Origin of the sequence: Methylobrevis albus, from assembly GCF_015904235.1 — a bacterium.
In the GTDB taxonomy this organism is placed as follows: Bacteria; Pseudomonadota; Alphaproteobacteria; order Rhizobiales; family Pleomorphomonadaceae; genus Methylobrevis_A; species Methylobrevis_A albus.
The window spans coordinates 155,289-210,632 of record NZ_JADZLT010000054.1; the positions used below are offsets into that span (position 1 = coordinate 155,289).

The following is a 55,344-nucleotide window of genomic DNA, read 5'->3' on the forward strand; positions in this document are numbered from 1 at the left end:
TCGTGCCCTACAAGCCGCTGCTCGACACCGCGATCGAGCTCGCCCGCCACAAGCCGGCAACCTGCCTGATCCTGCAGCGCCCGCAGCTCGCCGCCGAGCTGATCCCCGGTCGCGACCTCGACCTCGCCGCTGCAATGGCCGCCGTCGCCGGCCGGCGCGTGCCGCCGGTGCCGCTGGCCGCAACCGATCCGCTCTATATCCTCTACACCTCCGGTACGACCGGCCAGCCGAAGGGCGTGGTGCGCGACAATGGCGGCCACATGGTCGCCCTCGCCTGGTCGATGACCAACCACTACGGCATCGCGCCCGGCGAGGTGTTCTGGGCCGCCTCCGACGTCGGCTGGGTCGTCGGGCATTCCTACATCGTCTATGCGCCGCTGCTGATCGGCGCGACGACCGTGGTCTACGAGGGCAAGCCGGTCGGCACCCCGGACGCCGGCGCCTTCTGGCGCATGGTCGAGGAGTATCGCATCGCCGCCCTCTTCACCGCGCCGACGGCGCTGCGCGCGGTGAAGAAGGAAGACCCGGAGGGCAGGCTCGCGCTCGACTACGACCGTTCGTCGATGCGCACGCTGTTCCTCGCCGGCGAGCGCGCCGACCCGGACACGGTGAAATGGGCGGAAGAAAAGCTCGGCGTGCCGGTGGTCGACCACTGGTGGCAGACCGAAACCGGCTGGGCGATCGCCGGCAATCCCGTCGGCCTCGGCCTGCTGCCGGTGAAGCACGGCTCGCCGACGGTGCCGATGCCGGGCTATGCGGTCGAGATCCTCGACGACGCCGGCCATGCCGTCCCGGCCGGCAAGCTCGGCAACATCGTGATCCGGCTGCCGCTGCCGCCCGCCTGCCTGCCGACGCTGTGGAACGCCGACGACCGTTTCCGCCGCGCCTACCTCGAGGAGTTCTCCGGCTACTACAAGACCGCCGACGCCGGCTTCGTCGACGACGACGGCTACCTCTTCATCATGTCGCGCACCGACGACATCATCAACGTCGCCGGCCACCGGCTTTCGACCGGCGGCATGGAGGAGGTGCTGGCCGGCCATCCGGACGTCGCCGAATGCGCGGTGATCGGCATCGCCGACGCGCTGAAGGGCCAGGCGCCCTGCGGCTTCGTCGTGCTGAAGGCCGGTGTCGATCGCCCGCGCGCCGAGATCGAGAAGGAACTCGTCGCCCGCATCCGCGACAAGATCGGCCCCGTCGCCGCCTTCAAGCTGGCGATCACCGTCGAGCGCCTGCCGAAGACCCGTTCCGGCAAGATCCTGCGCGGCACCATGCGCCAGATCGCCGACGGAGAGACGGTGCGGATGCCCGCCACCATCGACGACCCGGCCGCGCTGGAGGAAATTCGCGCCGCTGTGGCGGCGCGAGGGCTGGGAGGCTGAGGGGAAGTCGCCGGGCGGAGGCGCCGATTGCGGCCCCATCCCTCCCCCTCGTGGGGAGGGTGGCGCCGCAGGCGCCGGGAGGGGTGCGGCCTCTCCGTCGTATGAGGCGAGGCTGTGACCCCTCCCGACCCGGCCTGGCGGCAGGGCCACCCTCCCCACGAGGGGGAGGGATGGTCAGGTCGCCTCCGCCCCACGCGGGGGAGGGACGGCGCCCCGCCTTGCCGCAGCCCCCCCCAAAAACAAAGCGCCACGAACCTTCCGGTCCGCGGCGCTCCATCGGCGGTGACCCGCCGTCCGGCGTGCTGTGGCGGCCCCTACCCGGCTGCCGCGGCCCGTCGGTTCAGGCGGTTCGTCAATGCAACGTTCCGTCTCTGCGTCCCGAAGCCTGCAGCTTCAGGATCTCGTCTTTCAGATGCAACTTCCGACGCTTGAGCTCACGCACCTGGAGTTCATCGACGCTGGGGTGATGCACGACCTCCTCGATCTGACGTTCGAGTGCAGCGTGGCGGCGTTCGAGCTCCGAGATATGAGACTGTAGCGACATCGGCATGCCTCCTCTTCCTTTTGGCGCCGGCGATCCGGACGCGTGGGGAACGATGGGAGTGTCGCACGATTGTCATCGATCGGACACCCCAAAATCTGATGTATTGTGAGAACTCGTTTGCGCAAGTGCTGCACGTTCGCGCAAAATTACAGCAAAAGACCGCTGCCAGACTCATGATAATAAGTAAAAATGTTCACACCGCGGCGCCGGGTCTTGCCGGCGGCGAAGGCGGAGGATCTGCCGGCTCTTCCGGCGCGTCGGCAGCGGCGCTACGCTTGGCCGCGGGGCGACGACGGGCGCGTGCCGTCTCTTCGACATCGGCATGCCGGCGCGCCCTCGCAAGGCCCTGATCCGACTAAATGTGGAGCCATGGCGGATTTCCGGCGCCGGTGCACGGCCCGGCCTTGATAAAAAAGGCGAATTCGGTCGGGGTGATTCCGCAGCGGTCCTGCCCATAGTTTCGGCAGTCCGCGGCCCGCGTTGCGCCCGCGTGCTGCGGTTCGCGATATTTGCTATGCTGGCCACGGCCGAAATGGCCGCCGTGATCAGCCGTCCGACGCGGAAGTCGGCTTGATCTGAACCGGTTTTTCAGGTCTTAAACGAACTGTGCCGCGGTGTTTGGTGCGGAGGACGAGTAGGCATGAACGATGGGGACGATCAGGCGGTCCGGATCGAGCTGGCGCGGCTCAGGCAGGAACATCGCGACCTCGATGCCGCCATCGACGCGCTGACCAAGCTCGGCAATTCCGACAGCCTGCAGATCCAGCGCCTGAAGAAGCGCAAGCTCGCCCTGAAGGATCGCATCGGCTTCCTCGAGGACCAGGTCGTTCCCGACATCATCGCCTGAGCCCCAAATTCCAAGGTACGAGATCACTGCGGCCACGCCGCGCCCTGCCCCCGCCGCCGCCGCGGCCGAGCGAAACGGACGCATGACCGACACGCCGCCCCCCGTCGCCATCATCATGGGCAGCCAGTCCGACTGGCCGACGATGAAGCATGCCGCCGACGTGCTGGAGGAACTGGGCGTCGCCTACGAGGCGCGCATCGTCTCCGCCCACCGCACGCCGCAGCGGCTCTACGAGTTCGCGCACGGCGCCAAGGCCGCCGGCTTCAAGGTGATCATCGCCGGCGCCGGCGGCGCGGCGCACCTGCCCGGCATGACCGCGGCGATGACGCCGCTGCCCGTGCTCGGCGTGCCGGTGGAAAGCCGCACCCTGCGCGGCGAGGACAGCCTGCTCTCGATCGTGCAGATGCCCGGCGGCATCCCGGTCGGCACGCTGGCGATCGGCAAGGCCGGCGCGATCAACGCCGGGCTGCTCGCCACCGCCGTGCTCGCCCTCTCGGACCCCAGCCTCGCCGCGCGGCTCGACGGCTACCGCGCGCGCCAGACCGCGGCGATCGCCGAATTTCCGATGGACGCCGACTGACGGCGACGCCGCCACCGACCGGCACGGAGTCTGCATTGCGGACGGCCGGGCGATCCGGCCCCTTCCTCCCCCCAGTTCATGGATGACCGCCCGATGCAGCCCCTGAAGCCCGGCGCCACCATCGGCATTCTCGGCGGCGGCCAGCTCGGCCGGATGCTGGCGCTCGCCGCCGCCCGGCTCGGCTTCGACTGCCACGTCTATTGCCCCGAGCCCGACAGCCCCGCCTTTCGCGTCGCCGCCCGCCACACCGTCGGCGCCTATGACGATGCCGAGGCGCTCGCCACCTTCGCTAGCAGCGTCGACGTCGTCACCTACGAATTCGAGAACGTCCCGGCCGCCGCCGCCGAGGTGATCGCCGCCTGCCGGCCGCTCTACCCGGATGCCCGCGCGCTCGCGACGACCCAGGACCGCGTCGCCGAGAAGATTTTCCTGTCGTTCGGCGCCGGGGTCGAGGTGGCGCCCTTTGCCGCCATCGACGGCGAGGCCGACATCGAGACGGCGATCGGCGTCACCGGCCTGCCGGCGATCCTGAAGACCCGCCGCTTCGGCTATGACGGCAAGGGCCAGGCGAAGGTCGGCACCCTCGACGAGCTGCGCGAGGCGCTCGAGCGGTTCGGCGGCGACTGCGTGCTGGAAGGGCTGATCTCGTTCGAATCCGAGCTGTCGGCGATCGTGGTGCGCGGCGCGGACGGCCTCGCCGAGGTTTACGACATCGGCGAGAACCGCCACGAGAACCACATTCTCTCCGAGACCATCGTGCCCGCGCCGCTCGCCGCCGAAACCCTCGCCGCCGCCCGCGCCCTCGGCCTCGCCATCGCCGAGAAGCTCGGCTACGTCGGCACGCTGGGGGTCGAGATGTTCCTCGTGCGCGACCAGGGCGAGGAGCGGCTGCTCGTCAACGAACTCGCCCCGCGCGTTCACAACTCCGGCCACTGGACCGAGGACGCCGCCGTCACTTCGCAGTTCGAGAACCACATCCGCGCCGTCGCCGGCTGGCCGCTCGGCGCCGTCACCCGCACCGCCCCGGTCCGGATGCTGAACCTGATCGGCGACGCCGCCGCCGACCCGCTGGCGATCCTCGCCGACCCCTCCGCCCGGCTGCACCTTTACGGCAAGCGCGAGATCCGCGCCGGCCGCAAGATGGGCCACGTCAACTACCTCGACCGGTAGACGCCGGTTCGAGGCGCGCCGTCGGTCTAGCAGAAGCGATGGGCGCGCGCGCCCGGCCTCGCCCTTAGAGACGGGCCCGACGGCCCTCCTCAGGATGAGGCCTTCGAGAGTTTTCTTTTTATTACAATGATTTGCCCTTTTCCCTCATCCTGAGGAAGTCGCAACGCGACTGTCTCGAAGGACGAGGGAAAAGCCGAGGCGCCGACACGTCCACTCGCCTCGCCGTCTCAAAGGTGCAGGTCGATGACGTCGTAGTCGGTGCGCACCAGCCGCGTCTGTTCGGCGATGAAGCGGGCGATCTCGGCGGCGCCGTTCACCGCCGTCACCGACCGGCACGCCGCCCGCATCCGCGCGCGCACCGATGGATCCATCAGTTCGCCGACGATCTCCGGTGCCGCATAGAGATCGCGGGTGCGCATCAGCCGGCAATAGCCGCGCAGGTCGGCGTAGCGGGCGCGCAGGATCTGCCGGTCCATCTCTTCGGCCTCGTTCGGCACGAAGATGGTCGGGATCGCCCCCATGATCGCCTCGTGGAAGCTGTTGTAGCCCGCCGCCGAGACCGCGAAGTCGAACGCCTCCGAGAGGCGGAAGCTCGGGTAGAGCTCGATGATGCGGTGCCGCGGGCCGGTGCTTTCCGGCAGCGCCCCGTCGCGCACCGGCGAGACGATCTCGAGGATCGTCACCCCCGGATAAGCGGCGAGCGCGCCGAGCACCGCCGCCCGCGCCCCGCCGAGGTCGTAGTTGTTGCCCGAGCCGAGTTGCAGCGCCACCACGGTGTCGCCCTCGCCGAGATCGAGTTCCCGGCGGGCGCTCGCGCGGTCGACCCGCTCGGAAACATCGACGTTGAGCACCGGGCCGACGCGGTGCGTGTCGCCGCGCGCCGCCCGGGTCGGGCCGCGGTCGAAGGCGTCGGCGATCTCGCCGGGCTCGATCACCGCGTCGAAGGCGGCCGCCCGGTCGAGCGCCCCGGCATGGCCCTCGCCCCACATCGCGCGGCGGATCCAGAAGCTCATCATCTCGGGGAACGCCGCCTTGGCCGACAGCAGCCCGCCATAGGGCACGTTGCCGTCGAAGACCAGCGCCCGCGGGCGATAGAAGGCGATCGCCTCGTGCACCTCCTCGCCGAACACGGAGTTCCAACGGTTGACGTCGGCGGCGAGATAGCGATGAAACGGCACGAACTCGGCGAGATAGCCGGCGTCCACCACGATCTTCACCGCGTTCGACAGCGTGAAGAACACCGGCTCGACGTCGGGCGGCAGGCGTTTTGCCACCGCCAGCAGCCGGCTGAGGTGGCCGAGGCCGATGCCGTTCGACGACATCATCAACACCCGCACCGGCGGCAGGCCGCGCCGCGCCGGCCGCGGCGCCATTGCCGGCTCCACCGGATCGAGCGCCGCAATGCGGGCTGCGAAGCGCTCGAGGCCGAACCGCGCCCTCACCGTCGCCCGCGCCCGCTCCGCCTGCAGGCGGTAGGCGCGCGGGTCGGCCATGAACTCGTCGATCACGGAGCGCACGTCGGCCGGCTCGGCATAGACTGCGCCGGGGCCGAACAGCGGCTCGAAGCTCTTCGGCAGGATGGCGACGAGCCCGGCGGCGAGCGCCTCCAGCACCGCGCGCCCGAACGCCTCGATCCAGCGCTCGCTATGGAAATAGACATAGACGTCGAGGCTGCCGAGGAAGCTCTCGACGGGTTCGGCGCCGAAGGGCAGCACCTCCCAGTTCGCCGGCAGCGCGCCGTACAGCGTTTCGAGGAACGGCCCGCCGCCGAGGATGCGGACATGGTAGCGCGGTTCGGCGGGATAGGCGGCGAGCGCCTCGGCGCGGGTGTCCGGCCACTTCTGCGTATTCGGCCGCGCATGCCGGCCGATCACCACGGGGGCGCCGCCCGCCCCGGGCACCCGGTCGCCGCGCGGCGGCACCGCGTCGACGTCGATCAGGTTGACCCAGTCGTCCCCCGCCACCGGCGCGCCGCCGGTCGGAACGCCCTTCAGCGCCGCGCGAACCAGCGGCCCGACCGGCGCCAGCAGCGGCACCCGGCCAAAACCGATCTCGATCGCGCCGACGATGGCGGCAAGGTCGTACTGGCTGGTGCCCTCGGCATCGACGGGCGGGTGATGCAGCACCAGCACGAGATGCTTCGTGCTCACGTCGATGCGCCGGTCGGGCGGCCGCGCGAAAATCATCGGGTGGTGGATCACCGTGACCCGCGCCGAGATCCGCTGCGCCGGGTCGGCAAGGCGGATGCGGCCGTCGTCGAGCAGCGCCCGGATCTGCGGGTGCACCGGCCGCGGCTGTTTCAGGAGGGCGCTGCGGACGGACAGCAGGCGCGCGTCGAGCCCGGCCCGTGCGGCCGCCTCGATCTCGGCGGCCAGCGCCGTCGACGTACCCCCTGGAAAGCGAAGATCGGCAACGAAAAGAATATCGGTTTCAATATGCAAGGAATCGCCCTTTCGCCGGGTTTCCTTCTTGCGACATAGTCTTTGCACCAATTGGGCCGGAGTATGGTCGCCGGCCGGCCGAACTGTCCAGCGGCCGCGGCGGAAAGCAGGGAGCACCGAGCGATGCGCTTCGACCGAAAACTGGCGGCGGCGGCTACCGCGCTGGTGGAACGGCTGCGGCCGGCGCCGACGACCGTCGACGAGGACGACATCCGCCTGATGCCGGGCGAGACCCGCGTCGCCCTCGTCACGCTGTTCGGGGTGCCGCGGGCCGACGTGCCCGACATCCTGACGGCAACGGCCGCGACGCTCGCCCGCTTCGACCGCGTCGTCTACCTAACCGACGATCCGGATTTTTCCGAGCTGCGCCGCCGCGGCGCCACCTTCGAGTACCTGCCCGCGCTTTCCGAGATCACGACGCGCGGCGCCGGCCTGCCCTGGGCGCGCTATCTCGCCGAGCGGCGCACGATCCTCGTCGCCAAATGGCGCCCGGTGCAGGAGATCAGCTACGGCCTCTCCTTCGACGACCTCATCGCCGCGGTCGCCGCCGCCGCCGCGGAGACGCCGGGCGCCGCCGAGTTCTGACCGGCCGCGGCGCGGCGCGCGATTGACAGCACCCCCCGCCGCCAGTCATCTGGAGCACGAACGGACCCCGGTCGCCTGAACGGCCTTCGCGAAGGCCACCCCCGGAGAGCTCGCCCGCGTGACGCGTCCCGATCCTGAAGCCGGCGAACTGATCGGTGCCGTCGCCCGCGGCGATCGCGCCGCATTCGAGCGACTTTATCGCCTCTCGGCGCCGAAACTCTTCGCCATTGCCCTGCGTATCCTCAGAGACCGTGGCAGGGCGGAGGAAGTGCTGCAGGAAGCCTTCATCCGCATCTGGCGCAGCGCCGCCTCTTTCGACGGCGCGCTCGGGGGAGCGGGAGCCTGGATGACGTCCATCGTGCGGAATGCGGCCATCGACGCCTTGCGGCGTCAGCCGCCACCCTCGATCTCGGCCTACGAGGACGAGGACATCCTGGCCTCGATCTCCGACGGCAGTTTCGAGCGCCTGGACCCGGCCATGGCGCAGACGCTGCATGACTGTCTCGGCCGCCTCGAGGAAACCCCGCGGCGGCTGATCGTCCTCGCCTATTGCGGCGGCTACTCGCGCGAGGAACTCGCCGACGCCGAGGGCCGCCCGATCGGCACCATCAAGACCTGGCTCCACCGCGGCCTCGCCGCACTCAAGACCTGCCTGGACGGCGACGAATGACCGACGACGAACGCGATCTCCTGGCAGGCGAATACGTGCTCGGCACGCTGCAGGGCGACGTGCGCGCGGCGGTTCGCCGGGCGATGTCGATCGATCCGGCGCTGAAGGCCGCCGTCGCCGCCTGGGAGGCGCGCCTCGCGCCGCTCGCCGACCTCGTGCCCCCGGTCGCCCCCTCCCCGGCCGTCTGGGCCGGTATCCGCCGCGCCCTCGACACCCCCGGCACCCTCGACGTCGTGCCGACGCCGACGACCGGACCGATCGCCGGTTCCGGTCCGGCGCAGGACGCCGGACGACCGCCGCGCCGCACCAGCGACGCGGCGCGCGCCGAACCGCGGCTCGGCGACGAGGACCCGGCCGATCCCGGCAATGTCGTGCCGCTGCGTATCTCGCCGCGCGACCGCTTCGACGCCCCGATCGACCCGCCGTCACCGGAACTCGCCGTCGATGGGCCGGAGACCAAGCCTTCGAAGCGGCGCGGCCGTGGCCGCGGCGGCGACGAGCCGCCGCGCGATCCGGCCGTGGTCAGGCTGGAGCGCCGCGTCGCCTTCTGGCGCCGCGCCACGACGGGTATGGGGTTGATCGCCGCCGGCCTCGCCGGGGTGGTCTGGCTCGGTTCGCTGCCGACGCCCGAGCGGCCGGGCAGCCGCTTCGTCGCCGTGGTCAACGCCGGCGGCGCCGACCCCGCGATGATCGTGACGGTGGACACCGTGGCGGGCACCGTCGCCGTCCGCCCGGTCGGGGCCGAGCAGCCGGCCAACCAGAGCCTCGAGCTCTGGTACATTCCCGAAGGCCAGGCGCCGCGCTCGCTCGGCCTCGTCGAGGCGGGTGGCCCGGTGCAGGAGATCGCCTTCGACCGCGTCGGCCGCGCCGCGGCGGGCGCGACGCTCGCCGTCTCCGTCGAACCGCCGGGCGGCGCCCCTGGCGGCTCGCCCACCGGCCCCGTGGTCTATTCCGGCCGCCTGATCCCCGACCAGCGCTGAGCGCTCCCGAACGCCGGAACCCCGCGCCCGACTTGCGCCGCCGCGTCAGGTGGGCTGTCAGCTCATCACATGGAAGGGCCGGTCTGACGGTCGTGCCGGCTCCAGCCTTGCCCCTGGTACGCCGATCGCATACCATCGGAACAGGACAGGAACGGGGGAACCGATGGCCACGGTCGAAAAGATCACGATCGCCCTCACGGCCGAGATGGCTGGCTTTGTCCGTAAGGCGGTCGATGCCGGCGAGTATGCCTCGACCAGCGAAGCCATCCGCGAGGCGGTGCGCGAGTGGAAGGAGCGGCGCGACCTGCTCGGCTTCACCGTCGACGAGTTGCGCGACCGCGTGCAGGACGGCATCGACAGCGGGCCGAGTTCCCGCGCGACGATGGCAGATGTGAAGGCCGAGGCGCGGCGCCGGCTCGAAGCATCCCGGCGCGGCGACTGACCGTGCCGACGGTCCACCGAACCGCCCGCGCCGACGAAGACCTGATCGAAATCTGGCTGCATATTGCGACCGTCGATCCCGAGGCCGCCGATCGCGTCCTCGACGCGATCGAGCGACGCTGGCAGCAACTCGCGCAACACCCCTTGTCGGGTATGCCCCGCCACGACATCGCGGCAGGCATTCGGCATCTGGTGGCCGGCCAGTATCTGACGCTCTACCGGGTCCACGCCGAGGGAGTGGAGATCGTCCGCATCCTGCACGGTCGCCGGGAGATCAATCCCGACGCCGTCGAGCCATAGAGAGAAAGCCGCGTCAGGCCGCCGGCGGCGGGATGCGCAACAGCGCCGTGGTGCCGCGGTCGGCGGGGACATACTCCACCCGGCTCGCGAGACTCTTCGCCATCGCCCGCACGATACGGCCGCCGAGGCCGGTGCCGGTGCTCGGGCCCTCGCCGGACCAGCCGATGCCGTCGTCGGCCACGGTCAGCACCAGGTCGCCGCCGTCCTCGAGCAGCAGCCCGACCCGGATCTCGCCGCCGCCGTCGGGATAGGCGTACTTGATGGCGTTGGTGACGAGTTCGGTGGCGATCATGCCGATGGCGACGGCGCGGTCGGTGGCAACCGTCACCGGTGAAGCCGTGAGGCGGATCGACGGCGTGTGCCCGGCCGCCGACACCGACTGCTCGAGCTCCGCGACCACGGCGCCGAGATAGGCGGAGAGGTCGACGACGCGCACATCCTCGGAGGTGTAGAGGCTGCGGTGCAGGTTGGCGATCGCCGCGATGCGCGCCTGCGTCTCGCTCAGCGCCGCCTGCGTCGCCGGATCGGCCACCGAAGCCGCCTGCATCCGCACCAGCGAACTCACCAGCGCGAGGCTGTTGGCGACCCGGTGGTTCACCTCGGCGAGCAGCACGACGGCGCGGTCGCGCGATTCGCGCAGGTCCCGCTCGGCCCGCTCCTTCGCCCGCGTCAGCCGCGCCTTTTCGACCGACTGCTCGAGCGCCGCGGCGAGCAGCACCTCGAAGTCCTCGCCGATCGTCTTGACGACATAATCGACCGCGCCAGCCTTCAGCGCCTCCACGGCGATCGAGAGCTCGGTCGAGGCGGTGACGTAGACCACCGGCGGCGGCGCCTCGCGGGCGTTCAGCGCGCGCAGCACGTCGATGCCCGAGCCGACGCCGAGATCGTGGTCGAGGATCACCACGTCGACCCCGCCGGCCTCGACCAGCGCGAGGCCATCCTCGGCGCCGCTCGCGTGGATGCAGGCATAGCCGCGCCGCGCGAGGATCCTCTGGACCAGTCGTCCGAGAATCTCGTCGTCGTCGATGTAGAGGACGTTGATCATCTGGCCGGGCATGTCGCCGCTCCGCCGATCAGCCCGTTCATTCCGTCTCCGGCACCTGGATCACCGCGAAGAACAGACCGAGCTGGCGGATCGCGTTGGCGAAGCCCTCATAGTCGACCGGCTTGGTGATGTAGACGTTGGCGCCGAGGTCATAGCAGCGCTGGATCTCGCGGCTGTCGTCGGTGGTGGTCAGCACCACGACCGGCGAGCGCTTGGTGTGCTGGTTCGACTTCACCTTCTCGAGGATCTCGACCCCGCCCATGTCGGGCAGGTTGAGATCGAGCAGGATCAGGAGCTGCCGGCCGGAACTCACCTCGCCCGAGCCGTCGGACCCGAGCAGGAAGGTGAGCGCCTCGGTGCCGCTCGCGAACGGGATGATCTCGTTGCTCACCCCGGCGCGGCGGATGTTCTTCTCGATCAGCCGGGCATGGCCCTCGTCATCCTCGATCATCACGATCGACACGGGCTTTCCGATGTTGCTCAAGATGCGGCACTCCGTTTCACCGCCGCGAGATCGGGCGGAAGGCTGAGGACGAAGGTCGTCCCGCGGCCGAGTTCAGACCTGACGCCGATATCGCCGCCGAGATTGCGGGCCATTGTGCGCACATGCGCAAGCCCGATGCCTTCGCCTTGGGTGTTTTGCGTACCCGACCGGCGGAAGAGTTCGAAGATTCGTTCGTGGTCGCCCGCGGCGATGCCGCGGCCGTTGTCCTCGACCTCGATCCGGACCCAGCCCGAGCGCTCGCGCTGACTGCGCACGCTGATCTGGATCGGGCGGTCGGGGGAGCGGTACTTGATCGCGTTGTCGAGCAGGTTGCCGAGAATCTGGTCGAGCGACAATCGGTCGCTGACGATCCGACCGGCCTTCGATTCGATGGTGATGCCGCCGCCCTCGGCGCTCGCCTGATGATGCACGGCGCTCGCGGCCCCCTCGAGCAGCGCGCCGAGGTCGACGGGCTCGGGCCGCAGCGTGCGGCTGCCCTCGCGGGAGATCTTCAGGATCGCGTTGATCAGGCCGTCCATCTTGCGCGTCGACGAGCGGATGAAGCCGATCGCCTCCGGCACGTCGACGTCGAGCGCCTCCCGCGCCTCTGCCGCCGCCCGGTCGTCGGCCGGGGCGCTGGCGTCGATGAAGGCCTTCACCGGCTTGAACGTCGATTCGAGTTCGCTGGTGAAGCCCATGATGTTGACCAGCGGCGCGCGCAGGTCGTGCGTGACGATATAGGCGAAGCGCTGGATCTCCTCATTGGCCTTGACGAGCGCGTCGGTGCGCTCGGCCACCCGCTCCTCGAGGCCGCGGTTCAGCACTTCCAGTTCGCCGCGCGCCGCTGAGAGTTCGCGCGTATAGGCGAGGATGGTCCAGGTCGCCGCCGCCGCCATGGCGAAGATCACGAGGGCGCCGCCGATTGTCACCCACCGGAGCTGCGCGCCGGCAACCTGCTGGCGCTCGATCGACGACTGCAGCAGCGCCTCCGCGCCGGCGAGGATCGCGGCGTAATCCTCCCGCACTTCGTCCATCGCCTGGCGTCCGGCGTCCTCGCGCACCACCGCGAGCGCGCCCTCGAAATCGCCGGCCTCGCCGAGGTCCACGGTACGGGCGAGCTCGGCGAGCTTGCGCTGCATGGCCGCGATCAGGCGCTCGACGCCGGCCTCGATTCCCGGAACGACGTCGTCGGCCCGGCGCAGGCGGCTCAGCGCCTCGTCGATCTGCTCGGAGGCTGCGAGATAGGGCGCGAGGTAGCGATCGTCGCGCGTCAGCAGATAGCCGCGCTGGCCGCTCTCGGCATCCTGCACCAGCGACATCAGGTCGGCGACGGCGCTGCGCACTTCGCGCACGGCGACGACTTCGGTGAAATTGCGCTCGGTCGCGGCCGTCAGCCAGAGTGACGTGCCGACGATCGCCGCGAGGACGGCGATCCCGGCAGCCAGCATCAGGGCGTTGACGCGCCGGAACAGGACCTGGGAAATCGGCATGATCAAACCTGGGGGAGATCGGACCTCTTTTTGTCCGACGTCACCGGGACGGGCAACATCAAAAGACATACCCGCGCGAAGAAGCTTGCGAAGACGTTACGTCGTCGCGGCTTTGCCGTCGGCTTTCCGGGCACGCGGGGCGACTTGCGATTGACACGGACGGCGAAATCCGTAAGGTCCGCGCCAACCCGGCGGGCCCTTCATCAGGCGCCCGCCGTCTATCTGTGGGCACTCGTGATCGGTCGGGAGAGTGGCGCATCGCGCCGGGCCTCACCGCCGGAAGGACGTCGTCATGAAGATCAAGAATTCGCTGCGCTCGCTGATGGGCCGCGACCGCAACAACCGGCTCGTGCGCCGCAAGGGCCGCGTCTACATCATCAACAAGAAGAACCCGCGCTACAAGGCCCGCCAGGGCTGAGCTCGGATGCCGGGGCCGACCATGGTCCGGGCTGCGTCTTCGCGGCGTGTCGCTCCGGCGCGCGCCGATCACATTTTCACGCTTTGACGACACGGGCCGGGGGCGCTAGCTTTCGGTCATGAACATCCGTGTCGCCATCCCAGCGTTGTCCGGCCGCGTTGCCGCCCCCCTCCTCGCGGTGACCTTGTCGCTCGCCGCCGCCCCGACCGCGGGCGCCGCCGGGGAGCCCGTCCTCACGGCCCCGGTCGTTCCTGTACAGGCCGACGGCGGCGAAGTGCCCCAGCCGCCCGGCGTGCTGCCGGAGCCGGATTCGGCCCTCCCCGACGCGCTGCCGCGCCTCGACGACGAGGGCGCCCCCGCCGAGGATACCCTGCCGCCCGACGCCTTCGTGACGCCGGATCCGGCCCTGCCCGACAGCGGCGACCAGACCCTCGACGACCTCTACCAGCGCCTCGCGCAGGCGAAATCCGCCGCGGAGGCCCATCCCTTCGAGCAGCGCATCCTGAAGCGGCTGGTCGCGACGGGAAGCGCGACGCTCGACCTGATGGTCGGCTGGTCGACGACCGCGGCCTCGGCCAAGCGCTTCCCCGTCTCGCTCGATCTGCTCGACCAGGTGCTGTTGCAGAAGCCGGACTACGCCGAGGGCTACAACCGCCGGGCGACGATCTACTACATGCAGGACGAGTACACCCGCGCCATCGCCGACATCGACCGGGCGCTGGCGATCGAGCCGCGCCACTTCGGCGCGTTGTCCGGCCTCGCGATGATCATGCGCGAAATCGACCAGGAGGCGCGCGCCCTCGAGATCTATCGCCGCCTCGAGGCGCTGCATCCAAACCTGCCGGACGTGCGTAAAGCCATCGACGAGCTGACGCTGGCGGTCGACGGCCGCCCGATCTGACGTGCCGGGCCGCGCTGCGGCCGTCGTGCGCGGGCGCTCGATCAGCGGACAGGCGGGGCATGGCGAAAGCGGCGATCTTGATCATCATCAGCCTTGCGGCGATCTGCGTGGCGGCCGGCCTCGGCCTCGCCTTCTGGACCGCCCGCGGCGTCGCGGACATCGAGCGCCGCTACCCGCCGGCCGGCTCCTTCGCCGAAATCGGCGGCGTCCGCATCCATTATGTCGATCAGCCGGCGACCGGTACCCGGCTCGGTCCGGCGCTGCCGCCGGTGATCTTCGTCCACGGCGCCAGCAGCAATCTCTCCGATGCGACGAGCGTGTTCGCCGGGCGGCTCGAGGGCAAGCGCCGCCTCGTCTTCCTCGATCGTCCCGGCCATGGCTGGAGCGCCCGCGGCGTCGAGAACGGGCCGGAGCCGGCACGGCAGGCGGCGATCGTGGTCGGCCTGATGGACCGGCTCGGCATCGACCGGGCGGTGGTGGTGGGGCATTCGTGGGGCGGGGCGGTGGTGGCGGCCCTCGGCACGCTCTATCCCGACCGGGCCGCCGGCCTCGTCTTCGTCTCACCGGCGACGCACCCCTGGCCGGGCGGCGTCGCCTGGTACTATTCGCTCGCCGCGATGCCGGTGATCGGCCCGGCGTTCGCCGCCACCCTGCCCTATCCCGTGATGCACGACGCTCTGGGCACCGCGGCCGCGACCTCGTTCGCGCCCGAGGCGATGCCGGAGGCCTATCCCGAAACCGCGCGCCTCGCGCTGCTGCTGCGCCCGGACGAGTTCGTCGCCAATGCCCGCGACGTCGACGGCCTCAACGCGGCGGTGATCGCGCTCGCCCCGCGCTACGCCGAGATCACCGCTCCGACGGTGGTGATCACCGGCGACGCCGATTCGGTGGTGCGGCCGGACATCCACAGCGCCGGGCTGATCCGCGATATCGAGGGCGCGGAACTCGTCGAACTCGCCGGTGTCGGCCACATGCCGCACCAGACCCATCCGGAGGTGGTGATCCAGGCGATCGACCGCGTCACGCGGCGCTACCTCGCCGCTCATCCGGAGCTCTGGCAGGGCGTTCCAGGCGAGATGTGACGGCGTGGCCGGGCGGGGTTGCCCGCCCAGAGGGGCGGGCGACGCCTCAGATGCCGCTGATGCCGTCGCGGGCGATGGTCGCGATGCGCAGGAGGTTGGTCGCGCCCGGCGTCTGCAGCGGCACGCCGGCCGTGATGATGATCTTGTCACCCGGCACGGTGAAGCCTTCCTCGCCCGAGACGCGCGCCGCCTTCTGCACGAGTTCCGCGAGGTTCTCCGCATCGGGCGTGTTCACCGCGTGCAGGCCCCAGACGATCTGCAGCCGCCGCGCCGTGGAGAGCTGCGGCGACAGCGCGATGATCCGGGTGAACGGCCGCTCGCGCGCGACGCGCAGGCCGGTGGCACCGGACGCGGTGAAGCACACGATCGCGGCGAGACCCATGGTCTCGGCGATGGTGCGCGCGCCCTGCGAGATCACGTCGGCGCCGGTCGCTTCCGGCTCGGCGCGCTGCGAATTGACGATCGTCGTATAGATCGGGTCCTGCTCGACCTCGACGGCGATGCGATCCATCGTCGCCACCGCGTCGATCGGATAGGCGCCGGCGGCCGATTCGGCCGAGAGCATGATCGCGTCGGCGCCCTCGAACACGGCGGTCGCGACGTCCGACACCTCGGCGCGGGTCGGCACCGGCGAACCGATCATCGATTCCAGCATCTGGGTGGCGATCACCACCGGCTTGCCGGCGCGGCGCGCGGCGCGGGTGATGCGCTTCTGCAGCCCGGGCACCTGCTCCAGCGGCATTTCCACGCCGAGGTCGCCGCGGGCGACCATCAGCGCGTCGGCCTGCTGGATGATGGCGTCGAGGTGCTGCACGGCCTGCGGCTTCTCGATCTTGGCGAGCACGCCGGCCTTGCGTCCGACGATGACCTTCACCTCCTCGATGTCCTCGGGCCGCTGCACGAAAGAGAGCGCGATCCAGTCGGCGCCGGCATCGAGTGCGGCGAGCAGGTCGGCATGGTCCTTCGGCGTCAGCGCCGAGGAGCCGATCGTGGTGTCCGGCAGGCTGACGCCCTTGCGGTCGGAAATCTTGCCGCCGACCTCGACCGTCGTCACCGCGACCTTGCCGTCGCAGGAGACGGTGCGCAGGCGCAGCTTGCCGTCGTCGATCAGGATGACGTGGCCGGGCTTCAGCCCGGCGAAGATTTCCGGATGCGGCAGGTGGACCCGCTCCTTGGTGCCGTCGATCTTCTCGGCGACGAACTCGAAGCGCTGACCGATCTCCAGCGTCGGCGCACCGCCGGGGAAGGCGCCGACGCGCAGCTTCGGGCCCTGCAGGTCGGCGAGGATCGCGATCGGCCGGCCGCAGTCGGCCTCGACCTCGCGGATCGCCGCCACCAGCTGGCCGAGCTTCTCGTGGCTGGTGTGGCTCATGTTGATGCGGAAGATGTCGGCCCCGGCGTCGTAGAGACGACGGATCGTGGCCGCGTCCGAGGACGAGGGACCGAGAGTGGCGAGAATCTTGACCTTGCGATTGCGCCTCATTTGCCCGCCGTACCCCTTTGCGTCGGTTCGGTCAGCTGGACGGTCCAGCCCCGCTGTTCCTGCGTGTCGATCTCGAAGAAGCCCGTCCTGTCATAGCCACGGGCTACGCAGTCTTCTGTACCGAGGATGGTGAACATCTTGCGACGGGTGCAGAGAAAGGCCTTGCCGCCCCACTCGCCGCCCTGCCGGGCGTCGACCGCGTAGAGATAGTAGTACCGCGCCGTCAACGGCCCCGGGATCAGGGTGTTGCACTTGTTTCCGGGGATGTTCCACCAGCCTTCGGTCGTCCAGCCGTCCTTCGCCTTGTAGCCGATCGCCACGCTGACCGTGGCCTCCGTCTTGTTGCAGAGACGCAGGTCCGCCAGTGCGGCATCGGCCGGCAGCGCGAGATAAGCAAGAAGCGCGCCCGCCGCGATGACGACGCTGCGCCGTCCCCGGCCGCGCCGCCGGTCGGGCGCGTCCGCCCCGGATCGGGGAGCCGTCGCAGGCGGCTGAAAGGGGGTCGCGGGCGCGTAAGGTCCAGCGCCGGTCGCTATCATCGCTTTTTCGGGCAACCCCATATGTAGATGCCTCTTTTTATCGCGTGCCCCGGCGAGGGGTGTCAACGCCGAATGCCGCGCCGCAGCGGTCGCCGCGCCGTGGTCCACCGCTCCGGTCTCCTGTTGCGAGCCGAAATCCGGCGGCATCATGACCCTCCGATCACGATCGCGTCACGGCGGCGGAGCGGGGCCGCGCCGCGACGATGCCGACGAGAATCATCAGGCCGCCGAGGCCCTGGTCGAGCGTCAGGCGCTCGTCGAACACCATCCACGCGACGAGGGCGGCCGCCACGGCCTCGAGGAAGATCACCAGCGACGAGAACGCCGCCGAGACGTGGCCGAGCGCGAAGGCGAGCAGCCCCTGCCCCGCCGCCTGGCCGAGCACCGCAAGGCCGACCAGCGCCGCGGCGCCCGCCACGGTCGCCGGCAGCAGCACCGGCTCGGCGATCGCCGCGGCGACCAGCAGCACCGTCGCCGTGGCAACGCAGCCGGCGAACGCCGTCGGCCCCGAGCCGTGCCGGCGGCGCGCGACCCGCACCGACAGGAAGTAGCCGCCGAAGAACAGCGAGGTGACGATGCCGTAGAGGTCGCCGGCGAGGCGCTCGGGCGCGAGCTGCCAGCTGCCGCCGATCAGCAGCGCCGCCCCGGCGAGACAGACGAACAGCCCGACCACAACGTGGCGCTCCACCGGCTCGCCGATGAACAGCCACGAGCCGAGCACCACCCAGATCGGCGCCATCGTGGCGAGGAAGGTGGCGTTGGCGATCGTCGTCGTCGTCAGCGACAGATGCCAGAAGATCAGGTCGCCGGCGAAGAACAGCCCCGCGAGCAGCACGGCCGGGCTGCGGAAGGCCGCGGCGATCGATCCCGCGCCGCCCTCGCGCAGCGCCCAGACCAGAATCAGCGGCAGCGCCAGCGCGACGCGCCAGAACGCACTCGCGAACGGGCCGACGTCGGTGAGGCGCACGAAGATCGTCGAGACGCCGAGCGCCGCCGCGCCCAGCACCAGCGCCGGCAGCGCGAGCGGATGCCCCGTGCCGGTACGCGGCGGCACGTCTGCGGTCGGGACGGCGGTACCCTCGGTCGTCATGGTGCGGCGGGTTTTCCGGAAGCGGCGGCGAAGCGGCGCGGCCGTTCGAAGCGGACGGTCGAGGCGGGCGACTTTATCCCTTCGTAGAGCATTCGGCCCGCGTTGCAAACGCGCCTGGGTCCGTCATCCACCCCGGCGGGCGACAAAGTGCCGGCGATCCGGACGCACGACCCGCCGTCGCCGCGCTGGCGAGCGCCCCGCCGCCCCGATATGATCGCGCCATGCCAGACCTCTCCCCGCCGCTCTCCCCCGCCGCCGCCCCGCCCTTCGCCCCGCCATTCGCTCCAATCGAGCGCATCGACGGCAGCGGCCCGCTGCTCGTGCTCTGCGATCACGCCAGCAACCGGCTGCCGCCGGGCTACGGCTCGCTCGGCCTGCCGCAGGCAGAGCTCGAGCGCCATATCGGCTACGACATCGGCGCCGAGGCGGTGACGCGCGGGCTGTGCGCCCGGCTCGGCGCGCGCGGGCTGATGACGCGCTTCTCGCGGCTGCTGATCGACCCCAACCGCGGCGAGGACGACCCGACGCTGATCATGCGGCTCTCCGACGGCGCCGTGGTGCCCGGCAACCGCGACGTCGACGCCGCCGAGCGCGAGCACCGTATCGAAACCTTCCACCGGCCCTATCACACCGCGATCGCCGCCGAGATCGACGCGATGCAGGCCGCCGGCCTCGTGCCGGTGATCTTCTCCGTGCACAGCTTCACCCCCGTCTGGCGCGGCTGGCCGCGGCCCTGGCACGTGGCGCTGCTCTGGGACGAGGACCCGCGCCTCGCCAAGCCGCTGATCGCCGCGCTGGAGGCCGAGGGCGATCTCGTCGTCGGGGACAACGAGCCCTATGACGGCGCCCTGCTCAACGACACCATGTTCCTGCACGGCACCGCCCGCGGCCTGCCGCACGTGCTGATCGAGGTGCGCCAGGACCTGATCGGCGACGCCGCCGGCGCCGACGCCTGGGCGGCACGCCTCGCCCGGCTGCTGCCGCCGCTGCTCGCCTTGCCGGCGCTCGGCGACGTCGCCATGTACGGCTCACGCGCCGGCCCGGTCCCGCCGCTCCGCGGCGCCGGCTGACCGGCTTCCGACAGACCCCCGACGATGGAGACGTGCGCGACCATGCCGATCCCCGATGACGAAGCGACCCGCACCGAGCTCGAAGCGGCCGCCTTCCGCCGCCTGCTCGAACATCTCGGCAGCCGCAGCGACGTCCAGAACATCGACCTGATGAATCTCGCCGGCTTCTGCCGCAACTGCCTCTCGAACTGGTACCGCGAGGCGGCGGAGGCGCGCGGCCTCGCCGTCAGCAAGGACGAGAGCCGCGAGGTCGTCTACGGCATGCCCTACGAGGACTGGCGGGCGCTGCACCAGAAGGAGGCGAGCCCCGCCCAGGCCGCCGCCTTCGAGGCGAACAAGCCGGCGCACTGACCCGGCGACCGCATCGATCCAGGGCCGGCGGCTCTCCAGCCATGCGCCGCGCGGACCGTCCCGGACTTGACGGACGCGCGGTCATGCGGCACGTCTCAGCCCCTCCGGCCGGACCCGTTCCGGCCGTCCGCTTTTGTTGAACGACCTTGTGAGGCCATCATGTCCGATACCGGCGGCGTCGCCGCGAACCAGCTGCGCGCCTTCGTCGAGCGCATCGAGCGGCTCGAAGAAGAGAAGAAGGCGATCGCCGACGACATCAAGGACGTCTACGCCGAGGCGAAGGGCAACGGCTTCGACACCAAGATCCTCAAGCAGGTGATCGCCCTGCGCAAGAAGGACCCGGCCGAGCGCGAGGAGCAAGAGACTATCCTCGAGCTCTATCTCGCCGCCCTCGGCATGATGCCGACCCCGGAAGAATAAGACCGCAGCGCGGGCCGGACCGGAAAGGACCGGCCCCGCCTCCTGCCCATGATCGCTCCGAACGAAAAACGGGCGCCGCTTGCCGCAGCGCCCGTTTTTCGTGTGGCCTGCGGACCCGCGCGGGGACCGCGATCAGCTAGGAAGGCTCAGCGGCTGGCGACCTTCGCCGCCGGCGCGTCCGTCGTCGCGACACGCCAGCCGCGCAGGCGGGCGATCGCCTCGCCGGAGAAGGCCGTGGTGCGCATCTCGCCGTAGGGCTTGCCGCCGAAACCGATCCGGAGACCGGTCGCGGGGTTGGTCAAAAGGGCCGCGAGGCGCTGCTGGTCGGGATGCACCAGCGTCTCGTCATCGGCCTGGCGGGCCAGCGTCGTCGGCGAGAACAGAGACACCGCGCCCCCGTCGAAGCGGAACGACTGCGTCAGCACCGCGAAGGGATCGGCGGCGATCGTGGTCGTCGCCGGCAGGCTGGCGTGGGCGGCGGCGACCGGCGAGGGCCGCGGCACGCGCTTTTCATCCGTCCGCGCCGAGAACATCGGCCGGGGCGCCGGCACCGAGGCCGACAGCGAGGCATAGCCGAGCGCCGTGGTGCCCTGCGCCTCCGCCGGCTCGCCCGAGAAGGCGGCGAGCGCGAGCCGCGCGTCTTCACGCGGATCGACGGTCGGCAGGCCGCGCCGCAGCTGCGGCGTCGGCACCGCGGCGCCGGCGACCGGCGGCACGGCCGCGGCCACCTGGACCGGGGCCTCCGCCGCGATGGCGGTGGCCGGACGCGGACGCGGCGTGATGGTGAGCGCGGCGACGACCGGGGCGGCGACGGCCTCGGCCTGCGCCTTCATGATCGCCTCCGCTTCGGCAGCGGCGGCTTCGGCACTCGCAACCGTGATGCGGGCTTCCTCGGCCTTGGCCTTCTCCGCCTCCGTGGCGGCGAGCGCCAGGGCGACGAGTTCGGCCGGCTTGCCGCGCGGCGCCGGCGGCGGGGCCACGGCGACGACGGTTTCGGCGGCCGGCTCGGCCGGCGGCGCGAAGCGGCCGGGGATCGCGGCGCTGGCGGGCAGCGTCGCTTCGGCGAGCGAGTTGACGCCCGACGGACGCTCGGCCGGAGCCCGCGGCGGCAACGGCGCCCGGGCCATCAGCGACGGGCTGGCGACGACCGGCGGTTCCACCGCGGCGGGCGGCACCGGCGCGGGGGCCGGACGCTGCTCGACCACGACCGGAGCGCGTTCGCGGGTCCGCTGCGGAGCCGGGGCTGCGCGCAGCTCCTGCCGCGCGGGGGCGGCTTCCTCTTCGCCACCGGCGCCCGACGCGGCCATCACCTCGGTCTCGTCGTCCTCGCCGCTGTCGAACAGCATCGCGAGGATGCCCTTCGGCCGCTTCTTCTCGCCGCTGCGCGAGGCGAGCGGGGCGCTGTAGGGCGCATCGATCTTGAGTTCGGCGAGCGCCTGCTGGTAGCCGCGGAGCGGACGACCCGTCGTCGGCACGTGCACCGTCTTGCCGTCCGGGAAGACGGCCATCAGCTGCTTCTCGGTCATGCGCGGCCAGTGGCGCACGCTGCCGACGTCGACGTGGACGAAGGGATTGTTGGCGCTCGGATAATAGCCGATGCCACCACGCTGCAGGCGAAGCGCGGCCGTGCGCAGCGTCGAGATCTTCGTGCCGGGGATGTAGAAGTCCATCGCCTTGCCGGCGGTGTGCTGGCTGCGCTTGGCGACGGCGCCGGAGCGCGAGCGCAGCATGTCGTTGGTGGCGAGCGAGCGATAGGCCGAGACCACGTGGATCGGCTGTGTCGCGCCCGACTGCCGGTAGACTTCCCACACCGTGTCGAACAGGCGGGGGTCCATCTTGGTCGGCTCGTTGCGACGCCAGTCGCGCAGGAAGACGTTGAGCTGGCGCAGCCCGGCATCGACGAAGCGGCCGTTCTGCTTGAACGTGACCGTCAGCCGTTCCTTGGTGTGGGTATTATAGAGAGAGAGCGTGCGGTTGTCGGCCGCAGCGGCCGGAACCACCGCGACGTTGGCGATCATCGTCGCGGCGAGCGCCGCGGCAACGAACTTCTGGGGACGAAGGACCGCGAAGCAGAACGATCCGGCCGCGACGAGCGCGCGATTCGCAGCGAAGGCGGCATCGGCGGTGAACGCCGCGGCCTGCGCAGGGAAGTTTGAGATGATCCGTTTCAAGCGGTCCTGCCAAGTCTCAGGGTGTTTACTCCAGCCCGATCCGAAAATACGCCCCAAAGCGTTAATCTCCGGTTTACCGTAGACCGTTCTCGACCCCGTCGACGTGGCCCCTCGCCGACAGAACGCGGTGCACAATAACGCCAGCTTGCCGCCGCCGCCAAGCGCCAATATGTACAAGACACAGGTTCTCCCACCGTTCTCCTGCAGCGTCGACCGCACAAATACGCACGGCGCGGCGCGGCAATCGCGGCGCAGAGCGGAATTTCGCCGCTCCGATCGCCGACAGCCGTGGACACCCGCGCCGGTCTCTGCTAAACCGCCACCCACTCAGGCGGTCTGCGCGGCCGCAGGTGGGCAAAAGCTTTGTTGCGACTGCCCGACCAGCCCCGACCACGGGGCGCTCCTCGACTTGAACGGAAGGTCACGCGTGCAGGTACTCGTTCGCGACAACAACGTCGATCAGGCTCTCAAGGCGCTCAAGAAGAAGATGCAGCGCGAGGGCATCTTCCGCGAGATGAAGCTCCGCGGCCATTACGAGAAGCCTTCGGAAAAGCGGGCTCGCGAGAAGGCGGAAGCCGTTCGCCGCGCCCGCAAGCTGGCGCGCAAGCGTGCCCAGCGCGAAGGCCTGATCCAGGGCAAGCCCAGCCCGCGCCGCTGATGCGGCGGGCGGCACCGTTCTCGGTGCCGCGGCTCAATCGAAATCTGAGGAGGCGGCCGTGTCGACGGCCGTCTCTTTTCGTATGGCCGGACGGCTGTGCCCTGCCCGACCCCGGCGCGGCATGTAACGGTCGCGGCGCCCGTGTCGCCCGTTGCGCCGCGGACCGGACCGGCGTCGTGGCCGTTGCAAGATCGGCACGCCCCGTGCGCGGCGCGCTTCCGCCGGCGACCGGCGGGCCGAAGGTTGCTGACGCGGCCGGCTCCAGCAGGCAAGATCGGCACGGCGGCCGCGGCGATGGTGGCGGCCGCCGCGCAATTCGGGCGAGTCCCGGCGGCGCGAACCGGGTATGATTCGGATTCGAGACACGGCCGGGCCGCTGCCCAGAGGCGGGCGACGCCCGGCGACCCTTTTACCTCGACGCGAGCGGCTGGCGGCGGCACGCGGGGCCGGATGGCGGGAGAATGCTGGAATGCTGACGACGATCAAGGCCGAGAAGCGCATTGAACCCGGTTTTGGCGCAAACCGCCGGACCTTGCGTCTGGCGCTGACGCTGGCCGGCGCGCTGGCGCTGGCCGCCTGCCAGAGTTCCTCGCCCGAGGCCGAACTCGACCGCGCGGCGGTCGATCCGAGCGCCGGCTCCGAGGCGAACATCTCCTCGCTCTCCGCCGTGATCGCCCAGGACCCGTCCAACGCCGGCGCCTACAACATTCGCGGCACCGCCTTCGGGCGCTCCGGCCGCTACAACGAGGCGCTGCGCGATTTCTCCACCGCGCTGTCGATCGACCCCAACCTCTACCAGGCCTACGCCAACCGCGGCCTCGTCTACCGCCGCATGGGCCGGGCCGATCTCGCCCTCGGCGACTACAACGCCGCGATCCGCATCAATCCGCAGTACGGCTCGGCCTATCGCCAGCGCGGCGCGCTCTACCGTGCCAACGGCCAGACCGAACTCGCCCTGCAGGATTTTGCGACGGCGATCAGCCTGTCCTCGTCCGATGCCGGTGCCTATTACAACCGCGCCCTGGTGCTGCAGTCGCAGGGCCGGCACGACCTCGCGATCGAGGACTTCACCACCGCGATGGCGCTCGACCCCAACCTGCCCGAGGCCTTCAACGGCCGCGGCCAGAGCAAGCTCGCGCTCAACCGCGACGAGGAAGCGCTGCAGGATTTCGCCGCGGCCGTGAACCGCAACAAGGAATCGGCGGCGTTCTGGACCAACCTCGGCATCGCCCAGCTCCGCCTCGGCCAGCGCGAAGCGGGCCTTGCCTCCGTCCGCCGCGGCGCTTCGCTCGACCCGAATTACCAGCCGGCCAAGCGCGCCTTGGCGCAATACGCGAGCGCGTGAGGCGTAGCCCCCTCGCTGCCGCCGCGGCCGGACCCGTCGCCGTCAGGGCGCCGGGACGGCCGCGATCGCGTCGGCAAGTTCGCGGTATTCCTCGCAGTCGACGCCGCAGATCCGCTCGAGTTCGGCAAGGTCGCGCCGCGCCGCCGCGAGGTCGCCGGTTTTCACGAACAGTTCGCCGCGATACTCCCGCGCGCCGCGATGGTTCGGCGCGATTTTGAGCGCGCGATCGTAGTAGCCGCGGGCGGCGACGACGTCCCCGGTCATCCGGCTGGTGAAGCCGAGCAGGTTCAGCGTGTCGGCATGGGCCGGCTGCAGCGATTCCGCCTGCTTCAAGAGCGGCAACGCTTCAGCGAAGCGTTCCTCTTTCACCAGCGCGGCGGCTTCGGCGTAGCCGGGCGGCATTTCGCCGGCGGCCGGCTCGCTGGCGTCGTTGGTGTCGACCGCCAGCGCCGGGGTTGCCCCCGCAAGGCAGAGGACCATCAGAGCAGACAAGAGCGACGAGGCTCGCGGCGACATGGCGGCGTACTCCGGCAGCTGGGAAGCGATTGTTCTAGCCGAAGTTCATGTCGGGCAATTGTCAGCGGCGCCCGTCGCGGCGGGCTCCACAAAAAAGGGCCCGGCCGCATGCGGCCGAGCCCTTTCCTGACCCCATGCGCCGCGTCAGTCGATGTTCTTGACGATCGTCTCGACCATCTTCTTCGCGTCGGCGAACAGCATCATCGTGTTCGGGCGGAAGAACAGCTCGTTCTCGATGCCCGCATAGCCCGAGCCGCGGCCGCGCTTCACGAACAGCACCGTCTTCGCCTTGTCGACGTCGAGGATCGGCATGCCGTAGATCGGCGAGGACGGGTCGTCGCGGGCGGCCGGGTTGGTGACGTCGTTGGCGCCGATGACGAAGGCGACGTCGGCCTGGGCGAACTCGGAGTTGATGTCCTCGAGCTCGAACACCTCGTCGTAGGGCACGTTCGCCTCGGCGAGCAGCACGTTCATGTGCCCGGGCATGCGCCCCGCCACCGGGTGGATGGCGTACTTCACCTCGACGCCCTCGTGCTTCAGCTTGTCGGCCATCTCGCGCAGGATGTGCTGCGCCTGCGCCACCGCCATGCCGTAGCCCGGCACGATGATGACTTTCGACGCGTTCTTCATGATGAAGGCGGCGTCCTCGGCCGAGCCCTGCTTCATCGGCCGGTCGTCGACGGCGCCGCCGGCGGCCGAACTGGTCTCGCCGCCGAAGCCGCCGAGGATCACCGAGATGAACGAGCGGTTCATGCCCTTGCACATGATGTAGCTGAGGATCGCACCCGACGAGCCGACCAGCGCGCCGGTGATGATCAGCGCGGTGTTGCCGAGGGTGAAGCCGATGCCCGCCGCCGCCCAGCCGGAGTAGCTGTTCAGCATCGAGACGACCACCGGCATGTCGGCGCCGCCGATCGGCACGATGATCAGCACGCCGAGCGCCAGCGCGGCGAGCGTGATCAGCCAGAACACGAGATGGCTCTCGGTCTGCACCAGCACCACGACCAGCACCAGGATCAGCACGGCGAGGCCGCCGTTGATGACGTGGCGGAACGGCAGCATGATCGGCTTGCCGCTCATCCGCCCGTCGAGTTTCAGGAAGGCGATCACCGAGCCGGTGAAGGTGATCGCGCCGATCGCGACGCCGAGGCTCATCTCGACCAGCGCCTGGCCGTGGATCGCCCCGACCTCGCCGATGCCGAGCGCCGACGGCGCATAGAGCGCGCCGGCCGCCACCATGACGGCGGCAAGGCCGACGAGGCTGTGGAAGGCGGCGACGAGCTGCGGCATCGCCGTCATCGGGATGCGTTTTGCGATCACGGCGCCGATGCCGCCGCCGAGCGCGAGGCCGACGACGATCAGGATATAGGCGCCTGCGGAGGGCGGGATCGCGACGAGGGTCGTCAGCACGGCGATGGCCATGCCGACCATGCCGTAGATGTTGCCCTTGCGTGAGGTGACCGGGCTCGACAGCCCGCGCAGCGCCAGGATGAACAGGACGCCGGAGACGAGGTAGAGGGTCGCGGTGATGTTCGCGGACATGCCCGTCACCCCTTCTTCTTGTACATGGCGAGCATGCGGCTGGTGACGAGGAAGCCGCCGAAGATGTTGACGGCCGCCAGCACCACCGCGATGAAGCCGAAGCCGCGGGCAAAGCCGGCACCGTCGGAGGCGGCGAGATCGACGCCGACGGCGAGCAGCGCGCCGACGATGATCACCGAGGAGATGGCGTTGGTGACGGCCATCAGCGGCGTGTGCAGCGCCGGCGTCACCTGCCAGACCACGTAGTAGCCGACGAAGATCGCCAGCACGAAGATCGCGAGGCGGAACACGAACGGGTCGATCACGCCGCCCGACAGGGCGTGCGCGGCGGCGCCGACACCGTCGGCGGCGGGGTGGGCGGCGATCTGGTCGGCGTAGCTCGCGGCGGCAGCGGCGGCGTCAGCGGCCTGGCGCGCGGCTTCGGCAGCGGCGTCGGCCGCCGCACGGGCGCGCTCGACCGCCTCTTCGGGCGAAAGATTGGCCATGGGGGTCCCCCTCAGGCGGAGATGAAGGCGGGATGAACGACGGCGCCGTCGCGCGTGAGCACGGTGGCCTTGACCAGCTCGTCGTCCCAGTTGACGGCGAGCGACTTCGTGTCCTTGTCGATCAGCGTCTCGACGAAGGCGAAGAGGTTCTTGGCGTAGAGCTGCGACGCAGTGGCGGCGATGCGGCCGGCGACGTTGCGGTAGCCGACGATCCGGACCGCGCCGACCTCGGCGATCTCGCCGGCGACCGCGCCCTCGACGTTGCCGCCGCGCTCGACCGCGAGGTCGACGAGGACGGAGCCGGGGCGCATCGACGCGATCATCGCGGAGCTCACCAGCCGCGGCGCCGGGCGCCCGGGGATCAGCGCCGTGGTGATCACCACGTCCTGCTTCCTGATGTGCTCGGCGACGAGGGCCGCCTGCTTCGCCTGGTATTCGGCCGACATCGGCTTGGCGTAGCCCGCCGCGGTCTCGGCCGCCTTGAACTCCTCGTCCTCGACGGCGACGAACTTCGCCCCGAGGCTCTCGACCTGCTCCTTGGAGGCGGGGCGGACGTCGGTCGCGGAAACGACGGCGCCGAGGCGCCGGGCGGTGGCGATCGCCTGCAGGCCGGCGACGCCGGCGCCCATGACGAAGACGCGCGCGGCGGGCACGGTGCCGGCCGCCGTCATCATCATCGGGAAGGCGCGGTCGTAGACGCCGGCGGCATCGATCACCGCCTGGTAGCCGGCGAGGTTCGCCTGGCTGGAGAGCACGTCCATCACCTGCGCACGGGTGATGCGCGGCATGAATTCCATGGCGACGGCGGCTATGCCGGCCTCGGCCATGGCCTTCACGGCGTCTTCGCTGCCGTAGGGGTCCATGGTGGCGACGACGAGCGCGCCGCCGGTGATCAGCGGCAGTTCCTCGGCCGCGGGCCGGCGGACCTTCAGCACCACGACGGCGCCCGAATAGGTCTCGGCGGCGGTGGCCGCGATGCTGGCCCCGGCCGCCTCATAGTCGGCGTCGGGAATGCGCGACAGCGTGCCGGCACCGGACTGCACCACGACCTCGGCCCCGAGGCCGACGAAGCGTTTCACGGTGTCCGGCGTCGCGGCGACGCGGGTCTCTTCTGGATGGACCTCGAGCGGGACGGCGATCTTCATTCAGCCTCCTCCGAAACGGTAGATACCTCATGCGGCGGGGCGCAGCGCATGCCGGCGTCGGGCGGCGGGGCCGCCAGTCCGTCGGGGGAGCGGATGCTCGCCCCGTCACATTTCAGACGAGGAAGATCGCCATCAGAACGACGATCGCGACGACGCTGATCGTGCCCCACTTCACCATGCCGATGAACAGGTTGTAGGTCTTCTCGTGCTCGGCGTAATCCATTGCATTGCCGTGCGAGTTGCCGTGTTCGGCCATGTGGAATCCTCCCTCATGCGTGACGCGTGGGGCTTTATGGCAAAAAGGTGGGATGCCCGCAAGGAACGCCGCCCGGCCGATGGTCGGGGCGCGGCAAAGCGGCGCGAGGGGTCGTGCCGTGGGGTGCCCCTCCCTGTCCCTCCCCCGCTTCGCAGGAGAGGGGACGCAGGAGGATGGCATCCCTTCGATAGCAGCTCTTCGGTTCGGCGATACGAAGTTTGACGAAAGCCTTGTCCCCCATCGTCCCCTCTCCTGCGAAGCGGGGGAGGGACAGGGAGGGGGGAGGCCCCACGGCAAGGACTACGCCTGCTACTCCTCCACCGCCTCCAGCCCCGCCCGCGCCAGCGCCACACCCTGCCGCTCCGCGAGCGCCTCGATGGAAAACCCCTCGATCTCGTCGTTGAACAGCCGGAAGAAGTTGAGTTCCGCCGCGAGATGCAGGAACACGCCGCCGAGGCCGATCGCGGCGCGGTCCATGAAGACGAACTCGCGCGGGACGGTGACGGGCCCCTGCGCCTTCAGCGCCTGGTGCACCCGGAACGCCTCCTTGCGGCCGTAGGCGCCGGGGCTGACGCCGTCGGCGACGCTGCGGGTGCGGTCATCGAGCAGCGGGCCATAGATGAAGCGCGCCCAGATGTTGAGGATCCCGACGAGCTCCTTGGTCAGCCCCTTGAACCCCCACGACCGGTAGGCCTCGACGACGCGCTCCTCGTCGCCGGTCTGCAGGCCGCGGTAGAGGTCGACGACACCGGCGACAAAGCGCGGCGGGAAGATGCGGATGCAGCCGTAGTCGAGCAGGTTGATGCCGGCCGGTTGGCCGTCCGCGCCGGTGAACGCCGTGTAGTTGCCGAGGTGCGGGTCGCCGTGGATGACGCCGAAGTGGCTGAGCGGATGCCACCAGGCGCGGAACATCGCCGTCGCGATCCGGTTGCGCGTCTCGATCGGCGCGGTCTTGTAGTCGAGCAGCCGGCGCCCCTCGAGCCACTCCATCGTCAGCAGGCGGCGGGTCGAGAGCGCCGGCATGATCTGCGGCACGCGCACGTCGTCGGTGCTCTTCAGAATGTCGGTGTAGAGCCGGGCGTGTTTCGCCTCGCGCTCGTAGTCGAGCTCCTCGCGGATCCGCGCCGCGATCTCCGAGCGGATCTCCGAGGTGTCGATCGCCGGGCGCATCCGCCGGTGCAGCGAGAACACCAGTTCGAGCTGCGAGAGATCCGCCTCGACCGCGGAGGACATGTCCGGATACTGCAGCTTCACCGCGAGCGCCCGGCCATCGAGGTCGGTCGCCCGGTGCACCTGGCCGAGCGACGCGGCATGCGCCGGGGTGCGCTCGAACGAGCCGAAGCGCTTCTCCCAGTCCACCCCGAGCTCGGCCGCCATCCGCCGCTTGACGAAGGCCGCCCCCATCGGCGGCGCGTTGGACTGCAACTGCGCCAGTTCCTCGGCATATTCCGGCGGCACCGCGTCGGGAATGGTGGCGATCAGCTGCGCCACCTTCATGATCGGCCCTTTGAGGCCGCCGAGCGCGCTCGCCAGCGCCGCCGCCGAGGCCTGGTCCTCGCCGCCGAACAGGCGCTGGCCGGCGATCCGCGCCGCAACCCCGCCGATGTTGGTGCCGACCCGCGCATAGCGGGCGGCCCGGGCGGAAAAGCGGTTGCGTTCGCGGTCGTCGGGCGGGGGCATCGCGGTCTCCGATGGTGACTGTCGTTGCGGTCTAGATAGGTCGCCCGACGCCGCTGTCGCCCGGCGGCGAGTGCTTTCCCCCCGCCCGGCTGTCATGCGTCTGTGACCTTCCGATCTTAAGGGACTGGAATGGTTCTAACGAAGAACCACGAATTCCAGGCTTCAGGAGAGATCGACATGGACGGCGCCACCCCGCGCACCAGCGGCTTCCGCACCTCAATGCTCGAGGAGGTCGTCGGCGACGGCCACAACGAGAGCCTCAATCCGACGATGGGCGAGATCATCGCCACCCGCTTCTCGCGCCGCGGCTTCCTCAAGGGCTCGCTCGCCGTCTCGGCGATCGCCGCAACCGTCAGCCCGCTCGCCCTGATGGTGGCCGACGAGGCCCGCGCCGCCACCGGCTCCGCCTTCTCCTTCAAGGAGGTCGAGGCCGGCATCGACGCCACCCATCACGTTGCCGAAGGCTACGACGCCGACGTGCTGCTGCGCTGGGGCGATGCGATCTTCCCCGACAGCCCCGCCTTCGACCCGCTCAACCAGAGCGCCGAGGCCCAGGCGAAGCAGTTCGGCTACAACAACGACTACGTCGGCTACATCCCGCTGGACGGCTCGGCGAAGCACGGCCTGCTCGTGGTCAACCACGAGTACACCAACGAGCACCTGATGTTCGCCGGCATCGTGTCGATCGTCGACGGCAAGGTCGAGGTGGCCGCGGCGGACCAGGCCCGCGTCGACATCGAGATGGCCGCGCACGGCGGCACGATCGTCGAAATCATCAACGAGAACGGCAAGTGGCGCCCGGTGCTGGACGGCAAGCTCAACCGTCGCATCACCGCCTCGACCGAGATGCTGGTCACCGGCCCCGCCGCCGGCCACGACCGCCTGAAGACCAACGCCGATCCGTCGGGCACCAAGGTGCTCGGCACCATCAACAACTGCGCCGGCGGCGTCACGCCCTGGGGCACCTACATCCTGGCCGAGGAGAACTTCCACGGCTACTTCATCGGCGAGCTGCCCGAGGGCCATGCGGAAGCGGCCAACTACAAGCGCGTCGGCGTGCCGGAAGGCTCCTACCAGTGGGGCAACTTCCACGACCGCTTCGACGTCTCCAAGGAGCCGAACGAACCGAATCGCTTCGGCTGGATGGTCGAGGTCGACGTGATGGACCCGAACTCCGTGCCGAAGAAGCGCACCGCCCTCGGCCGCTTCAAGCATGAGGGCGCGGAGTCGATCGTCGCGCAGGACGGCCGCGTCGTGTTCTACCTCGGCGACGACGAGCGCTTCGACTACGTCTACAAGTTCGTCACCGCCGGCACCTACAACCCCGACGACCGCGCCGCCAACATGGACCTGCTCGACGAGGGCACGCTCTATGTCGCGAAGTTCGACGCCGACGGCAAGGTGACCTGGATGCCGCTCGTCCACGGCGAAGGCCCGCTGACGCCCGAAAACGGCTTTGCCAGCCAGGCCGACGTTGTGATCGAGGCGCGTCGCGCTGGCGACCTGCTCGGCGCCACCAAGATGGACCGCCCCGAGGACATCGAGCCCAACGGTGTCAACGGCAAGGTCTACGTGATGCTGACCAACAACACCCGCCGCACCGACGAGCAGGTCGACGCCGCCAACCCGCGCGCCAAGAACGCCTTCGGCCACATCATCGAGATCACCGAAGAAGGTGGCGACTTCGCCGCCACCACCGGCACCTGGGAAGTGCTGCTGCAGTGCGGCGACCCGTCGGTCGCCGAGGTCGGCGCCACCTTCTCGACCGAGACCACGAAGAACGGCTGGTTCGGCATGCCCGACAACTGCGCCGTCGACAGCGCCGGCCGGCTCTGGGTTTCCACCGACGGCAACTCGCCGAAGGCCACCGGCCGCACCGACGGCCTCTGGGCCGTCGACACCGAGGGCGACGCCCGCGCCACCTCGAAGCTGTTCTTCCGCGTGCCCGTCGGCGCCGAGATGTGCGGCCCGCTGTTCACGCCGGACGACGAGACCGCCTTCGTCGCGGTCCAGCATCCGGGCGACGGTGGCGACGACTGGGAAGGCTTCGGCCGCCCGTCCTACTACGAGGACCTCTCGACCCGCTGGCCCGACTTCAAGGACGACATGCCGGTGCGTCCGGCCGTCGTCGTGATCACCAAGCAGGGCGGCGGCAAGATCGCCGTCTGAGTCTGATCGGCCCCGAAATGCGAACGCCTGCTGCAGCGATGCAGCGGGCGTTCGTCGTTTCAGGTGGCGGGCGGCGGCTTCGATCAGCCGGCCATGGCTCTCACAGCCGGTCGCGGATCCAGCGCGCCAACCCGTCCTCGTCCACCTCGCCGGCGGCGAGGGCGAGGATGACAGCCGTTGCTTCGGCGGGCGACGGGCGGAACGGAACGCCGTTGAGGCGCAGGAACAGCATCATCGCCGCGAAGGCCGCCCGCTTGTTGCCGTCGATGAACGGGTGATTGCGCGCGAGGCCAAACGCGTAAGCTGCGGCAAGAACGGCGATGTCCGTCTCGCCGTAGGCCCATTTGTTCTGCGGCCGCATCACCGCCGACTCGAGCAGGTTCTCGTCGCGCACGCCCGCCGGACCGCCGAACAGCGCGAGCTGTTCCGCGTGGACGTCGATCACCAGCGCCGGCGCCAGCCATCGCGGTTCGGTCATTTGGCGAGCGCCTTGAACGTGTCCTGATACTCGCGGAAGAGTTCCCGGGCGACTTCCATCGCTTCGGCATGATCGGGATCATAAGGGCCGAGCTTGACCGACCGATCAGGCAGTTCGGTGACGTGCAGCCAATCGCCCTGAGCGAGCTTCAGCCGAGCCAGCAGTTCCTTCGGCAGGATCACACCGGTCGAGTTGCCGATCTTCTTGATTTCGAGCTTCATGGCGAGGGCTCCGCGCAGTCGTGTTATACATTACGTATAACATAACTCGGTCACCCCGCCAACGCCCCTGCCGACGCTTTCAGGTCAGGCCGAGAGGGCGGGCCCGGTGGCGGCGCGCCGGTTCCAGGGCATCAGCGCCAGCACTTTCGCCATCCCGCACCAGCCGGTGATGCCGGCAAACGTGAGCCCGGCGCCGATAAAAGCCGGGATCGCAAAGAAGCCCGGCGCGACGAAAAGTCCGAGCATCACCCCGATGAACACGAGGCTGCCGGCGCCGATCTGCACCTGGCGCATGATCTCGATCGGCTGGCTGCGGTCGCGGCGCACCGGCAGGCCAGCGTCCTTCCAGCCTTCGATACCGCCTTCGAGAATATAGGCCCGCCCCTCGGCCACCGCGGCTTTCAGCGTCGCGGCGTTGACGCTGGTCCGGTTGCCGGAGCGGCAGTGGAAGATGACACAGTCGCCGGTGATCGCGGCGTCGGAGAGCGCTGCGACGGGGCGGTTCACGGCCCCCGGGATGTTTTCGCGGGCGTGTTCGTCGCGGTCGCGGATGTCGACCAGCGTGGCGCCCTTGGCGACGAGGGCTTCGGCGTCCCGCGCCGTAATGGTTTCGAGTGACATGGCGTTGCGTCCTGCTGCGGGGAACCGCACCCGTAAGGATACCACCCCTAAAATCTGATTTTGCTAAATTAGTAAATTCTAATATAAATGTCAAGCCAGGAAGCCGGGAGGCGGATTACCCCCACCCGGCTTGCAAATCGGCGCATTTTCGAGGAGGCCCACCAGCGCGGGCGGAAGCGAAGTCGCGGCCCCGTCACTGACGCACGATCGGCGGGCGCGGGAGAGCCTCCCGCACCCGCCGGCCCCGGCTCAGGCTTCCATCGCTTCCAGTTCCGCGATCATGCCCTCGATCATGTTGAGGCCGATCTGCCAGAACGCCGGGTCGGTGGCGTCGAGGCCGAAGGGGGCGAGGAGTTCCGAATGGTGCTTGGTGCCGCCGGCCTTGAGCAGCGCGAAGTACTTGTCCTGGAAGCCCGGCTCGGCCTTCTCGTAGACGCCGTAGAGCGAGTTCACCAGGCAATCGCCGAACGCATAGGCGTAGACGTAGAACGGCGAATGGATGAAGTGCGGGATGTAGGTCCAGAAGGTCTCGTAGCCGGGGCCGAACTCGATCGCCGGGCCGAGGCTGTCGCCCTGCACCTTCAGCCAGATGTCACAGATCTGCTCGGAGGTGAGCTCGCCCGATTTCCGCGCGGTGTGGATCTCGCGCTCGAACGTATAGAAGGCGATCTGCCGCACGACCGTGTTGATCATGTCCTCGACCTTCGAGGCGAGCATCGTGCGCCGCTCGGCCGGGGTCTTCGCGCCGTCGAGCAGCGAGCGGAAGGTCAGCATCTCGCCGAACACCGAGGCGGTCTCGGCAAGCGTCAGCGGGGTCGGCGCCATCAGCGCGCCGTTCGGGCCGGCGAGCACCTGATGCACGCCATGGCCGAGTTCGTGCGCCAGCGTCATCACGTCCCGCGTCCGGCCCATGTAGTTCAGCAGCACGAAGGGATGCGCGCTCGGCACGGTCGGATGTGCGAACGCACCCGGCGACTTGCCCGGCCGGGTCGGCGCATCGATCCAGCTCTCGTCGAAGAAGCGCTTGGCGATCGCCGCCATCTCCGGCGAGAAGCGGCCATAGGCGGTCAGCACCGTCTCGCGCGCCTCGTCCCAGCCGACGAGCCGCGTCGCGGCGTTCGGCAGCGGCGCGTTGCGGTCGTAGTAGGCGATCTTGTCCTTGCCCATCCACTTCGCCTTGAGCGCGTAATAGCGGTGCGACAGGCGCGGATAGGCGGTGTGCACCGCCTCGACCAGCGCGTCGACCACCTCGCGCTCGACCCGGTTCGACAGATGCCGCGAATCGGCGATGTCCTCGAAGCCGCGCCAGCGGTCGGAGATCTCCTTGTCCTTCGCCAGCGTGTTGGTGATCAGCGTGAACAGGCGCAGATTGTCCTTGAACGTCTTGCCGAGCGCCTCGGCCGCCACCTTGCGCTTCGCCTCGTCCGGCTCCTGCATCAGGTGCAGCGTCTGCTCGATCGAGAGCTCCTCGCCCTCGACGGTGAAGCGCAGGCCCGACATCGTCTCGTCGAACAGGCGGTTGAAGGCGCCGCGCCCGGTGATCGACTTCTCGAGGAACAGCTCCTCGACCCGGTCTTCCAGCTGGTGCGGCTTTTCCTTGCGCACGTCCTCGATCCACGGCCGGTAGTGACCGAGTTCCGGATCCGCGAGCGCCGCGTCGAGCGCGGCGTCGTCGATGCGATTGAGCTCGAGCTCGAAGAACAGCAGCTGCGAGCTCGCCGCCGTCAGCTTCTCGCTGGTGTCGCCGTAGAACTTCGCGCGCTTCGGGTCGCTGGTGTCGCCGGAATAGAGCAGGCCGGCATAGGACATGACCCGGCCCATCAGTTCCTGGATCTCTTCGTACTCCCGGATCACCCGGGCGAGCGCCGCGCCGCCGACGGGGCTGTCGAGCAGCCCGGCGAGCTTGCCCTTGTGGGCGGCGGCGAACGCGGCCGAATCGGTTTGCGCCCGGCCGACGTCGGCCGACACCTCCGGCGCATCCGGGCCGGAATAAAGGGCCGAGAGATCCCATTCGGGCAGGTCGCCGAGCCCGGCGGACGCCGCCGCCGGAGCGGCAGGGGCGCGGGGCAGGTCGAAACGGTCGTAACGCACGGTCATTCGCGGCACTCCGGAGGCGCAGGCTGACGCGGGATCGGCGTCGGGCGCGGGGCTGTGCCCCTTCATATCGGGTCCGCGCCGGGGGGATCAACGTCGGGGCGACCGATCCTCGAAATAGAGCCGAGGCTTGAAAATCACGTCGAATTGTCCCGGCCGGGTTAAGCGGACCTTTACCGAGCCGGGCGCAGGCTGCGCCGAATTGAGACAGTTTCCGGACCCGCGGCGCCCTCGCGCCACGAGGCGCGGCCGCTTCGGCGGCCGGCCGCCGGAAGCAGCATCTGCGCACGCCTTCGAAAGTATCGCGTCATGGCCGGCCGCATCCTCGTCGTCGACGACGACCCCATCCAGCGCCGCCTGCTCGAAGAGGCGGTGCGGCGCTTCGGCTACGAGCCGGCGAGCGCCGACAGCGGCGTCGCGGCGCTGAATTTTCTGTCAGAGGCACAGGGCGCCGAGGTCGATCTCGTCGTGCTCGACCTCGTGATGCCGGAACTCGACGGCATGGGCGTGCTGGAGCGCCTCGCCGCGCGCGGCTTCGACAAGCCGGTGATCGTGCAGACCGCCCGCGGCGGCATCGACACCGTCGTGGGGGCGATGCGCGCGGGCGCCTTCGACTTCATCGTCAAGCCCGTCGGCCACGAACGGCTGCAGGTGGCGATCCAGAACGCGCTGAAAGTGACCGCGCTCGAAGGCGAGATCCAGCGCCTGAAGCGCACCGCCGCCGGCACCCTCACCTTCCGCGACCTCGTCACCCGCGCCCCCGCCATGGAGCGGGTGATTCGGCTCGGCGAGAAGGCGGCCGGCTCGTCGATCCCGATCCTGATCGAGGGCGAATCGGGCGTCGGCAAGGAGATGATCGCCCGCGCCATCCAGGGCACCAGCGAACGCCGTCAGCGCCCCTTCGTCACCGTCAACTGCGGCGCGATCCCGGAAAACCTCGTCGAGAGCACGCTGTTCGGCCACGAGAAGGGTGCCTTCACCGGCGCCGTCGACCGCCACGTCGGCAAGTTCCAGGAGGCGCACACCGGCACGTTGTTCCTCGACGAGGTCGGCGAACTGCCCCTCGACATCCAGGTCAAGCTGCTGCGCGCGATCCAGGAGGGCGAGATCGACCCGGTCGGCGCCCGCCGTCCCGCGAAGGTCGACATCCGCATCATCTCGGCCACCAACCGCAACATGATCGACCTCGTGACCGCCGGCCGCTTCCGCGAGGATCTCTACTACCGGCTCAACGTGTTCCCGGTGTTCGTGCCGCCGCTGCGCGAGCGCCGCGAGGACATCCCGGAGCTCGTGCGCCACTTCATCACCCGTTTCGCCGCTGAGGAGGGCAAGCGCCGCGTCGCTTCGATCCGCCCGGACGCGATGGCGCTGCTCGAGAGCTATGCCTGGCCGGGCAACATCCGCCAGCTCGAGAACGCGATCTTCCGCGCCGTCGTGCTCTGCGACGGCGCCACCCTCACCGTCGACGAGTTCCCGCAGATCGCCGCCCAGGTCGGCCACGCCTCGGCGATCCGCCGGGTCGAGGCGCCGGACGCACTGCCGGTGCCGACGTTCGCCGGCGTCGCGGTGAACACCGCACCCCCGGCCCCCGCCCCGCCGCCGGCTTCGCCGATGATCGGCACCGCGATCCAGGGCGCCGGCAGCGACCCCGCGCCGTTCGGCTTCATCCGCTCGCTCGCCGACGACGGCCACGTCCGCACGCTGTCGGCGATCGAGGAGGAGATGATTCGCCTCGCCATCGCCCACTACGGCGGCCGCATGGCCGAGGTGGCGCGCCGGCTCGGCATCGGCCGCTCGACGCTCTATCGCAAGCTGCGCGAGTTCGGCCTCGGCGACGATGTCGCCGACGACGGGGCCGCGGAGGCCGGGACTGTGGCCGCCGAGTGACGCGGCCCGGGAAATATGATGACCGGTGCCGGCGCGCCTTGCGCCGGACGCCATCGGGGACCGAAATCGAACCAGCGCAGACCGCTTCGCCGGGCCTGCCCTTGCCGGGATGGATGAGCATGAGAGACGACGCGGTGATGCTGCCCCGAGTTGCGATCCGTCCGGCCGCCGGCCTGCGCCGGGGCGCCCGCCTCGCCACGCGGCTCGCGGCCGGTCTCGGCCCTCGCCTGCTGCTCGCCGCCGCCCTCGCCGCGCTGCCGGCCACAGCCGGCGCCGAGCCGGCGCCCGAACGCTTCGCCGCGCTGTTCCCCGCCCCCGTCGGTCCGGCGCCCGAGGCCTTCGGGCCGCCCGGGCCGAGCGACCCGGCCTTCGCCGAACCGGCCCGCCCGGGTCCCGGCCCCGATCTGCCCCCGCCCGAAGCGGCCGCGCCCGGCGCCGACCCGGCGAACGCGCCCGCCGCGACCAGCCGGCTCGCCCTCAGCCTCGAAACGCTGCTCGCCGTGGTCCCGGCCGAAGGCAGCACGGCCGCGAAGAAGCGCCGCGCCGCCGTCGCCGAATTCTACCGTGAGCGCGACTACGCCCCGGCGTGGATCGTCGACGGCCGCTTCGGCACCGCGGCCCGCGCCGTCGCCACCGTCATCGCCGCCGCCGGCGACGAGGGTCTCGACCCCGCCGCCTTCGCCATGCCGCGGCTCGGCGCCGGCGACATCGCCGTGCCGAGCGACTGGGCCCGCGCCGAACTCGACCTGAAGCTCAGCCTCGCGGTGCTCGCCTACGCCGAAGCCGCCTCCGGCGGCCGCGTCGCGCCGCGCGCGATCAGCCCGCTGATCACCCGCACGCCCGGGAAGATCGACCCGATCGCCGCGCTGCAGGACGTGCAGGCCGCCGCCGACCCCGCCGCCGCGCTCGCCGCCTTCAACCCGCCGCACGAGGACTACCGCCGCCTGAAAGCGAAGCTCGCCGAGGTGCGCGCCCGCCCGGTCGCCGTGCGTCCGGCGCCGATCCCGGACGGCAAGACCCTGAAGCCCGGCATGCGCGACGACCGCGTCGCCCTGCTGCGCGCCCGCCTCGGCGTCTCCGGCGTCGCCGTCGACGCCGACGTCTACGACAACGATCTGGCGGCCGCGATGCGCGACTACCAGCGCGGCGCCGGCCTGTCCGACGACGCCATCGTCGGCCCGCGCACCATCGCCATGCTGAACGGCGAGGGCCGCGACGAGGCGGGCGAGATCGTCGCCAACATGGAGATGTGGCGCTGGATGCCGCGCGACCTCGGCACCGACCACATCTTCGTCAACGTGCCGGAATTCATGGTGCGCATCCGCCGCGGCGGCACCGTGGTGCACGAGGCACGCGTCGTCGTCGGCACGGTGAAGAACCAGACGCCGGTGTTCTCCGACAGCATGTCGTTCATGGTGGTGAACCCCTACTGGAACGTGCCGCACTCGATCGCCTCGAAGGAGATGCTGCCCGAGATCAAGGCGAACCCGGCCGGCTATTTCGCCCGCCGCGGCTACGAGGTGGTCGCCAACGGCAAGGTGGTGGATCCGAGCCGCATCATCTGGGACGAGAACGCGATCCGCGCCGTGCGCATCCGCCAGCCGCCGGGCGAGCGCAACGCCCTCGGCCACATCAAGTTCATGTTCCCCAACGAGCACGCGGTCTACCTGCACGACACCCCGTCGCGCGACCTGTTCGAGCGCAACTACCGTGCCTACAGCCACGGCTGCGTCCGCGTGCACGAGCCGTTCGCGTTCGCCGAGGCGATCGTCGCCGGCGAACCCTCCCTCACCGTCGATCAGGTCAAGGCCCTCGTGGGCGGCCGCGAACGCCGCCTCGACCTCGAAAACCACCTCGCCGTCCACCTCGCCTACTTCACCGCCTGGGTCGACGACACCGGCGTCCTGCAGGTCCGCGACGACCTCTACGGCCACACGACGAAGGTGAAGAAGGCGCTGGGGATGTGATCGATCTCCCTCTTTCCGACGCCGGACCGACAGGTCCAGTGCGGTAGAAGGCGATGGTTTCCCGCGCGGCCCGGTGGTCTGCTACGACCGGGGCCGAGGGGGAACGCCAGATGTCGCGCTTGCCAGATCACGCCGAGAACCATCTCGTCTCCCGCATCGGCTGGCTGCGCGCCGCGGTGCTCGGCGCCAACGACGGCCTCGTCTCGACGGCGAGCCTCGTCGTCGGCGTCGCGGCCGCGGCGAGCGGAACGACCGAGGTCCTGCTCGCCGGCACCGCCGGCCTCGTCGCCGGTGCGATGTCGATGGCGGCGGGCGAATATGTCTCGGTCAGCTCGCAGTCCGATACCGAGCGCGCCGACCTCGCGCGCGAAACCCGCGAACTCGCCGAACAGCCGGAACTCGAACTGCAGGAACTCGCCGACATCTACGTCGGGCGCGGCCTCGAACCCGCCCTGGCGCGCGAAGTCGCCCGGCAGCTGATGGCGAAGGATGCGCTCGGCGCGCACGCCCGCGACGAACTCGGCATTCTCGAACAGACCGTCGCCCGCCCGGTCCAGGCCGCCCTCACCTCGGCCGTCACCTTCTCGATCGGTGCGGCGCTGCCGCTCGTCGCCACCCTGCTCGCCCCCGCCGGCCTCGTCGTGCCGATCGTCTCCGCCACCTCGCTCGCCGGCCTCGCCCTGCTCGGCGCCGTCGGCGCCAAGGCGGGCGGCGCCGCGGTGCTGAAGGCCACCCTCCGCGTCAGCTTCTGGGGCGCCCTTGCGATGGCGACGACCGCCGGCATCGGCGCGCTGTTCGGTACGACGATCGGTTGATCCCGGAGGGGGAGCAGCAGTTGCGCGCGGTTACTCCGCCCCGTCGGCCTCCAGCCGCGCCGCGCGCAGCACGAGCCGGCGGAGCCAGGCGTGATCCGGCTCGCCATGCACCCGTTCGTGCCAGACCATCCGATAGCCGAAGTTGGGCAGCTCCAGCGGCGGCTCGACGAGGCGCAGGCGGCTGTCGTCGGCGAAGTTCGTCGCCGCGCGGCGCGGAATGGTCAGCACGAGGTCCGAACTCGCGGTGACGAGCGCGGCCGTCGCAAAATAAGGGATACGCACGGCGACGTGCCGACTGAGGCCGAGCGCCGCGAGCGCCGTATCCACCGGCCCCGCCTTGCCACCACCGACCGTGACGAGGATATGCGCCGCCGCGACATAATCCTCGAGGCGCATACGGCCCTCTTCGGCCCGCTGCAGCGCCGGATGACCGGCGCGCACCAGGCAGGCGAAGGTCTCGCGGAAGAGGTCGCGCGTCCGGAGGTTCGGCGGCACGGGATTGTCGCTGTAGAACGCGAGGTCGACGTTGGCCTCGCCGAGGTTTCGGAAAGCCTGGCCGTCGATGGGAACCACCTGGACGCTCGCCTTCGGCGCCGCCGTGAACATCAGGCCGGCGAGGCGGGGCAGCACGACGGTGGCGCCGTAGTCCGTCGTAGCGATCCGGAACACGCGGTCGGTGCTCGCGGGATCGAAGGGCGGCCGTGTCGCGAGCAGGTCGCGCAACCCGGCAAGCGCCTGCTGCGCCGGTTCGAGCAGCTCGCCGCCCCGGATCGTCGGCCGCATGATCGTGCCGGACTTCACGAGCAGCGCGTCGTCGAAGATCAGTCGCAGCTTCGCCAGCGCCCGGCTCACGGCCGGCTGGCTCATGCCGCTCCGCTCGGCCGTGCGCGTGACGCTGCGGGTTTCGAGCAGCGTCTTCAGCACCACCAGCAGGTTGAGGTCGATGCGGAAAAGATCGTCGTCGCCACCCATCCCGCCCTCGCCCGGCTGCCGTGCGCGCGTCACGTTATCCGCTGAGTGAATAACGCGTATCGCGTCACGCCGGTTTCTGCAAGACGAGGTGACCAGTACCATGGCGAGCATTCGGGGGTCGCACGCAGCGATCCTCAATCTCACTCGAACATGGGAGATGGTTCCTTGAGTAAATATCTGTTCAACCGGCGCAGCATCATGTTGAGCGCTGCCGTCGCCGTCCCCGCGGTCACGCTGATCGGCGCCGCAGCTGCACAGTCACCGGCCGCCGCGACCGCGAATGCCGGCTATTACCGCTTCAGCGTCGGCGAAATACAGGCGACCGTGCTGAGCGATGGGCTTATCAGCGGGCCGACGCGCATCTATGCCAGCGACGCCGCCGAGATGGACCTGCACGAAGCCCTTCGCCTCGCCTTCCTGCCGACCGACACACTGACGCTCAACCTCAACACGCTGCTGATCGAGACCGGCGGCCGCCGCATCCTGATCGAGGCGGGCGCGTCGCAGACCATGGGGCCGAACGGCGGCCGGCTGTTCGACAATCTCGCCGCGATCGGCCTCGGCCCGGACGACATCGACATCATCGTGGTCTCGCACACCCACCCCGACCACGTCGGCAACCTGCGCAGCGCCGACGGCGGCAAGGCCTTCCCGCGCGCCACCGTCTACGCACCCGAAGCCGACTGGGAGTTCTTCGTTCGCGGCGAGCCGGATCTCTCCTACATGCCCGTCAACGAGGAGTTCCGCCGCCGCTTCGGCGCCGCGATCAAGCGGAGCGTCGAGCCGATCGCCGCTGACGTCGTGCTCTACCAGGCGGGCGACGAGATCGTTCCCGGGCTGACGACCCTCGCCGCCCCGGGGCACACGCCGGGCATGGTGTCGTTTCTCGTTCACTCGGGCCCCGACCAGCTGCTGCTGACCGGCGACCTCGCCTATCATCCGGTGGTGAACATCGATCGCCCGTGGCGGCCGGGACCCGATCGCGACAAGGACACTGCGCTGCAGTCGCGCCGGCGGATCTTCGACCAGGCGGCGACCGACCGCCTGCTGGTGCTCGGCTTCCACTACCCGTTCCCGGGCCTCGGCCGCATGCTGAAGACCGACGGGGGATATGCCTGGGTGCCGGCGAACTGGCAGTTCTAGCATGGCCGCGAGCGTAAACTATTACCCCGCGCAAAATCAATGAAGCTGATTTTACTTTAAGCGAGTACTGGCAGCAAATGGGTTAAACTTAACATCTACTCAAATGAAATCTATACGACTAAATCGCGCGATAATTACTCGAATCATAGAATTAATAAAATTCCAAATTCTATTTGGAAGACAAGTTAATTCGTCCGCATTCTTCTTCGATCGAAGCGACAATTGTCTCAGTTAAATGGATTAGTTTTTCTAATGTTGGAACCACGAGCTCGCCAGCAAAAGCGTCTGGCCTAGAAAATACTATATTGAACTTAAATCGCGGCTTGCTTGTCGCAATAGTTCCAGGGCGCGCAACCGCATATAAAATTTCATTATGCTGTCGGTCCCACACTGGCCTGATCATAGCAAATCCGGTCGAGCGAAGAATAACTGTCGGCCCGAGGGAGGCGTCCGAAATAACAGTTGCGACCATTGATATGAAAGCGTGCTCGTTTACTCGACGCGAATCATTCATAGCCCAAAGTAAATCATTACCACCCGAGTACGGCTGAAATGACCTCATTAAGTTCAGAACAGATACCGGGATATCTTTGCACCGGCCCTTGATTGAATTCTCAAGATCTGACAATTTTTCAGCAAAAGGAAAATGACAATGCTTTGGGTTTTCCTTACCGCTGGCTACGGCCGACGCATATCCGGCCTGATCTAGAGCAGAACGCAAATTTCCTACGGCATCCGCCGAGATCGCAGAGAGTCGATCTGGAAATCTTTGCTTTAGTACGGCTCTATGCTCATAGTTTCCAGATTCAATATTTTTCTTTTTGATGTACTCATAAGTCTGAGTTGCGAAAAATAGATTTGTATCGCGATCAATTTCGTCCTTGAGCTCTCTTGCCCGACTAATGCGAATGCGAGCGCTTTGGAACAGACCTTCCATCGTCACCTCGAATGAAGCAGCTCGAAGTTAAAATTCATGGAATAGGCCGAATTTGGAATAAACTAATGAGCCAATTGAAAAATTGACTGCATGATCAATAACAGGGAGGCCCAACCGGCAAAAGAAAAAGATGGGAACAAGCTTCCGGACAAAACGCGCAAAAGCTAGACTCTGTCGGTCAAGCAACTACAGACGGACCCCATCTGAGGCAGAGTGGATGGTGGGCGTGACAGGGATCGAACCTGTGACCCCTACGATGTCAACGTAGTGCTCTCCCGCTGAGCTACACGCCCGGTCACCATCCTGCGGGGCCGCCGGTCACCCGGCGGCGTGGGCTGCGGTATAGCGAGGTTCTTTCAGGCTGGCAAGCGGGTTTCGACGCTTGATCGCAAGCCCTTTGCTCGCCCGGAAAGTCGCCGGTGAAAACGGCGGCTTTCCCTTGTCCGGCCGCGCGTGCCGGTCGTCCGCGCCGCCCGTTCAGGCGGCGAGCATGCGCTCGACCTCGCGGACGAGATCCTTCAGGTGGAACGGCTTCGAGAGGACCTTGGCGTCCTTCGGGGCGTGGCTGTCGGGGTTGAGGGCGACGGCGGCGAAGCCCGTGATGAACATGATCTTGAGGTCGGGATCGAGTTCGCTCGCGCGGCGGGCGAGTTCGATCCCGTCCATCTCGGGCATCACGATGTCGGTCAGCAGCAGCGTGAACGGCTCTTCGCGCAGCCGGTCGTAGGCGCTCTTGCCGTTGTCGAACGACACGACGTCGTAGCCGGCGTTCTGCAACGCACGAGCCAGGAAGCGGCGCATGTCGTTGTCGTCTTCGGCGAGCAGGATGCGGTTCATGTCGGGTCCCGAGGCTGGCGCGGCCGGACGGTGACGATCATCCGGCCCGAGAGGCAAACACATTCCATAGAGCGCCGCCACGGTAAACATCGGGTGAAAGCCCCTCGCCGCCGGCAACGCGGCGCTTAACTCTGTTTCCCCGGTACCGTTGCCTGAAAAGCACGTGAAGACCGGCGCTTCCGATGGACAGAGCCCCGGAAGTTCGGCACGATAATTCCTTAGCCGCAGCGGGCGGAGACCCCGGAAGAATGCGCGTCGTCGCCGAGCTGAAGATGGAGGACGGGTTCGAGATCGTCGAACCGGCCGAGCCGAAGGTGCCCTTCGTCTTCGATTCCCCGCATTCCGGCGACCTCTATCCGAGCAGTTTCCTTGCCTCCTCCCGGCTCGATTCGAGCCGGATCCGCCTCTCGGAAGACGCCTTCGTCGACCGGCTGTTCGCCGGCGTCGTCGAGCTCGGCGCCCCCTTGGTCCGCGCCCGCTTCCCCCGCGCCTTCCTCGACGTCAACCGCGAGCCCTACGAGCTCGACCCGAAGATGTTTTCCGGCCGGCTGCCGTCCTACGCCAACGTGCGCTCGCTGCGCGTCGCCGGCGGGCTCGGCACCATCGCCCGGGTCGTGTCGGAGACCGAGGAGATCTACGCCGGGCCGATCCCGGTCGAGGAGGCGCTGCAGCGCATCGAGACCTTCTATCGCCCCTATCACGCCGCGCTGCGCCGGCTGCTCGCCCGCACCCACCTGCGCTTCGGCCAGGCGGTGCTGATCGACTGCCACTCGATGCCCTCGACCTGCCGCAGCGCCGAGGCGCGGGGCCGCGCCGACATCATCCTCGGCGACCGCTACGGCACCAGCTGCGCCCGCATCCTGATCGAGTCCGCCGCCTCGATCCTGCGCGACCTCGGCTTCACGGTGTCGATCAACAAGCCCTACGCCGGCGGCTTCATCACGGAGCACTACGGCCGGCCGAGCCGCGGCCTGCACGCGCTGCAGATCGAGATCAACCGCGCGCTCTACATGGACGAGCGCCGCTACGAGCCGCTCGCCGTGTTCGGCGAGGTGCAGCGCAGGCTGACCCTGTTCGCCCGCGATCTGGTCGACACCCCGATCGCCGACGGCGGGCTCGCCGCCGCGGCGGAGTAGCGCAGGTTTTCCTTGTTCGGCGCGGGGGGCGCGGGGTATCCAGACCCGGTTCGCCCGCGCGCCCCGTGGGCCGCCCTCCTCCGGCCGGATCTTCCCCGGCCAAGCGATCCGGGACATCCCTCCATGACCGACGCCCCCTCCTCCGACGGCTTTGCCTGGCTGCCGTTCGTCGACCGCCTCGCCGATGCCGCGAGCGCGGCGATCCTGCCGCACTTCCGCAGCGCGATGGCGGTGGAGAACAAGGAGGCGCTCGCCTTCGATCCGGTGACCGTGGCCGACAAGGGCGCCGAAGAGGCGATCCGCGGCCTGATCGGTGCCGACTATCCGGAGCACGGCATCCTCGGCGAGGAATACGGCGACCAGTCGGGCGACGCCGAGCACGTCTGGGTCATCGACCCGATCGACGGCACCCGCGCCTTCATCTCCGGCCTGCCGGTCTGGGGCACGCTGATCGGCCTCAAGCGCCACGGCGTCCCGGTCTTCGGCATGATGGCGCAGCCTTTCACCGGCGAGCGCTTCTCCGGCGACGGCAAAAGCGCCTACTACACCGGCCCGGGCGGCGAGCGTCCGCTGAAGACGCGCAAGTGTGCTGCGATCGGCGACGCGACGCTGTTCACGACGACGCCGGCCCTCTTCAAGGGCGCCGACCGCGCCGCCTACGACCGCGTCGAGCGCGCCGCACGCCTGCCGCGCTACGGCTGCGACTGCTACGCCTACTGCATGCTCGCCGCCGGCCAGATCGACCTCGTCGTCGAGACCGAGCTGAAGACCTTCGACATCATGCCGCTGATCCCGGTGATCGAGGGCGCCGGCGGCGTCGTCACCAATTGGGACGGCGGCAGCGCCATCGAGGGCGGCCGCATCGTCGCCGCCGGCGACCCGCGCCTGCACGCCGCGGTGCTGGAGATGCTGGCGGGCTGAGGGCTCAGGCGTCCGGGGGCGTCCCGGGCTCCGCCTCCGACGCCGACTGAGACCCCGGCACGAAGGCGTCGAAGGCGGCGAGGAACTGGCGGCGGTAGCGGTCGGATTCCATCATGATCTCGTGGCGCGCGCCGGGCACGAAGACGTAGCCGGCGTTCTTCAACCGGCTCGCCATCCGCTCGATCGCCGCCGTCGAAACCAGCGTGTCCGCGCCCGAGCCGATGAACAGGGTCGGCACCGTCAGCTTCTCGGCAAAGCGGCGATCCTCGAAGGCGGTGATCGCGCCAAGCGCCGCCTGGATCCAGCCGATCGTCGGCGCGTCGATGGTGAGGTCCGGCTCCGCCTCGCAGAAGGTGGTCATCCGCGCGAAGCGCACCGGATCGTGGGTCAGCGGGTTGCCCTCGAAGGCGCGCACGACGGCGAGGTCGCGGGCGGGGCCGGGGATGTAGCGGCCCGCCATGCCGAGCATCGTCAGCGTCGCCGCGAGCCGCGCGACGTTCGCCCGCGACATCGGCGTCCGGCCGAACTCGAGGAACGGCGCCGTCAGCACCATGCGGGTGATCCAGTCGCCGCCGCCGCGCGCGGCGTGGCCGAGCAGCACGTTGCCGCCCATCGAATGGGCGAGCACGAACCACGGCCGCGGGCACAGCGGCTCGACCACCCCCTCCCGGAACACGGCGAGATCGCGCTCGTAGTCGGTGAAGCGGCGGACGTGGCCCTTGCGCGGGTCGGCGAGCAGCCGCGCGGAGCCGCCCTGCCCGCGCCAGTCGAGCGTCGCCACCGCGAAACCGCGCGCGAGCAGGTCGTCGATCACCTCGAAATACTTCTCGATCTGCTCGGCGCGGCCCTGGAACAGGCAGATCGTGCCGCGGCAGGCGTCCGGATCGCGCGCCGGCCACGACGCGGCGCGCAGCACGATGCCGTCGGCCGTCTCCAGCCGGTGCAGCCGGGCGCCGCTCGGCGTGGGGTTGAACGCGTATTCGGCGAGGCGCGCGGAGGGGGTCATGGTCGTTCCGGATCGGCGCCCGCCGCGCGGGCCGCCCCAGCCATAGCCTAGCCCGCCGCCGCTGACCACCCGCCCGGAGCGGGCCACCGACGAACGCGCCGGGTGGCGCGTGGCGGCCTCTTGAAACCCCGATTGACGGATCCCAGATCAGCGCTGCGGACGCCAAACCGGGTCCGCGGCACCTTCCAGCCGGCCCAGTCGGGCGGCATCGGCGAAGGGCCTTTTGAAGTCTGGCCGCGGCGACGACGCCCGGCCTTCTGGTCGCTCAATGGAGGACTATGACCATGCGTCAGTTCGATCTCAGCCCGCTCTACCGCAACACCGTCGGCTTCGACCGCCTGTTCAGCCTGCTCGACCAGGCCGTCGGCGGCCCCGAGACGCAGCCGAGCTATCCGCCCTACAACATCGAGCGCACCGGCGAGACCACCTACCGCATCACGATGGCGGTGGCCGGTTTCAGCGACAAGGACATCTCGATCGAGTCGCGGGAGCACACGCTCACCGTGAAGGGCGAGAAGCCCGCCGTCGACGGCAGCGAGAGCAAGCTGCTCTACCGTGGCATCGCCTCGCGCGCCTTCGAGCGCCGCTTCCAGCTCGCCGAGCACGTCGAGGTGAAGGGCGCCAGCCTCGAGAACGGTCTCCTGCACATCGACCTCGTCCGCGAGGTGCCGGAAGCCATGAAGCCGCGCCAGATCGCCATCGGCACCGCCGGCAACAGCGCCGCGCAGCTCGAGGCGACCGCCGCGTAAGGCCGACCCCCCGGCCGAGACCCGCCGGGCGTGATCGCGCGCCCGGCGCCGTGCCGGTGATCGATCCGCGCCTCGGGAGACCGCTCCCGGGGCGTTTTTCATGGGCGGGCTAGGGCCGCACGGCCTCACCGAAGGCCTCGATGAAGGCGGCGACGTCGGAAAGCCGCGTCGCATAGCTGGTGACGAGCCGCACCACGGTCTCGCCCTCGCCCGGCCCCTCGCCGGGCTCCAGCCCGCTCGCCGGCCAGTCGTAGAAGGTCGCGCCGCGCGCGCGCAGCCGGGCGGAGACGGCGCTCGGCCAGATCGCGAACACCTCGTTCGCCTCCACCGGAAACAGCAGCCGGGCGCCGGGCGTCTCGTCGATCACGCTGCCGAGGCGCGTCGCCATGTGGTTGGCGTGGATGGCGTTGTCCATCCAGTGGCCCTTTTCGAAGTAGCCCTCGAACTGCGCCGCGACGAAGCGGCTCTTCGAGATCAGCTGGCCCGAGCGCTTGCGGGCGTAGCCGAACTCCTCCGCGCCGCGCGGATCGAACAGCACCACGGCCTCGGCGCACCAGCAGCCGTTCTTGGTGGCGCCGAAGGAGAGCACGTCGACGCCCGAGCGCCAGCTCGCCTCGGCCGGCGAGACGTTGAGGGCGGCGAGTGCATTGGCAAAGCGGGCGCCGTCCATGTGCAGCTTCAGCCCGGCCTTGTGGGCGACGCCGGCGATCGTCGCCACCTCGGCCGGCGTATAGACCGTGCCGGCCTCGCTCGCCTGGGTGAGGCTCACCGCCATCGGCCGGCCGTGGTGCACGGCGGGCGGCTGGTAGCGCGCGATCGCGGCCGCAACGGTGGCGGCATCCAGCTTGCCGCGCGCCCCGGGCAGCGTCACGAGCTTGCCGCCGCCGGTGAAGAACTCCGGCGCGCCGCATTCGTCGACGGCGATGTGGCTCTGGTGATGGGCGAGCACGATGCCGCCCGGCTTCAGGATCGAGGCCAGCGCGAGGCTGTTCGCCGCGGTGCCGGTCGCGACGAAGAACACGGCGACGTCGCGCTCGAACACCTCGCAGAAACGGTCGGTGATGCGCCGGCTGAGATCGTCGGCGCCATAGGCGGGGTGGAAGCCGTTGCCGGCATTGGCGAGAGCGTTCGCCACGATCGGCGATGCCCCGGCCCAGTTGTCGCTCGAAAAATGCATTTGAATCTCTTAGGACCCCGGCTCCGCGCCATAAAGCCATCTCCGCGCACGGCTGGCCTGCAGCGGACGACGATCTCTGCCCGCGTCCCGGGCGCGTAATATTGTTGCGCCGCAGGCCGCCGCAGCTTGCGCTTCGTTGCTACTGTCTGGAACCGATCGAAATTTTCGCAACGACGGGGGCTTGGCGCGCTTGCCCCCCCGCCCGAATTCTGTCATAAGTCGGGCCGCGGATAGGACAGGAATACTGTCCCTTTGTACACTAACACGGTGGCGATGCCGCCGGGCGGTCATCTTGCCGCGGCAGCGGCAGCGCCGGGGCTGCCCAAAATCGCGGCAGTCGCGACGCGGCGGCCGAGGCGCAGCCCGCGTCGCGGCGATGTTTCGGCGGCTTCGCGGGGCCGGCACGCGAACGTCGCCCTGCGGCGACGACGCCGCGGAAACAGGCACGCGACGTGCTTGGCCGTGACGGGGCCGGCATGGCAGGGTTGGGACACGTCGGCGGCGGTCTTTGCGTCGTCGCATCGAAAGTGCATCCTGCGGGACTTCGAAATTCGGCTCCTGGATCCGCCCCGTGCGCGTCCGGGGGCCTGCGGTCGCCCCGGTGCCGACACGGCACGGCCGCTCGGCGCGGGGTGAAATGGTGAAGGCTGGCCGGTACGGGTCTCCGTTCCGGCCGAGGCAAGCGAGGCAGCGATGAAGAAGCTCGACGAAGCGTCAGCCGTGCACATGCAGTCGATCGGGGGCAATGCGGCGACCGCCGCGAAACCCACGACGATCGCTGACGCGCGCCGCGCGGCGAGCGAACACGGCCTCTACCGGCCCGACCGCGAGCACGACGCCTGCGGCGTCGGCTTCGTCGCGCGCATGAACGGCGAGAAGTCGCACGAGATCGTCGCCAACGGCCTCAAGATCCTCGAGAACCTCACCCATCGCGGCGCGGTCGGGGCCGACCCGCTGATGGGCGACGGCGCCGGCATGCTGGTGCAGATCCCGCACGCCTTCTTCAAGGAAGAATGCGCGGCCCTCGGCTTCGACCTGCCGGAGCCCGGCGAATATGCCGTCGGCTTCCTGTTCATGCCGCAGGACGCCGCCCGCCGCGACCGCTTCGAAGAGATCATCGAGAAGGTGATCGCCGACGAGGGCCAGGTGCTGCTCGGCTGGCGCGACGTGCCGGTCGACAACTCGTGCCTGTCGAAGGCCCCCGACATCGTCGCCACCGAGCCGGTGCACCGCCAGGTGTTCATCGGCCGCGGCGGCGCGACGGTCTCCGGCGCCGCCTTCGAGCGGCGGCTGTTCCTGCTGCGCAAGGTGATCTCGAACGAGATCTTCGCCGAGTTCGGCGCCGAGGATTCCGGCTTTTATGCCGTGTCGATGTCGACGACCACCATCGTCTACAAGGGCATGTTCCTCGCCTACCAGCTGGGCGCCTATTACAAGGACCTGACCGACCCGCGCTTCGTGTCGGCGCTCGCCCTCGTGCACCAGCGCTTCTCGACCAACACCTTCCCGTCGTGGAAGCTCGCCCACCCGTACCGGATGGTCGCGCACAACGGCGAGATCAACACCCTGCGCGGCAACGTCAACTGGATGGCCGCGCGCCAGGCTTCGGTGGAATCCGACCTCTTCGGCGCGGAGATCTCCAAGCTCTGGCCGATCTCCTACGAGGGCCAGTCCGACACCGCCTGCTTCGACAACGCGCTCGAGTTTCTCGTGCAGGGCGGCTACGAGCTTTCCCATGCCGCGATGATGCTGATCCCCGAGGCCTGGGCGGGCAACCCGCTCATGGACGAGGAGCGGCGCGCCTTCTACGAGTACCACGCCGCCCTGATGGAGCCGTGGGACGGCCCGGCCGCCGTCGCCTTCACCGACGGTCGCCAGATCGGCGCCACCCTCGACCGCAACGGCCTGCGCCCCGCCCGCTACCTCGTCACCGACGACGGCCTCGTCGTCATGGCGTCGGAAGCCGGCACCCTGCACATTCCCGAGGAGAAGATCGTCCGCAAGTGGCGGCTGCAGCCAGGCCGCATGCTGCTGATCGACCTCGAGGAAGGCCGCATCATCTCCGACGAGGAGGTGAAGAAGCGCCTCGCCGAGGCGAACCCCTACAAGGAATGGCTCGAGAAGACCCAGATCGTGCTCGAGGACATGCCGCCGGTGTCGGTGTCGTCGGTGATCTCGAACGAGACGCTGCTCGATCGCCAGCAGGCCTTCGGCTACACCCAGGAAGACCTCAAGCTGCTGATGGCGCCGATGGCGACCACCGGGCAGGAGGCGATCGGCTCCATGGGCACCGACACGCCGATCTCGGCGCTGTCGGACAAGGCCAAGCTGCTCTACACCTACTTCAAGCAGAACTTCGCGCAGGTCACCAACCCGCCGATCGACCCGATCCGCGAGGAGCTGGTGATGTCGCTGGTGTCCTTCATCGGACCCCGGCCGAACATCCTCGACCTCAAGGGCACCTCGACCAAGAAGCGGCTGGAGGTGCGCCAGCCGATCCTCACCAACGACGACCTCGACAAGATCCGGATGATCGGCGACATCGCCGAGAACCAGTTCCAGGCGAAGACGCTCGACATCACCTTCGACGTGAAGCGTGGTCCGGACGGCATGAAGGCGGCCCTCGACGCGCTGTGCCAGCGCGCCGAGGAGGCCGTGCGCGCGAAGTACAACATCATCATCCTGTCCGACCGGCTGGTGAGCCGCACCCGCGTGCCGATCCCGGCGCTGCTCGCCACCGCCGGCGTGCACAACCACCTGATCCGCAAGGGCCTCAGGACCTCGGTCGGCCTCGTCGTCGAGACCGGCGAGCCGCGCGAGGTGCACCATTTCTGCGTGCTGGCCGGCTACGGCGCCGAGGCGATCAACCCCTACCTCGCCTTCGACACGCTGCTCGCCATGAAGAGCCAGTTCCCCGAAGAGGTCGACGAGACCGAGATCGTCTATCGCTACATCAAGTCGATCGACAAGGGCATCCTCAAGGTCATGTCCAAGATGGGCATCTCGACCTACCAGTCCTATTGCGGCGCCCAGATCTTCGACGCGGTCGGCCTCGCCTCGTCGATCATCGACCAGTACTTCTTCGGCACCGCGACCACGATCGAGGGCGCCGGCATCCGCGACATCGCGCAGGAATCGCTCGCCCGTCATGCCGCGGCGTTCGGCGACGATCCGGTGCTGGCGCGCAGCCTCGAGGTCGGCGGCGAATACGCCTATCGCCTGCGCGGCGAGAGCCACATCTGGACCCCCGACATCGTCGCGGACCTGCAGCACGCCGTCCGCAGCGAACTGCCGGAAAAGTACCGCGACTATGCGAAGGCGGTGAACGACGAGGTCGGCCGCTATTCGGTGCGCGGCCAGTTCCGCATCAAGTCGGCCGAGGAGGCCGGCCGCCAGCCGGTGCCGCTCGAGGAGGTCGAGGACGCCGCGACCATCGTGCGGCGCTTCTCCACCGGCGCGATGTCGTTCGGCTCGATCAGCCGCGAGGCGCACGAGACGCTCGCGATCGCCATGAACCGGATCGGCGGCAAGTCGAACACCGGCGAGGGCGGCGAGGAGGCGGAACGCTTCGAGCCGCTGCCGAACGGCGATTCGAAGCGCTCGGCGATCAAGCAGGTCGCCTCGGGCCGCTTCGGCGTCACCGCGCACTATCTCGTCAACTCGTCGATGATGCAGATCAAGGTGGCGCAAGGGGCCAAGCCCGGCGAGGGCGGCCAGCTACCCGGCCACAAGGTCGACGCGGTCATCGCCAAGGTCCGCCATTCGACCCCGGGCGTCGGCCTGATCTCGCCGCCGCCGCACCATGACATCTACTCGATCGAGGATCTCGCCCAGCTGATCTTCGACCTGAAGAACGTCAACCCGGATGCCGACGTGTCGGTGAAGCTCGTCTCGGAAGTCGGCGTCGGCACGGTCGCCGCCGGCGTCGCCAAGGCGCGCGCCGACCACATCACCATCGCCGGCTACGACGGCGGCACCGGCGCCTCGCCGCTGACCTCGCTGAAGCACGCCGGCAGCCCGTGGGAGATGGGCCTCGCCGAGACGCACCAGACCCTGGTGCTGAACGGCCTGCGCAGCCGCGTCTGCCTGCAGGTCGACGGCGGCCTGCGCACCGGGCGCGACGTCGTCATCGGCGCGCTGCTCGGCGCCGACGACTTCGGCTTCGCCACCGCGCCGCTGATCGCCGCCGGCTGCCTGATGATGCGCAAGTGCCACCTCAACACCTGCCCCGTCGGCATCGCGACCCAGGACCCGGTGCTGCGCAAGCGCTTCAAGGGCACCCCGGAGCACGTCATCAGCTTCTTCTTCTTCGTCGCCGAGGAAGTGCGCGAGCTGATGGCCGCGATGGGCTACCGCACCGTCGACGAGATGGTCGGCCAGTCCGACATGCTCGCCGCCGCCCCGAAGGGCCGCAGCGACAAGGTGAAGGGCCTCGACTTCTCGAAGATCTTCTACAAGCCCGACGCCCCCGCCGACGCGATCCGCTGGACGCGCCGCCAGGAGCACCCGATCGCCGACGTGCTCGACCGCAAGCTGATCGCCGAGGCGGCGCCGGCGCTGGAGCGCGGCGAGCGGGTGGTGATCGAGACCAGGATCTCCAGCGTCGACCGCACCGCCGGCGCGATGCTGTCGGGCGAGGTCGCCAAGCGCTACGGCCAGGAAGGCCTCGACGACGACACCATCACCGTGAAGCTGACCGGCACCGCCGGCCAGGTCTTCGCCGGCTTCCTCGCCCGCGGCATCACGCTCGACCTCGTCGGCGAGGCGAACGACTACGTCGGCAAGGGTCTCTCGGGCGGGCGCATCATCGTGCGGCCGCCGGAAGGCACCAAGATCGTGCCCGAGGAGTCGATCATCGTCGGCAACACGGTGCTCTACGGCGCGACCGAGGGCGAAGCCTACTTCCGCGGCGTCGCCGGCGAACGCTTCGCCGTGCGCAATTCGGGCGCCGTCACGGTGGTCGAGGGCTGCGGCGACCACGGCTGCGAATACATGACCGGCGGCCTCGTCGTCGTGCTCGGCCAGACCGGGCGCAACTTCGCGGCCGGCATGTCGGGCGGCGTCGCCTATGTCCTCGACGAGGACCGCACCTTCAAGGCGCGCTGCAACATGTCGATGGTCGACCTCGAGCCGGTGCCCGAGGAAGAGGATCTCTTGGAGAAGCTGCACCACCACGGCGGTGACCTGCAGTTCAAGGGCCGCGTCGACGTGTCCTCGGACATGACGCGGCACGACGACGAGCGCCTCCGGGCGCTGATCCAGGCACATGTCCACTACACCGGCTCGACCCGGGGCAAGGACATCCTGGAGCATTGGGAAGCGTTCCGGCCGAAGTTCGTGAAGGTGATGCCGGTCGAGTACCGGCGCGCACTGCGCGAGATGGAGCGGATGCGCATGGGCATGGCGGCGGAATGAGGTCGAGACGACATGGGTAAGGTTACGGGTTTCCTCGAAGTAGACCGGCAGGAACAGAAGTACCAGCCGGCTTCCGACCGCATCCGCCACTATCGTGAGTTCACGATCCCGCTGTCCTCGCAGGAGGTGCAGCGCCAGGCGTCGCGTTGCATGGACTGTGGCATCCCCTATTGCCACGGTCCCACCGGCTGCCCGGTGCACAACCAGATCCCGGACTGGAACGACCTCGTCTACCAGGGCGACTGGGAGGAGGCCGCGCGCAACCTGCATTCGACCAACAACTTCCCGGAGTTCACCGGCCGCATCTGCCCCGCCCCGTGCGAGGAAGCCTGCACGCTGAACCTCGAGGACGTGCCGGTCACCATCAAGACGGTGGAGCAGGCGATCGCCGACCGGGCGTGGGACAACGGCTGGATCACCCCGCAGGTCGCCGCCGTGAAGACCGGCAAGCGCGTCGGCGTCATCGGCTCGGGCCCGGCGGGTCTCGCCGCGGCGCAGCAGCTCGCGCGCGCCGGCCACGAGGTGCACCTCTACGAGCGTGAGCCGAAGGCCGGCGGGCTGATGCGCTACGGCATCCCCGACTTCAAGATGGAGAAGCACTACATCGACCGCCGCGTGAACCAGATGATGGCCGAGGGCGTGCAGTTCCACTTCGGCGTCAACGTCGGCGTCACCACCAGCCTCGCCG

General features: G+C 69.4%; 51 protein-coding genes and 1 tRNA gene (2 of these 52 running past the window's edge). 27 read left to right on the forward strand and 25 right to left on the reverse strand.

The window, feature by feature from the left end:
* Positions 1–1,382, forward strand: partial view of a propionyl-CoA synthetase gene (locus I5731_RS16360; RefSeq protein ID WP_197312480.1) — the 3' portion only. 517 nt of this gene lie to the left of the window's left edge; the window shows 1,382 of its 1,899 coding nt (coding positions 518–1,899); the start codon falls outside the window, past its left edge; the stop codon is at positions 1,380–1,382.
* A gap of 352 nt (positions 1,383–1,734) precedes the next feature.
* On the opposite strand, the gene I5731_RS16365 is transcribed toward I5731_RS16360, so the two are convergent.
* Positions 1,735–1,926, reverse strand: coding sequence for a YdcH family protein (locus I5731_RS16365; RefSeq protein WP_197312570.1), 192 nt, complete (start codon positions 1,924–1,926; stop codon positions 1,735–1,737).
* A 640-nt stretch (positions 1,927–2,566) separates the two neighbouring features.
* On the opposite strand from I5731_RS16365, the gene I5731_RS16370 reads away from it, so the two are divergent.
* The 3 genes from I5731_RS16370 to I5731_RS16380 all read left to right on the forward strand — a co-directional run bounded on the left by I5731_RS16370 (position 2,567) and on the right by I5731_RS16380 (position 4,523).
* Positions 2,567–2,773, forward strand: coding sequence for a YdcH family protein (locus tag I5731_RS16370; RefSeq protein ID WP_197312481.1), 207 nt, complete (start codon positions 2,567–2,569; stop codon positions 2,771–2,773).
* Positions 2,774–2,855: 82 nt separating this feature from the next.
* Complete coding sequence (gene purE / locus I5731_RS16375) at positions 2,856–3,353, forward strand: 5-(carboxyamino)imidazole ribonucleotide mutase (protein WP_197312482.1); 498 nt, start codon at positions 2,856–2,858, stop codon at positions 3,351–3,353.
* 93 nt (positions 3,354–3,446) lie between these two features.
* Positions 3,447–4,523: a 5-(carboxyamino)imidazole ribonucleotide synthase gene (locus tag I5731_RS16380; protein ID WP_235981850.1), complete on the forward strand. Its 1,077-nt coding sequence runs from the start codon at positions 3,447–3,449 to the stop codon at positions 4,521–4,523.
* Between the two features lie 227 nt (positions 4,524–4,750).
* Here the strand turns inward: I5731_RS16380 and I5731_RS16385 are convergent, their stop codons facing one another.
* Positions 4,751–6,964, reverse strand: a complete 2,214-nt coding sequence (locus tag I5731_RS16385; protein ID WP_197312484.1) for a glycosyltransferase family protein — start codon at positions 6,962–6,964, stop codon at positions 4,751–4,753.
* 123 nt (positions 6,965–7,087) lie between these two features.
* Between I5731_RS16385 and I5731_RS16390 the strand changes: the two genes are divergently transcribed.
* The 5 genes from I5731_RS16390 (at position 7,088) to I5731_RS16410 (ending at position 9,940) form a co-directional block, all read left to right on the forward strand.
* Entirely contained in the window at positions 7,088–7,549 is a 462-nt protein-coding gene (locus I5731_RS16390) for a hypothetical protein (protein ID WP_197312485.1), read from the forward strand.
* Between the two features lie 118 nt (positions 7,550–7,667).
* Entirely contained in the window at positions 7,668–8,219 is a 552-nt protein-coding gene (locus I5731_RS16395) for a sigma-70 family RNA polymerase sigma factor (RefSeq protein WP_197312486.1), read from the forward strand.
* Positions 8,216–9,199: an anti-sigma factor gene (locus tag I5731_RS16400; RefSeq protein WP_197312487.1), complete on the forward strand. Its 984-nt coding sequence runs from the start codon at positions 8,216–8,218 to the stop codon at positions 9,197–9,199. The genes I5731_RS16395 and I5731_RS16400 overlap by 4 nt, the downstream gene beginning before the upstream one ends.
* A gap of 163 nt (positions 9,200–9,362) precedes the next feature.
* Entirely contained in the window at positions 9,363–9,641 is a 279-nt protein-coding gene (locus tag I5731_RS16405) for a type II toxin-antitoxin system ParD family antitoxin (RefSeq protein ID WP_197312488.1), read from the forward strand.
* Between the two features lie 2 nt (positions 9,642–9,643).
* A complete protein-coding gene (locus tag I5731_RS16410) occupies positions 9,644–9,940 on the forward strand; it encodes a type II toxin-antitoxin system RelE/ParE family toxin (protein ID WP_328839019.1) in 297 nt (98 codons plus the stop codon).
* Between the two features lie 13 nt (positions 9,941–9,953).
* On the opposite strand, the gene I5731_RS16415 is transcribed toward I5731_RS16410, so the two are convergent.
* The 3 genes from I5731_RS16415 to I5731_RS16425 are packed head-to-tail and all read right to left on the reverse strand — an operon-like array spanning position 9,954 to position 12,959.
* On the reverse strand, positions 9,954–10,997 hold the full coding sequence (locus I5731_RS16415; RefSeq protein ID WP_197312489.1) for a sensor histidine kinase: 1,044 nt from the start codon (positions 10,995–10,997) through the stop codon (positions 9,954–9,956).
* A 25-nt stretch (positions 10,998–11,022) separates the two neighbouring features.
* On the reverse strand, positions 11,023–11,436 hold the full coding sequence (locus I5731_RS16420; RefSeq protein WP_197312572.1) for a response regulator: 414 nt from the start codon (positions 11,434–11,436) through the stop codon (positions 11,023–11,025).
* 29 nt (positions 11,437–11,465) lie between these two features.
* On the reverse strand, positions 11,466–12,959 hold the full coding sequence (locus tag I5731_RS16425; RefSeq protein WP_197312490.1) for a sensor histidine kinase: 1,494 nt from the start codon (positions 12,957–12,959) through the stop codon (positions 11,466–11,468).
* Between the two features lie 292 nt (positions 12,960–13,251).
* On the opposite strand from I5731_RS16425, the gene ykgO reads away from it, so the two are divergent.
* From ykgO to I5731_RS16440, 3 genes are all read left to right on the forward strand, one after another.
* Entirely contained in the window at positions 13,252–13,377 is a 126-nt protein-coding gene (gene ykgO / locus I5731_RS16430) for a type B 50S ribosomal protein L36 (protein WP_197312491.1), read from the forward strand.
* Between the two features lie 274 nt (positions 13,378–13,651).
* The gene (locus I5731_RS20060; protein WP_197312492.1) at positions 13,652–14,278 is read left to right on the forward strand and encodes a tetratricopeptide repeat protein; all 627 of its coding nucleotides are present in this window, start codon (positions 13,652–13,654) and stop codon (positions 14,276–14,278) included.
* 59 nt (positions 14,279–14,337) lie between these two features.
* The gene (locus tag I5731_RS16440; RefSeq protein ID WP_197312493.1) at positions 14,338–15,360 is read left to right on the forward strand and encodes an alpha/beta fold hydrolase; all 1,023 of its coding nucleotides are present in this window, start codon (positions 14,338–14,340) and stop codon (positions 15,358–15,360) included.
* A gap of 46 nt (positions 15,361–15,406) precedes the next feature.
* Here I5731_RS16440 and pyk read toward each other — a convergent pair whose 3' ends face one another.
* Genes pyk through I5731_RS16455 form a run of 3 tightly spaced genes read right to left on the reverse strand, consistent with a single transcriptional unit; the run spans position 15,407 to position 18,472 of the window.
* Positions 15,407–16,843, reverse strand: a complete 1,437-nt coding sequence (pyk, locus tag I5731_RS16445) for a pyruvate kinase (RefSeq protein ID WP_197312494.1) — start codon at positions 16,841–16,843, stop codon at positions 15,407–15,409.
* Positions 16,840–17,532 (reverse strand): DUF1036 domain-containing protein, encoded by a 693-nt coding sequence (locus tag I5731_RS20090; RefSeq protein ID WP_407941848.1) that lies wholly within the window; start codon positions 17,530–17,532, stop codon positions 16,840–16,842. Before I5731_RS20090 ends, pyk begins: the two co-directional genes overlap by 4 nt.
* 10 nt (positions 17,533–17,542) lie before the next feature.
* On the reverse strand, positions 17,543–18,472 hold the full coding sequence (locus I5731_RS16455) for a DMT family transporter (protein WP_197312495.1): 930 nt from the start codon (positions 18,470–18,472) through the stop codon (positions 17,543–17,545).
* 221 nt (positions 18,473–18,693) lie between these two features.
* Between I5731_RS16455 and I5731_RS16460 the strand changes: the two genes are divergently transcribed.
* From I5731_RS16460 to I5731_RS16470, 3 genes are all read left to right on the forward strand, one after another.
* Positions 18,694–19,542 carry an N-formylglutamate amidohydrolase gene (locus tag I5731_RS16460; protein ID WP_197312496.1) on the forward strand — a complete coding sequence of 283 codons (849 nt, stop codon included), beginning with the start codon at positions 18,694–18,696 and terminating at the stop codon, positions 19,540–19,542.
* Between the two features lie 42 nt (positions 19,543–19,584).
* Complete coding sequence (locus tag I5731_RS16465) at positions 19,585–19,893, forward strand: DUF1244 domain-containing protein (protein ID WP_197312497.1); 309 nt, start codon at positions 19,585–19,587, stop codon at positions 19,891–19,893.
* 159 nt (positions 19,894–20,052) lie between these two features.
* A complete protein-coding gene (locus I5731_RS16470) occupies positions 20,053–20,313 on the forward strand; it encodes a DUF2312 domain-containing protein (RefSeq protein ID WP_197312498.1) in 261 nt (86 codons plus the stop codon).
* Positions 20,314–20,459: 146 nt separating this feature from the next.
* Here I5731_RS16470 and I5731_RS16475 read toward each other — a convergent pair whose 3' ends face one another.
* Positions 20,460–22,484, reverse strand: a complete 2,025-nt coding sequence (locus I5731_RS16475; protein ID WP_197312499.1) for a DUF882 domain-containing protein — start codon at positions 22,482–22,484, stop codon at positions 20,460–20,462.
* 427 nt (positions 22,485–22,911) lie between these two features.
* Between I5731_RS16475 and rpsU the strand changes: the two genes are divergently transcribed.
* Together rpsU and I5731_RS16485 are read left to right on the forward strand one after the other, a co-directional pair.
* Positions 22,912–23,142, forward strand: coding sequence for a 30S ribosomal protein S21 (rpsU, locus tag I5731_RS16480; protein WP_197312500.1), 231 nt, complete (start codon positions 22,912–22,914; stop codon positions 23,140–23,142).
* 469 nt (positions 23,143–23,611) lie between these two features.
* Entirely contained in the window at positions 23,612–24,487 is an 876-nt protein-coding gene (locus tag I5731_RS16485; protein WP_197312501.1) for a tetratricopeptide repeat protein, read from the forward strand.
* A gap of 42 nt (positions 24,488–24,529) precedes the next feature.
* Here the strand turns inward: I5731_RS16485 and I5731_RS16490 are convergent, their stop codons facing one another.
* From I5731_RS16490 to I5731_RS16515, 6 genes are all read right to left on the reverse strand, one after another.
* Positions 24,530–25,003, reverse strand: coding sequence for a tetratricopeptide repeat protein (locus I5731_RS16490; protein ID WP_197312502.1), 474 nt, complete (start codon positions 25,001–25,003; stop codon positions 24,530–24,532).
* Between the two features lie 144 nt (positions 25,004–25,147).
* Positions 25,148–26,545 carry an NAD(P)(+) transhydrogenase (Re/Si-specific) subunit beta gene (locus I5731_RS16495; RefSeq protein ID WP_197312503.1) on the reverse strand — a complete coding sequence of 466 codons (1,398 nt, stop codon included), beginning with the start codon at positions 26,543–26,545 and terminating at the stop codon, positions 25,148–25,150.
* A gap of 5 nt (positions 26,546–26,550) precedes the next feature.
* A complete protein-coding gene (locus tag I5731_RS16500; protein WP_197312504.1) occupies positions 26,551–27,030 on the reverse strand; it encodes an NAD(P) transhydrogenase subunit alpha in 480 nt (159 codons plus the stop codon).
* 11 nt (positions 27,031–27,041) lie between these two features.
* The gene (locus tag I5731_RS16505) at positions 27,042–28,175 is read right to left on the reverse strand and encodes a Re/Si-specific NAD(P)(+) transhydrogenase subunit alpha (protein ID WP_197312505.1); all 1,134 of its coding nucleotides are present in this window, start codon (positions 28,173–28,175) and stop codon (positions 27,042–27,044) included.
* 112 nt (positions 28,176–28,287) lie between these two features.
* Positions 28,288–28,431 (reverse strand): aa3-type cytochrome c oxidase subunit IV, encoded by a 144-nt coding sequence (locus I5731_RS16510; RefSeq protein WP_197312506.1) that lies wholly within the window; start codon positions 28,429–28,431, stop codon positions 28,288–28,290.
* 309 nt (positions 28,432–28,740) lie between these two features.
* On the reverse strand, positions 28,741–30,111 hold the full coding sequence (locus I5731_RS16515) for an ABC1 kinase family protein (protein WP_197312507.1): 1,371 nt from the start codon (positions 30,109–30,111) through the stop codon (positions 28,741–28,743).
* Between the two features lie 177 nt (positions 30,112–30,288).
* Here I5731_RS16515 and I5731_RS16520 point away from each other — a divergent pair, with 177 nt between their 5' ends.
* Positions 30,289–32,280, forward strand: coding sequence for a PhoX family protein (locus I5731_RS16520; RefSeq protein ID WP_197312508.1), 1,992 nt, complete (start codon positions 30,289–30,291; stop codon positions 32,278–32,280).
* A gap of 100 nt (positions 32,281–32,380) precedes the next feature.
* Here the strand turns inward: I5731_RS16520 and I5731_RS16525 are convergent, their stop codons facing one another.
* The 4 genes from I5731_RS16525 to I5731_RS16540 all read right to left on the reverse strand — a co-directional run bounded on the left by I5731_RS16525 (position 32,381) and on the right by I5731_RS16540 (position 35,697).
* Positions 32,381–32,758, reverse strand: coding sequence for a type II toxin-antitoxin system death-on-curing family toxin (locus I5731_RS16525; protein WP_197312509.1), 378 nt, complete (start codon positions 32,756–32,758; stop codon positions 32,381–32,383).
* Positions 32,755–32,979, reverse strand: a complete 225-nt coding sequence (locus I5731_RS16530) for an AbrB/MazE/SpoVT family DNA-binding domain-containing protein (RefSeq protein ID WP_197312510.1) — start codon at positions 32,977–32,979, stop codon at positions 32,755–32,757. The genes I5731_RS16525 and I5731_RS16530 overlap by 4 nt, the downstream gene beginning before the upstream one ends.
* Positions 32,980–33,063: 84 nt before the next feature.
* Entirely contained in the window at positions 33,064–33,600 is a 537-nt protein-coding gene (locus tag I5731_RS16535) for a rhodanese family protein (RefSeq protein ID WP_197312511.1), read from the reverse strand.
* Between the two features lie 249 nt (positions 33,601–33,849).
* Positions 33,850–35,697, reverse strand: coding sequence for a M3 family oligoendopeptidase (locus I5731_RS16540; protein WP_197312512.1), 1,848 nt, complete (start codon positions 35,695–35,697; stop codon positions 33,850–33,852).
* Between the two features lie 306 nt (positions 35,698–36,003).
* Here I5731_RS16540 and I5731_RS16545 point away from each other — a divergent pair, with 306 nt between their 5' ends.
* From I5731_RS16545 to I5731_RS16555, 3 genes are all read left to right on the forward strand, one after another.
* The gene (locus I5731_RS16545) at positions 36,004–37,581 is read left to right on the forward strand and encodes a sigma-54-dependent transcriptional regulator (protein ID WP_197312513.1); all 1,578 of its coding nucleotides are present in this window, start codon (positions 36,004–36,006) and stop codon (positions 37,579–37,581) included.
* Positions 37,582–37,700: 119 nt separating this feature from the next.
* A complete protein-coding gene (locus I5731_RS16550) occupies positions 37,701–39,548 on the forward strand; it encodes a L,D-transpeptidase family protein (protein WP_197312514.1) in 1,848 nt (615 codons plus the stop codon).
* Positions 39,549–39,658: 110 nt separating this feature from the next.
* Positions 39,659–40,363 (forward strand): VIT1/CCC1 transporter family protein, encoded by a 705-nt coding sequence (locus I5731_RS16555; RefSeq protein ID WP_197312515.1) that lies wholly within the window; start codon positions 39,659–39,661, stop codon positions 40,361–40,363.
* Positions 40,364–40,393: 30 nt separating this feature from the next.
* On the opposite strand, the gene I5731_RS16560 is transcribed toward I5731_RS16555, so the two are convergent.
* Positions 40,394–41,335: a LysR family transcriptional regulator gene (locus tag I5731_RS16560; RefSeq protein WP_197312516.1), complete on the reverse strand. Its 942-nt coding sequence runs from the start codon at positions 41,333–41,335 to the stop codon at positions 40,394–40,396.
* Positions 41,336–41,533: 198 nt separating this feature from the next.
* Here I5731_RS16560 and I5731_RS16565 point away from each other — a divergent pair, with 198 nt between their 5' ends.
* Positions 41,534–42,478 (forward strand): MBL fold metallo-hydrolase, encoded by a 945-nt coding sequence (locus tag I5731_RS16565; RefSeq protein ID WP_197312574.1) that lies wholly within the window; start codon positions 41,534–41,536, stop codon positions 42,476–42,478.
* Between the two features lie 169 nt (positions 42,479–42,647).
* Here the strand turns inward: I5731_RS16565 and I5731_RS16570 are convergent, their stop codons facing one another.
* The 3 genes from I5731_RS16570 to cpdR form a co-directional block, all read right to left on the reverse strand.
* Positions 42,648–43,415, reverse strand: a complete 768-nt coding sequence (locus I5731_RS16570; protein ID WP_197312517.1) for a hypothetical protein — start codon at positions 43,413–43,415, stop codon at positions 42,648–42,650.
* A gap of 218 nt (positions 43,416–43,633) precedes the next feature.
* Positions 43,634–43,708, reverse strand: a tRNA-Val gene (locus I5731_RS16575).
* A gap of 184 nt (positions 43,709–43,892) precedes the next feature.
* On the reverse strand, positions 43,893–44,252 hold the full coding sequence (gene cpdR, locus I5731_RS16580) for a cell cycle two-component system response regulator CpdR (protein ID WP_197312518.1): 360 nt from the start codon (positions 44,250–44,252) through the stop codon (positions 43,893–43,895).
* Positions 44,253–44,500: 248 nt separating this feature from the next.
* Here cpdR and I5731_RS16585 point away from each other — a divergent pair, with 248 nt between their 5' ends.
* Both I5731_RS16585 and hisN read left to right on the forward strand, forming a co-directional pair.
* Complete coding sequence (locus tag I5731_RS16585) at positions 44,501–45,388, forward strand: N-formylglutamate amidohydrolase (protein WP_197312519.1); 888 nt, start codon at positions 44,501–44,503, stop codon at positions 45,386–45,388.
* 123 nt (positions 45,389–45,511) lie between these two features.
* Positions 45,512–46,309 carry a histidinol-phosphatase gene (gene hisN / locus I5731_RS16590; protein WP_197312520.1) on the forward strand — a complete coding sequence of 266 codons (798 nt, stop codon included), beginning with the start codon at positions 45,512–45,514 and terminating at the stop codon, positions 46,307–46,309.
* Positions 46,310–46,313: 4 nt separating this feature from the next.
* Here hisN and I5731_RS16595 read toward each other — a convergent pair whose 3' ends face one another.
* Positions 46,314–47,315, reverse strand: coding sequence for an alpha/beta fold hydrolase (locus I5731_RS16595; RefSeq protein WP_197312521.1), 1,002 nt, complete (start codon positions 47,313–47,315; stop codon positions 46,314–46,316).
* A 284-nt stretch (positions 47,316–47,599) separates the two neighbouring features.
* Between I5731_RS16595 and I5731_RS16600 the strand changes: the two genes are divergently transcribed.
* Entirely contained in the window at positions 47,600–48,064 is a 465-nt protein-coding gene (locus tag I5731_RS16600; RefSeq protein WP_197312522.1) for an Hsp20 family protein, read from the forward strand.
* Positions 48,065–48,173: 109 nt separating this feature from the next.
* Here I5731_RS16600 and I5731_RS16605 read toward each other — a convergent pair whose 3' ends face one another.
* Entirely contained in the window at positions 48,174–49,241 is a 1,068-nt protein-coding gene (locus I5731_RS16605) for a threonine aldolase family protein (RefSeq protein WP_197312523.1), read from the reverse strand.
* A 693-nt stretch (positions 49,242–49,934) separates the two neighbouring features.
* On the opposite strand from I5731_RS16605, the gene gltB reads away from it, so the two are divergent.
* Together gltB and I5731_RS16615 are read left to right on the forward strand one after the other, a co-directional pair.
* Positions 49,935–54,656 (forward strand): glutamate synthase large subunit, encoded by a 4,722-nt coding sequence (gene gltB, locus I5731_RS16610; RefSeq protein ID WP_407941849.1) that lies wholly within the window; start codon positions 49,935–49,937, stop codon positions 54,654–54,656.
* Between the two features lie 12 nt (positions 54,657–54,668).
* Positions 54,669–55,344, forward strand: the beginning of a protein-coding gene (locus I5731_RS16615) for a glutamate synthase subunit beta (RefSeq protein ID WP_197312524.1). The gene runs 758 nt beyond the window's last position; 676 of the gene's 1,434 nt are visible here — the first part of the coding sequence; the start codon lies at positions 54,669–54,671; its stop codon lies off the right edge, out of view.

What these genes read in the sequence shown, in the direction of transcription:
- I5731_RS16365 (WP_197312570.1), bottom strand. Translation starts at nt 1,926, where the DNA reads ATGTCGCTACAGTCTCATATCTCGGAGCTCGAACGCCGCCACGCTGCA.
- I5731_RS16370 (WP_197312481.1), top strand. Translation starts at nt 2,567, where the DNA reads ATGAACGATGGGGACGATCAGGCGGTCCGGATCGAGCTGGCGCGGCTC.
- purE (WP_197312482.1), top strand. Translation starts at nt 2,856, where the DNA reads ATGACCGACACGCCGCCCCCCGTCGCCATCATCATGGGCAGCCAGTCC.
- I5731_RS16380 (WP_235981850.1), top strand. Translation starts at nt 3,447, where the DNA reads ATGCAGCCCCTGAAGCCCGGCGCCACCATCGGCATTCTCGGCGGCGGC.
- I5731_RS16390 (WP_197312485.1), top strand. Translation starts at nt 7,088, where the DNA reads ATGCGCTTCGACCGAAAACTGGCGGCGGCGGCTACCGCGCTGGTGGAA.
- I5731_RS16400 (WP_197312487.1), top strand. Translation starts at nt 8,216, where the DNA reads ATGACCGACGACGAACGCGATCTCCTGGCAGGCGAATACGTGCTCGGC.
- I5731_RS16405 (WP_197312488.1), top strand. Translation starts at nt 9,363, where the DNA reads ATGGCCACGGTCGAAAAGATCACGATCGCCCTCACGGCCGAGATGGCT.
- I5731_RS16415 (WP_197312489.1), bottom strand. Translation starts at nt 10,997, where the DNA reads ATGCCCGGCCAGATGATCAACGTCCTCTACATCGACGACGACGAGATT.
- I5731_RS16420 (WP_197312572.1), bottom strand. Translation starts at nt 11,436, where the DNA reads ATGATCGAGGATGACGAGGGCCATGCCCGGCTGATCGAGAAGAACATC.
- I5731_RS16425 (WP_197312490.1), bottom strand. Translation starts at nt 12,959, where the DNA reads ATGCCGATTTCCCAGGTCCTGTTCCGGCGCGTCAACGCCCTGATGCTG.
- ykgO (WP_197312491.1), top strand. Translation starts at nt 13,252, where the DNA reads ATGAAGATCAAGAATTCGCTGCGCTCGCTGATGGGCCGCGACCGCAAC.
- I5731_RS16440 (WP_197312493.1), top strand. Translation starts at nt 14,338, where the DNA reads ATGGCGAAAGCGGCGATCTTGATCATCATCAGCCTTGCGGCGATCTGC.
- pyk (WP_197312494.1), bottom strand. Translation starts at nt 16,843, where the DNA reads ATGAGGCGCAATCGCAAGGTCAAGATTCTCGCCACTCTCGGTCCCTCG.
- I5731_RS20090 (WP_407941848.1), bottom strand. Translation starts at nt 17,532, where the DNA reads ATGATGCCGCCGGATTTCGGCTCGCAACAGGAGACCGGAGCGGTGGAC.
- I5731_RS16455 (WP_197312495.1), bottom strand. Translation starts at nt 18,472, where the DNA reads ATGACGACCGAGGGTACCGCCGTCCCGACCGCAGACGTGCCGCCGCGT.
- I5731_RS16460 (WP_197312496.1), top strand. Translation starts at nt 18,694, where the DNA reads ATGCCAGACCTCTCCCCGCCGCTCTCCCCCGCCGCCGCCCCGCCCTTC.
- I5731_RS16465 (WP_197312497.1), top strand. Translation starts at nt 19,585, where the DNA reads ATGCCGATCCCCGATGACGAAGCGACCCGCACCGAGCTCGAAGCGGCC.
- I5731_RS16470 (WP_197312498.1), top strand. Translation starts at nt 20,053, where the DNA reads ATGTCCGATACCGGCGGCGTCGCCGCGAACCAGCTGCGCGCCTTCGTC.
- I5731_RS16485 (WP_197312501.1), top strand. Translation starts at nt 23,612, where the DNA reads ATGCTGACGACGATCAAGGCCGAGAAGCGCATTGAACCCGGTTTTGGC.
- I5731_RS16490 (WP_197312502.1), bottom strand. Translation starts at nt 25,003, where the DNA reads ATGTCGCCGCGAGCCTCGTCGCTCTTGTCTGCTCTGATGGTCCTCTGC.
- I5731_RS16495 (WP_197312503.1), bottom strand. Translation starts at nt 26,545, where the DNA reads ATGTCCGCGAACATCACCGCGACCCTCTACCTCGTCTCCGGCGTCCTG.
- I5731_RS16500 (WP_197312504.1), bottom strand. Translation starts at nt 27,030, where the DNA reads ATGGCCAATCTTTCGCCCGAAGAGGCGGTCGAGCGCGCCCGTGCGGCG.
- I5731_RS16505 (WP_197312505.1), bottom strand. Translation starts at nt 28,175, where the DNA reads ATGAAGATCGCCGTCCCGCTCGAGGTCCATCCAGAAGAGACCCGCGTC.
- I5731_RS16510 (WP_197312506.1), bottom strand. Translation starts at nt 28,431, where the DNA reads ATGGCCGAACACGGCAACTCGCACGGCAATGCAATGGATTACGCCGAG.
- I5731_RS16515 (WP_197312507.1), bottom strand. Translation starts at nt 30,111, where the DNA reads ATGCCCCCGCCCGACGACCGCGAACGCAACCGCTTTTCCGCCCGGGCC.
- I5731_RS16520 (WP_197312508.1), top strand. Translation starts at nt 30,289, where the DNA reads ATGGACGGCGCCACCCCGCGCACCAGCGGCTTCCGCACCTCAATGCTC.
- I5731_RS16525 (WP_197312509.1), bottom strand. Translation starts at nt 32,758, where the DNA reads ATGACCGAACCGCGATGGCTGGCGCCGGCGCTGGTGATCGACGTCCAC.
- I5731_RS16530 (WP_197312510.1), bottom strand. Translation starts at nt 32,979, where the DNA reads ATGAAGCTCGAAATCAAGAAGATCGGCAACTCGACCGGTGTGATCCTG.
- I5731_RS16535 (WP_197312511.1), bottom strand. Translation starts at nt 33,600, where the DNA reads ATGTCACTCGAAACCATTACGGCGCGGGACGCCGAAGCCCTCGTCGCC.
- I5731_RS16540 (WP_197312512.1), bottom strand. Translation starts at nt 35,697, where the DNA reads ATGACCGTGCGTTACGACCGTTTCGACCTGCCCCGCGCCCCTGCCGCT.
- I5731_RS16545 (WP_197312513.1), top strand. Translation starts at nt 36,004, where the DNA reads ATGGCCGGCCGCATCCTCGTCGTCGACGACGACCCCATCCAGCGCCGC.
- I5731_RS16550 (WP_197312514.1), top strand. Translation starts at nt 37,701, where the DNA reads ATGAGAGACGACGCGGTGATGCTGCCCCGAGTTGCGATCCGTCCGGCC.
- I5731_RS16555 (WP_197312515.1), top strand. Translation starts at nt 39,659, where the DNA reads ATGTCGCGCTTGCCAGATCACGCCGAGAACCATCTCGTCTCCCGCATC.
- I5731_RS16560 (WP_197312516.1), bottom strand. Translation starts at nt 41,335, where the DNA reads ATGGGTGGCGACGACGATCTTTTCCGCATCGACCTCAACCTGCTGGTG.
- I5731_RS16565 (WP_197312574.1), top strand. Translation starts at nt 41,534, where the DNA reads ATGTTGAGCGCTGCCGTCGCCGTCCCCGCGGTCACGCTGATCGGCGCC.
- I5731_RS16570 (WP_197312517.1), bottom strand. Translation starts at nt 43,415, where the DNA reads ATGGAAGGTCTGTTCCAAAGCGCTCGCATTCGCATTAGTCGGGCAAGA.
- cpdR (WP_197312518.1), bottom strand. Translation starts at nt 44,252, where the DNA reads ATGAACCGCATCCTGCTCGCCGAAGACGACAACGACATGCGCCGCTTC.
- I5731_RS16585 (WP_197312519.1), top strand. Translation starts at nt 44,501, where the DNA reads ATGCGCGTCGTCGCCGAGCTGAAGATGGAGGACGGGTTCGAGATCGTC.
- hisN (WP_197312520.1), top strand. Translation starts at nt 45,512, where the DNA reads ATGACCGACGCCCCCTCCTCCGACGGCTTTGCCTGGCTGCCGTTCGTC.
- I5731_RS16595 (WP_197312521.1), bottom strand. Translation starts at nt 47,315, where the DNA reads ATGACCCCCTCCGCGCGCCTCGCCGAATACGCGTTCAACCCCACGCCG.
- I5731_RS16600 (WP_197312522.1), top strand. Translation starts at nt 47,600, where the DNA reads ATGCGTCAGTTCGATCTCAGCCCGCTCTACCGCAACACCGTCGGCTTC.
- I5731_RS16605 (WP_197312523.1), bottom strand. Translation starts at nt 49,241, where the DNA reads ATGCATTTTTCGAGCGACAACTGGGCCGGGGCATCGCCGATCGTGGCG.
- gltB (WP_407941849.1), top strand. Translation starts at nt 49,935, where the DNA reads ATGAAGAAGCTCGACGAAGCGTCAGCCGTGCACATGCAGTCGATCGGG.